Source organism: Streptomyces sp. NPDC001508, assembly GCF_040298665.1.
Taxonomy (GTDB): Bacteria; Actinomycetota; Actinomycetes; order Streptomycetales; family Streptomycetaceae; genus Streptomyces.
Genome location: NZ_JBEPAP010000003.1, coordinates 1 through 56,992, shown reverse-complemented (window position 1 = coordinate 56,992; position 56,992 = coordinate 1). Strand labels below are relative to the sequence as shown.

Below are 56,992 nucleotides of genomic sequence, written 5' to 3'. Positions count from 1 at the left end.
ACTTCTGGTGGCCGAAGTGGACCGGCAAGATGCTGGACGAACGCCTCGGCAAGATCACCTTCTGGACGCTGTTCATCGGCTTCCACGGCACCTTCCTGGTGCAGCACTGGCTGGGCGCCGAGGGCATGCCGCGCCGGTACGCCGACTATCTGGCGGCCGACGGCTTCACCGCGCTGAACACGGTCTCCACGATCTCGTCGTTCCTGCTGGGCCTGTCGATCCTGCCGTTCCTCTACAACGTGTGGAAGACGGCCAAGTACGGTAAGAAGGTCGAGGTCGACGACCCGTGGGGCTACGGCCGTTCGCTGGAGTGGGCGACGTCCTGCCCGCCGCCGCGGCACAACTTCCTCACCCTGCCCCGGATCCGCAGCGAATCCCCGGCGTTCGACCTGCACCACCCTGAGATCGTGGCCCTGGAGCAGCTGGAGTACGCCGGTCACGGCAGCAGCGCCATCGCGGGCGGCAAGGAGGCAGGCAAGTGAAGATCCAGGGCCATCTGTTCATGTGGCTGAGCGTCTTCGTGCTCGCCGTGGCGGTCGTCTACGGCGTGTGGTCGAAGGAGCCGGCCGGTACCACGGCGCTCTTCCTGGCCTTCGGCCTGTGCATCATGGTCGGCTTCTACCTGGGCTTCACCGCCCGGCGGGTCGACGTGGGTGCCCAGGACAACAAGGAGGCCGACGTCGCGGACGACGCGGGCGAGCTGGGCTTCTTCAGCCCGCACAGCTGGCAGCCGCTCGCCCTCGGCATCGGCGGCGCGCTGGCCTTCCTCGGGATTGCGGTCGGCTGGTGGCTGCTGTACTTCTCGCTGCCGATCATTTTGATCGGCCTGTTCGGCTGGGTTTTCGAGTACTACCACGGCGAGAGCCGCACCCAGTAGCGCACAAAGGACACGCACGGGAGCCCGGTCCCCGCAAGGGGGCCGGGCTCCCGTCGTCATTATTGCGGGGACATTCACCCGGACGGCTCACCCAGCGCGCCGGTGTTGACGATGCTTCCTAGCGTGAGGTCATGAGCCAGACTGCGTTCCCCCGAGCCCGCATCCGCACCGTCGTCGGCTGCACGCTGCTGGTGACCGCCCTCGGTACCGGCGCCATCTCCTGCGGTTCGCACGGCGCCGATCCCCTGGCGGCCAAGCCGTACGACGCGGCGGGCCAGATCTCCTTCAACGCTCCCAAGGACGCCCGGAAGAAGGCCGACCCGGACAAGCCCCTTGAGGTGACCGCCAAGAGCGGAGAGGGGCGCATCACGGACGTCACGGCCGTGGACGCGACAGGACGCTATGTGGCGGGTGAACTCGCGGCCGACGGCAGTCGCTGGCACAGCACCTCCCCGCTTGCCGCCGACGCCCACTACACGGTACGGGTCAGCACGGAGAACGCGGACGGGGCGCCCGGCCGCAAGACCCTCACCTTCGACACCAGCCGGCCCACCGCCAAGAAGACCCTCGACGTCACCTTCGGGCCAGAGGCCGGCGAGTACGGCGTCGGCCAGCCCATCACGGCCGAGCTGAACGAGCCCGTCAAGGACAAGGCGCAGCGCGCCATCGTGGAGAACGCCCTCCGGGTCGACTCCACGCCCGCCGTGAAGGGCTCCTGGTACTGGGTGAACGACAAACAGCTGCACTACCGCCCCCAGGACTACTGGCCCGCCCACGCCACCATCCAGGTGCACAGCAACCTGGAGGGCATCCGGATCGACGACCGGCTGCGGGGCGGCAAGGCGAAGCCCCTGAAGATCACCACGGGGGACCGGGTCGAGGCCCTCACGGACGCCGCCACGCACACGCTGACGGTGTACAAGAACGGCCAGGAGATCAACCAGGTCCCCATCACCACCGGCAAGCCCGGCTTCGAGACACGCAACGGCGTCAAGGTGGTGCTGGAGAAGGAGTACTTCGTACGGATGCGCGGCACCACCGTCGGAATCGCCGAGGGCACCTCGGACTCGTACGACCTGCCGGTGTACTACGCGACCCGCGTCACCTGGTCGGGAGAGTACGTCCACGCCGCTCCCTGGTCCGTCGGCTCCCAGGGCTCCGCCAACGTCAGCCACGGCTGCACCGGCATGAGCACCGGCAACGCCAAGTGGTTCTACGACACCGTCCGCCCCGGCGACATCGTCAAGGTCATCAACTCCAACGGTGACCAGATGGAGCCGTTCGACAACGGTTACGGCGACTGGAACATCGACTGGACCAAGTGGCGCACCGGCAGCGCCCTGACCTCCGCCCCCACCCCCGGCGCAAACCACCAGGACACATCCCGCCTGACCCCCAAGCCCCTGTAATCCCGCCCCCCAAGGCCGCGCGGAGCCGCATCCCCATGCAGCTCCGCCGCCCGGCCGCGCCCGGCCACAACGCTGCCGCGGTCTATCGACGGTGGTTCGCGCCCCGAAGGGGCGCGGGGAACGGCGCGATCAACGACAACGCAGCCGTAGTCGCCCGACGGCGTGCACAACTCTGCCCGGGGGGCGCGACAGAGCCCGCCCGCAAAGGAGATATGCGGCTCCGCCGCCCGGCCACAACGCTGCCGCGGCGACGCCGTATCCGGTCCTTACAGCGGAGCGAGCCGCTTCTGGCGGAGCAAAGACGCCAGCGCCGACGCGAACTCCACCGGCTCCACCGGCAGGGTCACCGCGGCGTCGGCCCGGCTCCAGGTGGCCAGCCACGCGTCCTGGGGCCGCCCCATCAGCAACAGCACCGGCGGGCAGTGGAACACCTCGTCCTTGATCTGCCGGCAGACCCCCATGCCCCCCATCGGCACGGCCTCACCGTCCAGCACGCAGACATCGATCCCGCCGCGGTCCAGCTCACGCAGGACGGCTGCCGGGGTCGCGCATTCCACGAACTCGACCAGGGGCACATCGGGGGCCGGCCGCCGGCCGGTGGCCATCCGTACCTGCTCGCGGGTGTTGGAGTCGTCGCTGTAGACCAGCACCGTGGCGGTCGGCTGCATTGTTCCTCCGAGACGTCGGCGTCGTGCGGACAAGGCCGTTGGGCCGGATGCTACTCCCATGAACACCACGTCAACACCGGTATGACAGGGGCGGACACTCCGAACGGCACCCCCGGGAGTGAGGGCGAGATAAGCGACCGACATAATGTCGGGCGTGGCGACAGCAACGACAGTAGATACCGGGCACGCGCACCCGTCGGTCAACCGGCCGAACCTCACCAGCGTCGGAACCATCATCTGGCTGAGTTCCGAGCTGATGTTCTTCGCGGCCCTCTTCGCGATGTACTTCACTCTGCGATCGGTGACGGGACCGACCCACTGGAAGTCGATGGCGCACGCGCTCAACGTGCCCTTCTCGGCGACGAACACCACGATCCTGGTGCTCTCCTCGCTCACCTGCCAGCTCGGCGTGTTCGCCGCCGAGCGCGGTGACGTGAAGAAGCTCCGCGGCTGGTTCATCGTCACCTTCATCATGGGCGCGATCTTCATCGGCGGTCAGATCTACGAGTACACGGAGCTGGTGAAGAAGGACGGCATCTCGCTGTCCTCCGACCCCTACGGTTCCGTGTTCTACCTGACCACCGGCTTCCACGGCCTGCACGTGACGGGCGGTCTCATCGCCTTCCTGCTGGTCCTCGGCCGCACCTACGCGGCGAAGAGGTTCACGCACGAGCAGGCGACCGCCGCCATCGTCGTGTCCTACTACTGGCACTTCGTCGATGTCGTCTGGATCGGCCTCTTCGCCACGATCTACCTGATCAAGTAAATCGGCGCGCCGGACGACGGCCACCGATCCACCACAGAAGCATCGACGCAGAAGATCCTGACACCGGGGTAATCCGTGAAAAAGCTCTCCGCACGACGACGCCATCCGCTGGCGGCGGTCGTCGTCCTACTCTTCGCGCTGGCGGCCACCGGGGGGCTGTACGCCGCGTTCGCGCCCGCGAGCAAGGCGCAGGCCGACACGACCGCCCAGTCCCTGACCATCGAGGAGGGCAAGAAGCTCTACTCGGTCGGCTGCGCCAGCTGCCACGGCACCGGTGGCCAGGGCTCCTCCGACGGGCCCAGCCTCGTCGGTGTGGGCGCCGCGGCCGTGGACTTCCAGGTGGGTACCGGCCGGATGCCGGCCGCGACCTCCCAGGGCGCCCAGGTCCCGAGCAAGAAGAACATCTACACGCAGGCCCAGATCGACCAGCTCGCGGCGTACATCGCCTCGCTGGGTGCCGGTCCCGAGGTGCCGACGAAGGCGCAGTACGGCCCGGAGGGCGCGGACATCGCCAAGGGCGGTGAACTGTTCCGCACCAACTGCGCGCAGTGCCACAACTTCACCGGCAAGGGCGGTGCGCTGACCAAGGGCAAGTTCGCGCCGGACCTCGAAGGCGTCGACCCGAAGCACATGTACGAGGCCATGCAGACCGGCCCGCAGAACATGCCCTCCTTCCCCGACACCACGCTGTCGGAGAAGAACAAGAAGGACATCATCGCGTACCTGAACGCGGTCAACAGCAGCGACACCGAGAACCCCGGTGGCCTGTCCCTGGGCGGTCTCGGACCGGTCAGCGAGGGTCTGTTCGCGTGGATCTTCGGACTGGGCGCACTGGTCGCGGTCGCCGTCTGGGTCGCCGCTCGGACCGCAAAGGCCAAGAAGTCATGAGTAGCCAAGACATTCCAGAAGAGAACCTGCCGGCCGAGCAGGCCGGCGCGCTGAGCGTCGCGGACGAGAAGGACCCGTTCGCCGACCCGGGGCTGCCGCCGCACGAGCACCGCATCCAGGACATCGACGAGCGGGCCGCCAAGCGGTCCGAGCGGGTCGTCGCCCTGCTGTTCACGGTGTCGATGCTGGCCACCGTCGGCTTCATCGCCTCGTACGTGGGGATCCCGCACGACAAGTCGATCTTCGTCTTCCCGATCGGTCACATCAGCGCGCTCAACTTCGCGCTCGGCATGACGCTCGGCGCGGCGCTGTTCTGCATCGGCGCGGGCGCGGTCCACTGGGCCCGCACCCTGATGTCCGACGCGGAGATCGCCGACGAGCGGCACCCGATCGAGGCGTCCCCCGAGGTCCGCACCAAGGTGCACGAGGACTTCAAGCAGGGCGCCAAGGAGTCCGTGCTCGGCCGTCGCAAGCTGATCCGCAACACGATGTTCGGCGCGCTCACCCTGGTGCCGCTCTCCGGCGTCGTGCTGCTGCGCGACCTCGGCCCGCTGCCCGAGACCAAGCTGCGCCACACGCGGTGGAAGAGCGGCACACTGCTCGTCAACATGAACACCAACGAGCCGCTGCGTCCCTCGGACGTCGCCGTCGGCTCGCTGACCTTCGCCAAGCCCGAGGGCCTGGAGGAGCACGACGAGGACTTCCAGAACGAGATCGCCAAGGCCGCCCTGATGATCGTCCGGATCCAGCCGGACAACATCAAGGACAAGCGCGAGCTCGAGTGGTCGCACGAGGGCATCGTGGCCTACTCGAAGATCTGCACCCATGTCGGCTGCCCGATCTCGCTGTACGAGCAGCAGACGCACCACGTGCTCTGCCCGTGCCACCAGTCCACCTTCGACCTCTCCGACGGTGCCCGAGTGATCTTCGGCCCCGCCGGTCACGCCCTGCCGCAGCTGCGCATCGGCGTGAGCGACGAGGGCTACCTCCAGGCGCTCGGCGACTTCGCGGAGCCCGTCGGTCCTGCTTTCTGGGAGCGCGGATGAGCACTGCATCGAACCAAGAGTCCCGCTCTCGCGGGAAGGCACCGGCCGGCGAACGCGTCGCCGACTGGGCCGACGGCCGGCTCGGGATCTACTCCCTGGCCAAGGCCAACATGCGCAAGATCTTCCCCGACCACTGGTCGTTCATGTTGGGCGAGGTCTGCCTCTACAGCTTCATCATCATCATCCTCACGGGTGTGTATCTGACGCTGTTCTTCCACCCGTCGATGAACGAGGTGGAGTACCACGGCTCGTACATCCCGCTGCAGGGCCAGCTGATGTCCGAGGCGTTCAGCTCGACCCTGCACATCTCCTTCGATGTGCGCGGTGGTCTGCTGGTCCGGCAGATCCACCACTGGGCCGCGCTGATCTTCCTCGCCGGCATGTTCGTGCACATGATGCGCGTGTTCTTCACCGGCGCGTTCCGCAAGCCGCGTGAGATCAACTGGCTGTTCGGCTTCCTGCTGTTCGTCCTCGGCATGTTCACCGGTTTCACCGGTTACTCGCTCCCGGACGACCTGCTCTCCGGCACCGGTGTCCGCTTCATGGAGGGCGCGATCCTGTCCGTGCCGATCGTCGGCACGTACCTGTCGTTCTTCCTCTTCGGCGGCGAGTTCCCCGGCCACGACTTCGTGGCCCGGTTCTACTCGGTCCACATCCTGCTGCTGCCGGGCATCATGCTCGGCCTGGTGGTGGGCCATCTGATCCTGGTCTTCTACCACAAGCACACGCAGTTCGCGGGCCCCGGGAAGACCGAGAAGAACGTCGTCGGCATGCCGCTGCTGCCGGTCTACATGGCCAAGGCCGGAGGCTTCTTCTTCCTGGTCTTCGGTGCCATCGCGGCCATCGCGGCGATCGCGCAGATCAACCCGATCTGGGCCATCGGCCCCTACCGCGCGGACCAGGTGTCCACCGGAGCCCAGCCTGACTGGTACATGGGCTTCGCCGAGGGTCTGATCCGCTTCATGCCGGGCTGGGAGATCAACCTCTGGGGTCACACGCTCGTCCTGGGCGTCTTCATCCCGCTGGTCGTCTTCCCGCTGGTCCTGGCGGCGATCGCGGTCTACCCGTTCATCGAGTCCTGGATCACCGGCGACAAGCGCGAGCACCACATCCTGGACCGCCCGCGCAACGCCCCGACCAGGACCGCGTTCGGTGTCGCCTGGGTCACCGTCTACATGATCACGCTGGTCGGCGGTGGCAACGACCTGTGGGCCACGCATCTGCACCTGTCGATCAACGCCGTCACCTGGTTCGTCCGGATCTTCTTCTTCGTCGGACCGGTCATCGCGTTCCTCGTCACCAAGCGGATCTGCCTCGGCCTGCAGCGCCGCGACCGCGACAAGGTGCTGCACGGCCGCGAGACCGGCATCATCAAGCGCCTGCCGCACGGTGAGTTCATCGAGGTCCACGAGCCGCTCAGCCAGGAGCAGCTGCACACCCTCACGGCCCACCACCAGTACGAGCCGGCCGAGGTCGGTCCGACGGTCGACGAGAACGGTGTCGAGCGGAAGGTGAAGGGTGCCGAGAAGCTGCGCGCCAAGCTCAGCGACGCCTACTACGGCGAGGACGCCCAGATCCCGAAGCCCACCGTCGAGGAGTACAAGGAGATCACGAGCGGCCACGGCCACCACTGATCGCTGCGCACGCCACGCCACACACGAGGGACCCCGTCCGGTGTTCGGACGGGGTCCCTCGCGCGTCCGCCGGATGGATAGGGTGGAGCCGATCCGTAGCTGACGACGACCGATGACCGGAGCGGCTGATGAGCGCTGTGACCCCCGCTGGAGGCGACACCGCGGCGGGCCGCTCCTGGCCCGACCTGTTGAGCACGCTGCTCGGCGGCCAGGACCTGAGCGCCGGTGACACGGCCTGGGCCATGGACCGCATCATGTCCGGCGAGGCCGCGGACGCCCAGATCGCCGGCTTCCTGGTGGCGCTGCGGGCCAAGGGGGAGACGGTCGAGGAGATCACCGGCCTGGTCGAGGCGATGTACCAGCACGCCAAGCCGCTGCACATCCCCGGTCCGGCCGTCGACATCGTCGGCACGGGCGGCGACCGGGCCAAGACGGTCAATATCTCCACGATGTCCGCCATCGTGCTCGCGGGGACCGGCGCGAAGGTCGTCAAGCACGGCAACCGGGCCTCCTCCTCGGCGAGCGGATCCTCCGACGTGCTCGAACAGCTCGGCATCAACCTGGATCTGACGCCGCAACGGGTGGCGCGGGTGGTCGAGGAGGCCGGAATCACCTTCTGCTTCGCGGCCACCTTCCACCCCTCGATGCGGTTCGTCGGCGCCGTCCGGCGGGACCTCGGGATTCCGACCTCGTTCAACCTCCTCGGCCCGCTGACCAATCCGGCCCGGGTCACCGCCTCCGCGATCGGCTGCTTCGACACCCGGATGGCGGGGCTCATCGCCGGGGTGCTGGCCGAACGCGGCTCGTCCGCGCTGGTCTTCCGCGGGGACGACGGCCTGGACGAGCTGACGACCACCGCCACCTCCCGGGTCTGGGTGGTGCGCGACGGCAAGGTCACCGAGGACGCCTTCGACCCGCGCGAGGTCGGCCTCGACCTGGTCCCCGTGGCGGCGCTGCGCGGCGCCGACCCCGCCTACAACGCGGGGGTGGCCCGGCGGCTGCTGGACGGCGAGACGGGCCCGGTGCGGGACGCCGTGCTGCTGAACTCGGCGGCGGCCCTGGTCGCCCTGGACCCGGGAAGCGGGCCGCTGGCCGAGCAGATCCGGGACGGCATGGCGAAGGCGGCCGAGTCGATCGACTCCGGCGCGGCCCGCCGGACGCTCGAACGCTGGGCCGCCGCCAGCCACGCGTGAAGTCCCGTACGACGATGTGACGCAGGACGCGGTCCACGATCCGGACCGCGTCTTGCGCATCGATGATCGTGTGGCAGGATGTCCATCAGGTCATGAGCGACAGTCATTCGGCCCCGGCCGACTGTCCGGCAACCCTCCGTCCGTGGCGGGGTGCCCCGGGTGAAGACCAGGCCGTAGGCAGCGAGGTCTGCGGCAAGCGCGGACCCCTCGCACTCTGTTGAGTGACAAGCCCAGGGGTCCTGGTCGTCGAGGGAGCCTCTCGTGAGCAAGCGAATGCGATAGGGCCGCAGAGCCCCGCCTCCGCATACCCCCTTTTCCTCCCCACGCCGAGCCCTGCCCGATGCCGCAGTTGTGCCTCGCGTGGTGAATTCCGCCTGCTTTCACGGGAGTTGAGCCATGTCCGTCTCCACCGCTGCCTCCGCCCAGTCCGTTCGCGCCCCGCTGCCCGTCCTCGGCCGCGATGTCACCGTGCCGCTCGTCACCGGCGGCGAGGTCACCTACGCCGCCCTCGACTACGCGGCCAGCGCCCCCGCCCTCCAGCGGGTCTGGGACGACGTGGCCGCCTACGCCCCCTACTACGGCAGCGTGCACCGCGGCGCCGGCTACCTCTCGCAACTGTCCACCGACCTGTTCGAGAACGCCCGCGCCACCGTCGCCGAGTTCCTGGACTGCCGCCCCGACGACCAGCTGGTCTTCACCCGTTCCACCACCGACTCGCTCAACCTGCTGGCGGCCGTGCTCCCGGCCGGCTGTCAGGTCTTCGTCTTCGAGACCGAGCACCACGCCTCACTGCTGCCCTGGAAGGACGCCCAGGTCAGTTACCTCGACGCACCGCGCACCCCTGCGCAGGCCGTCGCGACCCTCGAGGCGGCGCTGGCCGGCCGTGACGGGCAGGGCCCGGCGCTGGTCTGCGTCACCGGCGCCTCCAACGTCACCGGGGAGCTGTGGCCGGTGCGCGAGCTGGCAGCCGCCGCGCATGCGCACGGCGCCCGGATCGTCCTCGACGCCGCCCAGCTCGCCCCGCACCACCCGGTGTCGGTGAAGGACCTCGACGTCGACTGGGTCGCCTTCTCCGGGCACAAGCTGTACGCGCCGTTCGGGACGGGCGTGCTCGCCGGCCGCGCCGACTGGCTGCGCGCGGCCGAGCCGTACCTCGCGGGCGGTGGCGCGAGCCGTACGGTCACCCGGCGGGCGGACGGGGGTGTGGCCGTGGAGTGGCATGAGACGGCTGCCCGCCATGAGGCCGGCTCGCCGAACGTGATCGGCGCCTACGCCGTCGCCTCTGCCTGCAAGGCCCTCACGGAGGCCGGCTTCGACACCCTGGTCGCCCGCGAGCGGCACCTGATCGACACGGTCCGCGCGGGTCTCGCCGAGGTCCCCGAGGTGCGCGTCCTCTCCCTCTTCGGCGAGGACGCCCCCCGGGTCGGCGTGATCTCCTTCGTGGTCGACGGCTGGAACAGCTCCCACTTCGCGGCCGCGCTCTCCGCCGAGTACGGCATCGGCGTCCGCGACGGGCTCTTCTGCGCCCACCCGCTCGTCCGCACCCTCCTGGGCAGCGACCCGCAGTCCCAGGGCGAGTGCGGCGCCCCGGAGGCCGCGCCCGGCGAGAAGTCCCTCAACGCGATCCGCGTCAGCTTCGGCGCGGGCACGCCCGACGAACACGTCGAACGCTTCGTGACCGCCGTGAAGCAACTCGTCCGCGACGGCGCGAAGTGGCACTACCACACAGAAAACGGCCGCTGCGTCCCCACCACCTAACCCACCCCCCAGCCCCTCCAAACCATGCCCGAAGCCCCCCCCACCCAGCCCCGACACCACACAACCGACGGCGTGCGGATGCCCCGGGAGGGGGCCGGGGAACGGCGCGCCCAGCCACGATGGCGTGTCAGCCGAGGGCCGGCGGATCCCCCGGGAGGGGGCGCGGGGAACTGCGCGATGAACCACGATGGCGCGGCAGCAAACGGACGGCAGTCACCCCGGGAGGGGGCGCGGGGAACGGCGCGCCCAGCCACGACGGCGCCGCAGCCGAGGGCCGGCGGATACCCCCGGAGGGGGGCGCGGGGAACGGCGCGGCAGTCGAGGGCCGACGGATACCCCCGGGGAGCCGGGGAACGGCGCGCCCAGTCACGACGGCGCGGCAGTCAACAGACGGCGAATCCCCCGGAGGGACCCGCAGCCGACGGAACCCACATAGCGGCGTTACCAGCGGAGCGCCTGGCGGAGCTAGTTGTCCAGGCCGAGAGCGAAGGCCGCTTCCAGGTCGTGCTGGGAGTAGGTGCGGAAGGCCACGTGGGTGTCCGTGGCCTCCACGCCCCCGATCTTGCTGATGCGGCCGGGAATGACCTCCGCGAGGTCCTCGTGCCGGCCGACCCGGACCATGGCGATCAGATCGTAGGTGCCGGTGACCGAGAAGACCTCGCTGACGTTCTCCAGCGCAGCGATCTGCTCGGCGATCTCGGGAATCCGGTCCACGCTGGTCTTGATGAGCACGATCGCGGTGATCACGGCTGGTCTTCTCCCTCGGGAGCCGGAGCTGGGGCGGACTTCACTCTAGCCCGACGCCCGAACCGCACCCACGCGAAGACGAAGCCCAGCGCGAAGCCCACCAGATGGGCCAGGTACGCAACCCCGGGCCCTTGGGTGGCCTGCCGCGCCGCCACCCATTGCAGGCCCGCCCAGAAGGGCAGCACGACCCAGGCGGGAAAGCGCAGCGGGAGGAAGAACAGGAAGGGGAGGAGACTGGTGACACGGGCGCCGGGGAACAGGAACAGGAACGCCCCGAGGACCGCTGAGATCGCCCCTGAGGCGCCGACCAGGGACTGCTGGGAGGCGGCGTTGGCGGCCGCGTAGCCGATCAGCGCCAGATAGCCGCAGCCGACGTAGAAGAGGGTGAACCGCACGCGGCCCATCCGTTCCTCGGTCATCACCCCGAAGACGTAGAGGAACAGCATGTTGCCGAGCAGATGCACCCAGCTGCCGTGCACGAACAGCGCGGTGGCGGGGGTGAGCGCCTCCCCGGCCGGGCCGTCGAACAGGTTCGCGGGCACGACCCCCCAGCGCCGGAAGTACGCGCGCTGCGCGGCCAGCAGTTCGTCACCGGTGCCGTACGCCGGATTGAACCCGGACGCGGGCCCGATCAGGAAGATCAGGCAGCACAGGGCGATCAGGGCGTGGGTCATCGGCGCCGACGAGCCGCGGACCGCTCTGAAGGTCCGCCCGGCCGTCGCGTTCCAGTTGCTGATCATGACCACAGAGCATGACGTAACGGTACTCAGTAGCACAGATCGCCTCGCCGCCGTGGACGAACGGGCGACGAGGACCCGGCAGGCCGTAGGGTTACGGCCACACGCGCCGGGCGGACGGCGCGTCACGGACACTGGAAGGAAGCGAACAGTCACGATGCCGGTTCCCCTGCCGACCGCCACCACGCGATGGCGCTGCACCCTCTGCGGCAACCTCACCCGTTTCGATGTGACCCGCGCCTCGAAGGCCGTCGAGTACGTCCATCTCGACCTCGCCGGAGAGCCCAAGGTCGAGGAGCGCGAGGTGGTCAGTGAGACCATCGAGTCGGTGCGCTGCCGCTGGTGCAACGCGGTGGACCAGGTGGAACTGGTGGACAGGCCGGGAGCCGGCTCCTGAGCGCAGGAGGCGGCCCCGCACGGGTATTGGGGTGTGACGGATGGCGGAGACCGCAGGCGGGGGGCCGGGCGACGGCACCGCCGAGGTGCTTGACCGTCCGCTGCCCGACGGCGTGCGCCGCCGGGTCGTGCAGATCGTGTCGGACGGCTTCGGCAGTCTGACGATCGGCGAACTGCCCGCCCAGTTGCGGCAGTATGCGCGGTTCGCCCCGAATCGCCGGGCGAAGTTCGCGGGCAACGCGATGGCCGCCGCCCTGGAGACCGACACGCTGTTCCGGCAGCGCATCGGGGAGAAGCTCAGAGAGGCGCAGCCGGAACTCTGCGGCGCCCTCGACTCCGGCTCGCCGCCCCCGGCCGCGGACCCGCTCGACGTGGCGGCCGCGGCCTATGTGCTGCGTCCGGCCGGCTGGGTGAAGCTGGTGGCCGCGGCCGGCGAGGAGGTCCAGCGGGCCGACGCCGAGCGCGCCGACGAGGAGAGCCGGGCCGAGCTGGAGCGGCTGCGCGCGGAGCTGGCACGGGTCCGCGACCATACCCGGGCCGAGACCGAACGGCTGCGTGCCGAGCTGGATTCGGCCAAGCGGGAAGCCGAATCGCTTCACCGCAAGCTCCGGGCGGCCCTCAGTGATGTGAAGCGGGGCGACGCCGCCCTGCGCAAGGCCCAGGCCGAGATCGAGGCGGTGCGGTCCGAGGGGCAGGCGCAGATCTCGGCCGCCGAGAGCGAGTCCCGGCGGCTCAAGGCCCGTCTCGGGGAGGTCGAGACCGCCCTGGAGGCCAGCCGAAGGGCGGCCCGGGAGGGGCGCAGCGTCGAGGACATGCGGGTGCGGCTGCTGCTCGACACCGTGCTGGAGGCGGCCCAGGGGCTGCGCCGTGAGCTGGCGCTGCCGCCGGTCTCCGTGCGGCCCGCCGAGACGGTGGACGCGGTGGAGCCGGGCCGGATGACCCCGAAGGACATCGCGGCGCGGGCGCTGTCCGAACACGACCCGGCGATCCTGGACCAGCTCCTCGCCCTGCCGCAGGCGCACTTGGTGGTCGACGGCTACAACGTCACCAAGACCGGCTATCCGCAGATGCCGCTGGAGAAGCAGCGGTTGCGGCTGCTCGGCCAGCTCTCGCAGCTCGCCGCGCAGACCGGCGCCGAGGTGACATGTGTCTTCGACGGCGCCGAGCTGGCCGCGCCGGTGCTGCTCGCCCCGCCGCGCGGGGTGCGGGTGCTGTTCTCCAAGCCGGGTGTGACGGCCGACGAGCTGATTCGCCAGCTGGTGCGGGCCGAGCCGCCGGGCCGGCCGGTCATCGTCGCCTCGACCGATCGCGAGGTGGCCGACGGCGTCGCCCGCGCGGGTGCCCGACCGGTCGCTTCCGCGATGCTTCTCAGGCGATTGTCCTGAACGTCAACGTACATTCTTAATGCCTGAATTGACGGAAGTGTCACTCAACGTAGCGTCAAGTAGACATCACAGCACGTGAGTTGTGGGCAAAGAATGCAGGGAGTGAACGATTTTTTCCTCTGAGGATTTGAACTGATCACAACTGGGTCACTAGGGTCGGCTCGAACCTCCACACGGGTGATCACTCAAAAGAAGGAGCCCGTCTCCGTGGCGTCCCATCGTCGACCCAAGCAGCCGAGCCGCACGCGCGTGACCGTGCTGACCACCGCAGCCGCCGCTGCCGTAGCCCTGAGCTCTCAGGCCGCCAACGCGGCACCCAGTGAGAAGCTGAGCAAGGACGAGGTCAAGGCCAAGGTCGACAAGCTCTACGAACAGGCGGAGCAGGCCACCGAGAAGTACAACGGGGCCAAGGAGAAGCAGGAGAAGCTCCAGAAGGAGATCTCCACCATCCAGGACAACGTCGCCCGCGGCCAGGAAGACCTGAACAAGCTGCGCGACGGCCTGGGCACCATGGCCAGCGCACAGTACCGCTCGGGCGGCATAGACCCCTCCGTCCAGCTCTTCCTGTCCTCCGACCCGGACGACTACCTCGACAAGGCGTCCACGCTCGACCAGTTGAGCGGCCAGCAGGTCGAGGCCCTGAAGAAGATCCAGGACAAGCAGCGCGAACTCGCGCAGGACCGGGCCGAGGCGACCGACAAGCTCAAGGACCTCGCCGCCACCCGCACCGAACTGGGCAAGAAGAAGAAGGAAGTCCAGGGCAAGCTCGCCGAGGCGCAGCGGCTGCTCAACACCCTGACGGCCAAGGAGAAGGCGGACCTCGCCGCCAAGGAGGAACGGGCCAACCGTTCCTCCTCCGAACGCGTGCAGCTCGGCAACACCAGCTCCGCCTCCGGCCGGGCCGGCGCCGCCTTCTCCGCCGCCCAGTCCAAGATCGGCTCGCCGTATGTCTACGGCGCCACCGGCCCGTCCTCCTTCGACTGCTCGGGCCTGACCTCCTGGGCGTACGCGCAGGCCGGCGTGAGCATACCCCGCACCTCGCAGGCCCAGGCCAATGCCGGTCAGCGCATCTACAGCCAGAGCGACCTCAAGGTCGGCGACCTGGTGATCTTCTACGGTGACCAGCACCATGTCGGCCTGTACGCGGGCAACGGCCAGGTGCTGCACGCCCCGCGCACCGGCACGGTCGTCCGCTACGAGTCGATCAACAACATGCCGTTCCAGTTCGGCGTCCGCATCTGAGCCGTACGCCCCCGCCGGCCCGGGTTCCGTAGCGCCCGAACGGGCGAATCCCGACAACCGGAACTGACCCCTCGCCCCGTCGTTGACCTGCGTCAGCGGCGGGGTGTCACGTTGTGCGACCGCCGGAAGCCTTTGGCCGACGGGCGCCCGCGCGGCTACTGTCTGCCGCGTTTCCCCCACGGCCGGGACATCCCGTCCCGGCTCCGGGGAACGGCAACCGTCCGCCGGCCGCGTGTGCGCCGAAGGGGCGGGCCGGTGCCGCGGGACGAGGGCGCGCAGGCCGCAGGGCCGAACGCGACCGTCACCGCACGCCGGCCGCGGTCCCCGAGGCGAGCGAGCGGTCACGAGGTGAAGGAGTGCGGCCTTCCGTGGGGTCCCATCGCCGCCTTGCACCATCCGGGTTCGACCGGGGCGCCACCGTCCTGTGTGTACTGTCCGCGGCCGCCGCCGCCCTGGGCGCCGTACCGGCGAGCGCCGCGCCGCACGGCGACGGCCCCGCCGAGGTGGACCGCCTCTACGGGGAGGCGGAGAAGGCGACCGAGGCCTACAACAAGGCCGGCGAACAGGCCGGGAAGCTGCGCGCGCAGGTCCGGGAGGCGCAGGACCACATCGCCCGCCAGCAGCAGCGCATCAACGCCATGCGGGGGGAACTGGGATCGCTGGCCGGCGCCCAGTACCGCTCCGGCGGCATCGACCCGACGGTCGCCCTGCTCTTCGCCGCCGACCCGGGCGACTACCTCGACAAGGCCACCACCATCGACCGGATCGGCACCCGGCAGGCCGGCCGGTTACGGGAACTCCAGTCGGCCATGCGTGAACTCGCCCAGGAGCGGGCCGCGACGGCCGGGAAGCTGGCCCAGTTGGAGAAGAGCCGCAGGGCCGTCGCCGCGCACAAGCGGACCGTGGAGCGCAAGCTGGCCAAGGCCAGGGAACTGCTCAACTCCCTGTCGTACGCGCAGCGTTCCGCCTACGAGCGGGCCTCCCGCGACGGCCGGGCCGACCTGCCAGGCCTGCGGGACGCCGGCGCCCCGAACGCCCGCGCCGCCGCGGCCCTCGCCGCCGCCCGCTCCGCCCTCGGACGCCCCTATGTCTGGGGCGCCAACGGGCCCGCCGGCTTCGACTGTTCGGGCCTGACGCAGTGGGCGTACGCACAGGCCGGGGTCCAACTGCCGCGCACCTCGCAGGAGCAGCGGTACGCCGGCCGGCAGGTGCCGTTCTCACAGATGCGGCCCGGTGATCTGGTCGTCTACCGCTCCGACGCCGGCCATGTGGCCATGTACATGGGCAACGGCCAGGTGATCCACGCGCCGCACCCCGGCGCCCAGGTGCGCTACGACCCGGTGGGGATGATGCCCGTCTCCTCGGTCACCCGGGTCTGACCGGACGCCACGGGCCGTACGATCGGGCAGATGGCTGATCGCGGACGGAGACGGCGCTCGGCAGCCGCCGCGCTGTGTCTGCTGCTCGTCCCGCTGGCCGGGTGCGGCGGCCGGACGGCGACCGACCCGGCACGGGCCGAGGTGCAGCAGGTGCTCGACCGGCGCGCGGCGGCCCTCCTGCGGCACGACGAGACGGCGTACGGCGCGACGGGCGACCGCGGCACCTACGCGAACCTGCGCGCGGTGCCGCTGGCGTCCTGGACCTACCGGGTGACCGGCCTGCGGCACACCGGCGCCACCGTCACCGCCGCGGCCCTGCTGAGCTACCGGATCCGGGGCCACGACCGGGCCCCCGTCAGCACCGAGCGCACCCTCGCCCTCGGCCGCACCGCCGACGGACGCTGGTACGTCGCCTCCGACCGGCCCGCGAAGAAGGCCGGACAGCAACTGTGGGACCAGGGCGCCGTGTCGGCCGCCACGGGCACGCACAGCCTGGTGCTCGGGGTCGGACAGTCCGCGCGGGCGCTCGACGCCTACGCCAGGCTCGCCGACCGCGCGGTCCCCGCCGTGTCCGCGGCCTGGGGCACGGACTGGACCCGGCAGGTCGTCGTGCTCGTACCGCGGACCCTGGCCGGGATGGCCGGCCTGCTCGGCTCACCGGCCTCCTCGTACCGGGGGATCGCCGCGGTCACCACCGGCGAGGCGGGCGGCCCGGCCCGGGCCCCCGCGGACCGGATCGTCATCAACCCGGAGGCGTACGCCCTCCTCGGCGACGCCGGCAAGCAGGTGGTGCTCACCCACGAGACCACCCATGTGGCCACCCGCGCGCACACCACCCCGGCCACTGCGCTGTGGCTGTCCGAGGGGTACGCGGACTGGATCGGCTACCTGGGCACGGGCCGCACACCGGCGCAGGCGGCGCCGGAGCTGTCCCGCGCCGTCCGCGCCGGGCGGGTCCCGGCGGACCTGCCCGCCGACGGGGACTTCGGCTTCACCGGTGACCCCGCGCGGCTCGCCCAGGCGTACGAGGGCGGCTGGCTGGCCTGCCGGATGATCGCCGAACGCTGGGGCGAGGACCGGCTCGACGCCTTCTACCGCGCCGTCGGCGCGCATGGGCGGCGGGCGGGCGCCGTCGAGGACGCGCTGCGCCGCGTGCTCGGGACGAGCCCACGGGACTTCACCGAGCGCTGGCGCGACTACCTGCGCGCGCGACTCGCCTGAGCGAGCCGGCTGACCCCTCGCCCGCACCCAGGCACGCTCGGCCTCACCGCCCGCACGCGGCCTGCCCCACCGCAACGGCTCGGCGGTCTTCTGCACATGCAGCGGGCGGCCGTCCCGGTAGAAGAAGCTCGCGGGGAATCTTCAGGAAGCCGAGACGGCGGCGCGGCGCGGCGCTCGCGCTGTCCCCCGCGCGTTGGTCGGCGGCGCGGCGGCGGATGGTGGGGGAGAGGGCGCCCGTCGCCGGGGCGCTGGCCGGCCGTTCTGTGCGCCGTGACGGTGCCGCCGTGGTGGTGCCGCCGTGGTGGTGCTGTCTCGGTGGGGCCGGGGTCAGGAGGAGATCGGGGTTCCCTTGGCGCGGGCGGTGCGGGCCGGCAGTGCGGCGGCGCGGCCCGCGGGGACCGTGGACCGCCACAGCCGGCCGGCGGCGAGCAGCGTGGCACCGACCAGCAGGCCGTTGCGCAGGAACAACAGACCCGTGCCGTACCAGTCGCCGGCCACGACGTGCGAGAAGCCGATCGGGAACTCCAGGACGGTGACCACGGTGGCCGCGAGGACCAGCAGCACGGGCCGGCCCATCCGGGTGCCGCGGAAGGACACGCAGACCGCGGCCAGGCCGATCAGCCAGACCAGGTACTGCGGGCTGATCACCCGGCTCGTCGTGGTGAACATCAGCACCGCCGTGAACGCGGCGTCGGCGAGCGTGTGCGGCCTGAACCCGGTGGCCGCCAGCCGCCACAGCAGCAGCCAGCCGAACGCGGCGCAGGTGAGCGTCAGCGCGGCGGCGCTCACCAGGCCGACGTACGGGCCGAGGAACTCCACCGAGCCGTAGTTCAGCAGCACCTCGCCCCGCCAGCCGAAATGCCGGGCCACATGGAAGACCAGAGCGCCCAGCGACTCCACCTCGGTGCCCCGGTCGCGCTGGAAGGCGAGGAAGGCGAAGGCACCGGGCATGGCGACCGCGAACAGCGCCGCCACCCCCGCCGCGGTGGCCGCCGCGGCGCCCCAGGCGCGCAGTCGCACGGCGCCCACCAGGAGCAGTGCGGGCCACACCTTGACCATCGCCCCGAAGCCGGCCAGCGCCCCCATCACCCGGGGCCGGCGGGCCCCCGCGAACAGCGCGGCCACCGCCACCGCGGTCACCATCACGTCGTAGCGGGCGTAGGCCGTCGGGCCGAGCAGCGGGAGGCCCGCCGCCCACACCCAGGCGCCGCGCGGCGACTTGCCGGGGCGCCGGCCCGCGTAGCCGAGCAGGGCCAGGACCACCAGGTCGGCGAGCAGGGCCAGCAGGAAGAAGGCCGTGGGATAGGCGAGGAAGGGCAGGGCGCCCGGCGCGAGCACGGCGAGCGCGGCGGCGGGCGGGTACTGCCAGGTCACGTCGTCCAGCGGGAACGTCCCGTGGCGCAGCACCTCGTACCAGCCGTGGTAGATCACCGACACATCGGTGGTGACGTCCGCGCCGGGGAAGACAAGCACCCGGAAGACGAAGAGCAGCAGCATCAGCCGGGTCAGTCCCCAGGCCACCGGCAGCCCGGCCAGGGGCCACCTCGCGCCCGCCATGTTCACTTGGCCCCTGTTCGTCGTGGCTCGTTTCTGCGGGGCCATGATGACGCGTCACGCTGTGCGAGGTCTGTCAATGCCGTCGTACGGCGTGGTCGCGTCGCAGCCCGGTCGACGCGGCCCGGCCGGACCGGGGTCGGGGCGCGGGCGCGTTGGATAGGTTGGGTGGTGATGCACAAGACCCTGATCGTGACCAACGACTTCCCGCCCCGGCCGGGCGGTATCCAGGCGTTTCTGCACAACATGGCGCTGCGCCTCGATCCCGACCGGCTCGTCGTCTACGCCTCCACCTGGAAGCGCGGCCGGGAGGGCGCCGAGGCCACGGCCGCCTTCGACGCCGAGCAGCCCTTCACCGTCGTACGCGACCGCACGACGATGCTGCTGCCCACGCCCGCCGTGACGCGGCGCGCGGCCGGGCTGCTGCGGGAGCACGGCTGCACCTCGGTGTGGTTCGGGGCGGCGGCGCCGCTCGGCCTGATGGCGCCCGCCCTGCGCAAGGCGGGCGCCGAGCGGCTGGTGGCCACCACCCACGGGCACGAGGCCGGCTGGGCCCAGCTGCCCGCCGCCCGCCAACTGCTGCGCCGGATCGGGGAGTCCACCGACACGATCACCTACCTCGGCGGGTACACACGCACCCGGATCGCCGCCGCGCTGACCCCGGCGGCGGCCGGGCGGATGGTGCGGCTGCCGCCCGGTGTCGACGAGAAGACCTTCCACCCCGGCTCCGGCGGCGCGCAGGTGCGGGAACGGCTCGGGCTGGCCGACCGGCCGGTCGTGGTGTGCGTCTCGCGGCTGGTGCCGCGCAAGGGCCAGGACACGCTGATCAGGGCCATGCCCAGGATCCTCGCCGAGCAGCCCGACGCGGTACTGCTGATCGTCGGGGGCGGACCGTACGAGAGGGATCTGCGCAGGCTCGCCCGGGACACCGGGGTGGCGGCCTCGGTGCGCTTCACCGGCGCCGTGCCCTGGTCAGAACTGCCCGCGCACTACGGCGCCGGGGACGTCTTCGCGATGCCCTGCCGGACCCGGCGGGGCGGGCTCGATGTCGAAGGGCTCGGGATCGTCTACCTGGAGGCCTCCGCGACCGGACTGCCGGTCGTCGCCGGGGACTCGGGCGGCGCGCCCGACGCGGTGCTCGACGGGGAGACCGGATGGGTCGTGCGCGGCGGCGACCCGAACGAGGCCGCCGAGCGGATCACCACGCTCCTCGCCGACCCGGCCCTGCGCCGCCGCATGGGCGACCGAGGCCGCCAGTGGATCGAACAAACCTGGCGCTGGCCCCTACAAGCAGAAACCCTGAAATCCCTCCTGTAGAACACCCGCCCCGAAAGGGCCGCGGGGAACCTCCGCCCCGAAAGGGGCGCGGGGAACTGCGCGATCGGCCACAACGAACCCGCACCCGCCGAGCCCGCCCCGCCACCCCTCCCGGTGGGCGCGGAGCCCAGCCAAAAGGGAGCCGCACCCGCCGAGCCCGCCCCGCCACCCCTCCCGGTGGGCGCGGAGCCCGACCCAAAGGGAGCCGCACCCGCCGAGCCCGCCCAGCCACCCCTTCATCAGCCGCACCGTCGATCATCAGGCGCACCGCCAATCATCAAGCGCACCGTGAATCGACAGGCGCACCGCCAATCAATACCCGCGCCGCTACTTCCGGTAGATCGCCTCGACGTCGGACGCGAAGTCCTTCGCCACCACGTGCCGCTTCAGCTTGAGCGACGGCGTCAGATGCCCCGACTCCTCCGTGAACTGCCCGCCCAGCACACGAAACTTCCGCACCGACTCCGCCTTCGACACCGCCGCGTTGCCGTCATCGACCGCTTCCTGGATCGCCGCCACCAGCTCCGGATCCTCCCGCAGCGACACCGCCGTGGACCCCGCGGGCTTGCCGTGCTCCGCGGCCCAGCGGCCCAGGAACTCCTCGTCGAGGGTGATCAACGCGCCGACGAACGGCCGGCCGTCGCCGACCACCATGCACTCCGCGACCAGCGCATGCGCCCGGATACGGTCCTCGATCACGGCCGGGGCGACGTTCTTGCCGCCCGCGGTGATGATGATCTCCTTCTTGCGCCCGGTGATCCTCAGATAGCCGTCCTCGTCGAGGGTGCCGACGTCCCCGGTGTGGAACCAGCCGTCGGCCAGCGCCTCCGCGGTCGCGGCCTCGTTGTTCCAGTACTCCTTGAACAGGTGCTCGCCGTGCAGCAGCACCTCGCCGTCGTCGGCGATACGGATCACGGAACCCGGCAGCGGCTGGCCGACCGTGCCGATCTTCTGCCGGTCCCAGGGGTTGAACGCGGTCGCCGCGCAGGACTCGGTCAGGCCGTAGCCCTCCAGGACCGTGAAGCCGATGCCACGGAAGAAGTGGCCGAGGCGCTCGCCCAGCGGGGCGCCGCCGGAGATCGCGTACTCGCCGCGCCCGCCGAGCACCGCGCGCAGCTTGCCGTAGACCAGCCCGTCGAAGACCCGGTGCTTGATCCGCAGCCCCAGGGACGGGCCCGACGGGGTGTCCAGCGCCTTGCTGTAGGCGATCGCGGTGTCCGCCGCCTTGTCGAAGATCTTCCCCTTGCCGTCCGCCTGTGCCTTGGCGCGCGCCGCGTTGTAGACCTTCTCGAAGACCCGGGGCACACCGAGGATCAACGTCGGGCGGAACGCGGCGAGTTCGTCGGTGAGATGCGTGACGTCCGGGACGTTGCCCAGCTTGATCGGCGCCATCATCGGCGCGATCTGCACCAGCCGCCCGAAGACGTGCGCGAGCGGCAGGAACAGCAGGACCGAGCACTCGCCGGTGCGGAACAGCGGGCGCAGCCGTTCGACGGCGTTGCCGCACTCGGCGAAGAACGCCCGGTGGGTGAGCACACAGCCCTTGGGCCGGCCGGACGTGCCGGATGTGTAGACGATGGTCGCCATGTCGTCGGCCTTGGCGAGCGAACTGCGCTCCTCCACCGTCGCGTCGGTGAGGTCCCGGCCCAGCCGGTTCAGTTCCGCCACGCCCCCGGCGTCGATCTGCCAGACGTGCTTGAGCGCGGGCAGCCGCTCGCGCACCGCGTCCACGGTGGCGGCGTGGCCGTCCTGCTCCACCACGCAGGCGGTGGCGCCCGAGTCGGACAGGATCCACTGCACCTGTTCCGGTGAACTCGTCTCGTACACCGGCACGGTGACCGCGCCCGCGCTCCAGATCGCGAAGTCGAGGAGCGTCCACTCGTAGCGGGTGCGGGACATCAGGCCGACCCGGTCGCCGGGCTGGACGCCGGACGCGATGAGCCCCTTGGCGGCGGCGCGCACCTCGGCCAGGAACGCCTCGGCCGTCACGTCCTGCCAGCCCGCGTCGGTCCTGCGGGCGATGACGGCGACATCGGGGTGCTGCGCGGCGTTTCTGCGGACGATGTCGGTCAGATTGCCGTCCGCAGGGACCTCGTACAAAGCCGGAAGGCTGAACTCGCGCAAGACTGCTGCTCCTCATAAGGCGCCGGCGCCACGACATGGTGTGCTGCGATGGTGCGGTCCAAGGCTCGGGCAGGTGCTCGGACGCCCGCCAGGGGCCTTTCGGCCCGTTGGCTGAAATCCAGAGCACGACTGGACTGCCCGGACGTTACCCGCCGGTATGGCTTCTTCGACAGGGGGCCCGGCGGGTTGTTCGCTGCGTCACACAGGTTGGTGTTCCTGCGCGCACAGTAGTCCACGGTTTTCCCGCCGGGCCAGTAGCCGCAGGCCCGGTCGCCACTGTTCACGTATGCCGCACAGGCTTACCCTTGATCGCCATGGCCCCCACACCCGCCGGTAACCGAAGGACCCGCGTCCATGTGGTCAGCGACGTGCACGGCAACGCCCGGGACCTGGCCCGTGCCGGTGACGGCGCCGATGCCCTGATCTGCCTCGGCGACCTCGTGCTCTTCCTCGACTACGCGGACCACTCGCGCGGGATCTTCCCCGACCTGTTCGGCGAGGAGAACGCCCATCGCATCGTCGAGCTGCGCACCGCCCGCCGCTTCGAGGAGGCGCGCGCGTTCGGGGCCCGGCTGTGGGCGGGCATCGGCACCGACCGGGCCACCGTCATCGAGAAGGCGGTACGCCGCCAGTACGCCGAGCTGTTCGCCGCCTTTCCCGCACCGACGTACGCCACCTACGGCAATGTCGACATGCCGCCTCTGTGGGCGGAGTACGCCGGACCCGGCACCACGGTCCTGGACGGGGAACGGGTGGAGATCGGCGGCTGGACCTTCGGGTTCGTCGGCGGCGGGCTGCGCACCCCGATGCGCACGCCGTACGAGATCGACGACGACGCGTTCGCGGCGAAGATCGAGGCGGTCGGCGAGGTCGACGTGCTGTGCACGCACATCCCGCCCGAGGTGCCGGAACTCGTGTACGACACGGTGGCCCGCCGGTTCGAGCGGGGCAGCCGGGCGCTGCTCGACGCCATCCGCCGCACCCGGCCCCGCTACGCGCTGTTCGGCCACGTCCACCAGCCGCTCGTGCGGCGGATGCGGATCGGCGCCACGGAATGCGTAAACGTCGGGCACTTCGCCGGCACGGGCAGGCCCTGGGCGCTCGAATGGTGAGGGGGCGCGCGGACGGGGTGAAACGGGTGGTCGCGTGCGCGGTAGCCTTCACGCTGCACACACGTGCGCACGACGACCTCTCTGTACCGGTCTGCACCGGCCCGCATCCGGAGGAGCCACGGCGATGGCGGAACACACCAGCTCAAGCATCACCATCGAGGCGGCACCCGCCGACGTCATGGAGGTGATCGCCGACTTCGCCCGCTACCCCGACTGGACCGGAGAGGTGAAGGAGGCGGAGGTACTCAAGGCCGACGACCGGGGCCGCGCCGAACAGGTCCGTCTCGTCATGGACGCCGGCGCGATCAAGGACGACCAGACCCTCGCCTACACCTGGACCGGCGACCGGGAGGTCTCCTGGACCCTGGTGAAGTCCCAGATGCTCCGCTCCCTCGACGGCACCTACCTCCTCGAACCGGCCGGCACGGGCGCCACCGAGGTGACCTACCGGCTCACCGTGGACGTCAAGATCCCGATGCTCGGCATGATCAAGCGCAAGGCGGAGAAGGTCATCATCGACCGCGCGCTCGCCGGACTGAAGAAGCGGGTCGAGTCCGGGGAGAAGTGACGACGGCGTGCCGGGCCGGCACGCGCGGGTAGCGTTCACCCCCATGCGCACCATCCTGATCACGGGTCCGGGCGGCTCGGGCCGTACGACCGTCGCCGCCGCCACCGCCCTGCGCGCCGCGGGCGCGGGCACCCGGACCCTCGTCCTGAGCGCCGACCGCACGGACGCCCTCGGCGCCGCGCTGGGCACGCCCACGGGACCCGACCCCCGCGGCGCCGCACCCGGCCTCACCGCCTGGCGCCCCGACCCCGCCGCCCGGTTCCGCGACGACCTCACCGCGTTCCAGAGCCGTGCCACGGGCGTCCTCGACCTGCTCGGCGCCGCCCGCCTCGACCCGGAGGAGGTCACCCCGCTCCCCGGCGCCGAAGAGCTGTCCCTCCTGCGCGCCGTGCGCGATGCCGCCCTCGCCGAGCGGCACGACCTGCTCGTCGTCGACCTGCCGCCCGCCCCGCGCGCCCTCGACCTGCTCGCCCTGCCCGAGGAACTGCGCCGCTACCTGCGCCGGCTGCTGCCGCCCGAGCGACAGGCGGCCCGCGCCCTGCGGCCCGTCCTCGGCCGCCTCGCGGGCGTCCCGATGCCCGCCGAGTGGCTGTACGAGACGGCGGCCCGCTGGGACGTCGAACTCGCCGCCGTGGAGGCCGTCGTGCGGGACCGCGCCACCACCGTACGGCTCGTCGCCGAACCCGGCCCGGCCGGCACCGACGCCGTGCACACCACCGTCCTCGGCCTCGCCCTGCGCGGCCTGCGCACCGACGCCCTGGTCGCCAACCGGGTGCTGCCCGAGAGCGGTCCCGAGACCTGGCCGGCCGGGCTCCTCGCCCAGCAGCGCAAGGCCCTCGCCGACTGGAAGCAGTCGTACGACGTCCACCGGGTCGCCCACCTCGGCCGCGACCCGCGGGGCGCCGACGACCTCGCCGCGCTCGCCGTGCCGGGCGTCGACGCCGCACCCGACCCCGTCGAGTGGCCCGTCACCGACCGGATCGCCGAGGACGGCGTGCTCGTCTGGCACATCCCGCTGCCCGGCGCGATACGCGACGACCTCGACCTGGTCCGGCGCGGCGACGAACTCGTCGTCACCGCGGGCCCGTTCCGCCGGATCGTGCCGCTCCCGTCCGCCCTGCGCCGCTGCACCGTCGCCGGGGCCGCGCTGCGGGACGGCACCCTGCGCATCCGCTTCGCACCGGACCCGCACCTGTGGCCCCGCGAGCGGTGAACCCCGCGCGCCCGTTCGGGTAACGTCGTCGTAGGGACGAACCGTAGTCAGGAGTCCGTCATGAGCGAAGAGCGCCCCACACCGGACGCCCTGGAGCCGCAGCCGGCCGACGAGGTACGGGCGACCGACGCCGACGCCTGGGCCACGGCCTGCGCCGAGGACCTCGCCGCGGAGAAGGCCCGCCGCCGCGCCGAGTACGGCCCACCACCCGGCTCGGCCGCCGACGAACTGCGCAGGATCGTCGACGCCGTCGCCGACCGGCTGTCCGGCCTGCAGAGCCCGCTCCTCGGGACGGTCGCCGGACCCGCCGCACAACAGGTGGTGCGGCAGGTCGTGCAACAGGCCAAGGCGGCCGTCGAACCCGTGATAGAGCGCAACCCGGACGTCTTCGACCACCTGGCCGCGGCCGGAAACGAACTGCTCGCCGCCTACCGCTCGGCCGTCCAGTCCCAGGAACACCGCTGGACGACTCCCGCGGACGGCCCGAAGGACGCCACGAAGGACGACGACGACCGCGATGACCGGGGCGAGGGCACCGGTCCCGGCGAACGCATCGACTTGGACTGACAGCACCCTCGGGTACGGTTGGCCGTAGCGGGGCTCGACCGAAACTGAGGGATTCATGGGACTCACCATCGGCGTCGACATCGGCGGCACGAAGATCGCGGCCGGGGTGGTCGACGAGGAAGGCAACATCCTCTCGACCCACAGGGTGCCGACTCCGGGTACGCCCGAGGGCATCGTGGACGCCATCGCCTCGGCGGTGGAGGGCGCGCGCGCCGGGCACGAGATCGTCGGCGTGGGCATCGGTGCGGCCGGATATGTGAACCGGCAGCGCTCCACCGTCTACTTCGCGCCCAACATCGACTGGCGCCAGGAGCCGCTCAAGGAGAAGGTCGAGGCCCGCGTCGGCCTCCCGGTCGTCGTGGAGAACGACGCCAACGCGGCCGCGTGGGGCGAGTACAAGTTCGGTGCGGGCAAGGGCCACCGCAACGTCATCTGCATCACGCTCGGCACGGGCCTCGGCGGCGGCATCATCATCGGCAACAAGCTGCGCCGCGGACACTTCGGCGTGGCCGCCGAGTTCGGCCACATCCGGGTGGTTCCGGACGGCCTGCTGTGCGGCTGTGGCTCACAGGGCTGCTGGGAGCAGTACGCGTCGGGCCGCGCCCTGGTCAGATACGCCAAGCAACGCGCCAACGCCACCCCCGAGAACGCCGAGATCCTGCTCGCCCTCGGCGACGGCACCCCCGACGGCATCGAGGGCAAGCACATCTCCATGGCCGCCCGCCAGGGCGACCTGGTCGCCGTCGACTCCTACCGTGAGCTGGCCCGCTGGGCCGGCGCCGGACTCGCCGACCTGGCCTCCCTGTTCGACCCGTCCGCGTTCATCGTCGGCGGCGGCCTGTCCGACGAGGGCGAACTGGTCCTGGACCCGATCCGCAAGTCCTACCGGCGCTGGCTGGTCGGCGGCAACTGGCGGCCGGTCGCCGAGGTCATCGCCGCCCAACTGGGCAACGAGGCGGGCCTGGTCGGTGCGGCGGACCTGGCCCGGGAACCCGACCCGATCATGTGACGCCCAGGTGAGGGGCGCGGGGGACCGCACGGCTGGCCGAGGACAGCCGACGGGTCGCACGGGAACCCCGCGCCCCGGGCTGGTGGGCGTCCTGGAACGCGCTCCCGTTAGATTGATCCACATGCCGACACCGCCGCCGCTGCCCATGTCCCGGACCGAACCCGACGGTTCCGCGATCATCCGGGTCCTGAGCTACAACATCCGCTCGATGCGTGACGACACCGCCGCCCTCGCCCGGGTGATCAGCGCCTGCGCCCCCGACCTGGTGCTCGTCCAGGAGGCCCCCCGCTTCTTCCGCTGGCGCAAGAAGCTCGCCCGGCTCGCGGCCGCCTCGGGACAGGTGATCCTCTCCGGCGGCGGCACGGCGGCGGGACCGGCCATCCTGTGCACACTGCGGGCGACCGTCGAACGGACCGAGGACGTGCTGCTCCCGCTCACCCCGGGACTGCACCGGCGGGGCTTCGCCACGGCGGTCGTACGGTTCGGCGGCGCCCGGCTCGGCGTGCTGAGCTGCCATCTGAGCCTGCGGTCGGACGAACGATACGAGCAGGGCGGGATGCTGCTGGACCGGCTGGCCGGGATGGGCGTGGAACACGCGGTCGCGGGCGGTGACCTCAACGAGCGGCCCGACGGCCGTACCTTCCGGCGGCTGGCCGAGGGGCTGCGGGACTGCCGGACCGCCGCGCCCTGGGGCGGTGAGTACACCTCGACGCCCGTCGATCCGCACCAGCGGATCGATGCGATCTTCGCTACCAAGGGGGTCGAGGTGCTGGGCTGCGGGGTGCCGCTGGGGTTGCCCGGGGTGACGGAGGGGGACCTCAGGGCGGCCACGGATCACCTGCCGGTGCTTGGCGCTCTGCGAGTTCCGGCCGCTTAGTTCGGGCGCGGTTCCTTATGGGTCGGGGGTGCGGGTTCGTTTTTGGCCGGTTGCGCAGTTCCTCGCGCCCCTGTTGTGGCTGGGGTTGGGTGGTTGGGTGCGGGTTTGTTGTGGCTGGTTGCGCAGTTCCTCGCGCCCCTGTTGTGGTTCGGGTTTGGTGGCCGGTGCGGCGTCGTTGTGGCTGGTCGCGCAGTTCCCCGCGCCCCTTGGTCGGTTGTGGTGCGGTGATCGGTTGGGTGCGGCGTCGTTGTGGCTGGTTGCGCAGTTCCCCGCGCCCCTTGGCCGGTTGTGGTGCGGGTGTTTTCCGTGGTTCTTGGGTGGCCGGGCTTGGGGCCGCCGTGGGGGGTGTGACGGGCCCGAGGTGGGGTCAGACCACTGCGCCGCGGCCCGGGTCGTCCGGTTCGTCGTCGTCCGTGCGCATGCGGGTCACCAGGGTGATGAAGCCGCCGAGGAAGCCGCCGATGCCCAGCGTCGCCAGCCACCACGTCATGTCCCAGCCGAGCAGCACCGCCAGCAGGAGCAGGATCGGCCCGCCCACCACACCGAGCCAGGCGAACTTGGCGGTCGTGTCGGCGGCGGGCAGCGGCGGCGGCTCGGGCGGCACGAAGTGGCCCTCGTCGTCCTCGTCGAAGTCATCGTCGGACGCCTCGGACGGCTTGTAGTCGCGCGGGCCGACGCCGGGCGCGAAGGCAACGGAGCTGCCGAGGGGCTTGGCGGGCCCCTTCGCACCGGCACCCTCGCCGCTGTCCTTGCCGGCGTCACCCTTGCCGGCCTCGCTGTCGTCGCCGTCGTCGCCGTCGTTCGTGTCCGCTTCGAGCAGGGCCAGGTCCTCGACCGACTTGAACGGCTTGGCGCCCGGCGGGTCCGGCGGCTCCTCGCCGTACCCGGCGACGATGGCCGCCCAGGCGGCAACCTCGTCGAAGGGCACGCCCTTCTCGTCCGGCTCGCGGTCCTCGCGGTCGGACTCGTGCTCAGCCAACTGCGGCCGTCCCTTCCTTGCCGACACTGGGTGCGAGCCGGCCGATGAAGGCGAGGCTCTCCTCGAAGATCCGGTCCGCGTCGTGGTCCAACGTCGCGACGTGGTAGCTCTGTTCCAGCACGACCTCCGTCACATCCGTCGAGGAAACCCGGCTCAGTACCCGGACCGGGTCGGCCGGCGAGACCACGTGGTCCCGCCGGCTGCGCAGAAGCAGCAACGGCTGGGTGACCTGCGGCAGATCGCCGTCGACCAGACGCAGGAAGTTCCGCAGGGAGTGCGCCGCGTGCAGCGGCACCCGGTCGTACCCCCCTTCCGTGACGCCCTGCTTCGCGATGTCGTCGGTGATTCCCCGCACCGAGCGCACCAGGTGCCGGGCCACCGGAAGGGCGTGCGTCGCCGGGCCGTGCATTCTGTTCACCGGGTTGACGACCATGACGCCCGCCACCGCGTCCCCGTGCCGGGCCGCGAGTCGCAGGGCCAGCGCCCCGCCCATCGACAGACCCGCCACGCACACCAGCCGGCAGTGCCGGCGCAGCAGCCGCAGCTCGCGGTCCACCTCCGCGTACCAGTCCTGCCAGGTGGTGAGCTGCATGTCCTGCCAGCGCGTGCCGTGTCCGGGCAGCAGGGGCAGCGACACGGTCAGCCCGTGCGCGGCGTGGTGCGTCGCCCAGGGGCGCAGCGACTGGGGCGAGCCGGTGAAGCCGTGGCAGAGGAGGACACCGACCTCCCCGCCCTCGTGGCGGTACGGCTCGGCTCCGGGCAGAACCGGCACGTGAAGTCTCCTGTTCATGAGAGGGACGTGAACGACTGTGGGTTCTGCTTCACCGTACGCGACCGCACTGACACCGACCAGGGCCGTCGGGTCCATTGGCGGTCCCGCGGGTTAAGGTCGAAGCGACGGACACGGGAGGCACGCGGTTGTTGTACGGAACGATGAAGGTCGCCATCGGGGGGCCGCTGAAGGTCGCCTTCAGACCCTGGGTGGAGGGCCTGGAGAACATTCCGGCCGCAGGCCCCGCGATACTGGCGAGCAATCACCTGTCCTTCTCGGACTCGTTCTTCCTGCCCGTCGTCCTCGACCGCAAGGTCACCTTCATCGCCAAGGCCGAGTACTTCACCACCCCCGGAGTCAAGGGCCGGTTGACGGCCGCGTTCTTCAAGGGCCTGGGACAGCTCCCCGTGGACCGCTCCGGCGGGCGCGGCGCGGGTGAGGCGGCGGTCAGGAGCGGCCTTGAGGTGCTGGGGCGCGGCGAGCTGTTCGGGATCTACCCGGAGGGCACGCGTTCGCCCGACGGTCGCCTGTACCGGGGCAAGCCCGGCGGACTGGCGCGGGTGGCGCTCGCCTCCGGCGCGCCGGTCATCCCGGTCGCGATGATCGACACGGAGAAGATCCAGCCGCCCGGGAAGGTGCTCCCGAAGCTGATGCGGCCGGGCATCCGCATCGGCAGGCCCCTGGACTTCCGCCGCTACCAGGGCCTGGAGCACGACCGCTTCGTGCTGCGCGCGCTGACCGACGAGGTCATGTACGAGATCATGAAGCTCTCCGGCCAGGAGTACGTCGACATCTACGCGACCGCCGCCAAGCGGCAGATCGCGGAGGCCGCGAAGGCGGCCAAGAAGGACCAGCGCGACCAGAAGGACCAGCAGGACCAGCAGGAAACGGCGTAGGGGCGCCGGACACAGGCCCCGGCGGGACGGCCGGGCCGGGGGGTGGGGGAGATGCCCGGACGTGAACGGGTCATGAGGATGTCGGTCGAGCAGCCGCTGTGGCGCGCGCTCGCGGCCTACCGCGTCCTGACGATGCTGTACGCCATCGGCCTGTTCGCCACCGCCTACGACCGGTTCGCGCGGCCCTGGCTCGCCCTCGCCTACTACGGCGTCCTGTCCGTGTGGACCCTCGCCGCCCTGCCCAAGGTGAGCAACGCGGCGAGCTGCACCAGGCGGTTCCTCGCCGCCGACCTGACGATCGCGCTCGTCGGCATCCTCCTCACGCCGGTCGCCGACGCCCACGAGCGGGTCGCCGACGGCGGTCCGACGCTGCCCTCGATATGGACCGCGGGCTCCGTGCTGGCCTTCGCCGTCAAGGGCGGCTGGCGCTGGGCGGGGTTCGCCTCCACGGCCGTCGCCGCCGCCAACCTGATCGAGCGGGGCAGCCCGGCCCGCGACACCGTGCACAACGTGATCCTCGTGTGGGTCGCCTCCATCGCCATCGGCTACGTCGTCGAGGTCGCCCGCGCCTCCGAGCGCACCCTCGCCCGCGCCCTGGAGATCGAGGCCGCGACCAGGGAACGGGAGCGGCTGGCCCGGGACATCCACGACAGCGTGCTCCAGGTGCTGGCGATGGTGCAGCGGCGTGGCGCGGTCCTCGGCGGGGAGGCGGCCGAGCTGGGCCGGCTGGCCGGCGAGCAGGAGGTGGCGCTGCGCACGCTGGTCTCCGGGGGCCTGGTGCCGCTCTCGCGGGCCCCGCAGGACACGGCCGAGGGCACGGTCGTAGAGGCCGCGGAGCCGGACGACTCCGCCGGCCCCGTCGACCTGCGCGCGCTGCTCGCCCCGTACGCCGGCGCCCGGGTCAGCCTGGCCGAGCCCGGCGCGCCGGTGCCGCTGCCGCCGGCCGCCGCGCGGGAGCTGGCCGCGGCCGTGGGCGCCGCCCTGGACAACGTCCGCCGGCACGCGGGGGAGGATGCCCGGGCCTGGATCCTGGTCGAGGACGAGCCCGGCGAGATCGTCGTGACCGTACGGGACGACGGGCCGGGCATCCCGGAGGGGCGGCTCGCCCAGGCCGAGGGCGAGGGGCGGCTCGGGGTGGCCCTGTCGATCCGCGGACGGCTGCGCGACCTGGGCGGCAGCGCCGAGCTGATCTCGGTGCCCGGGCAGGGCACGGAGGTCGAACTGAAGGTTCCGAAGGACGCCGCGCAGGCGTGGGGGAAGGCGGAGAAGCGATGAGCGAGCAGCAGGACCCGATCAAGGTCATGGTGGTCGACGACCACCCCATGTGGCGCGACGCGGTCGCCCGGGACCTGTCCGAGTCCGGCTTCGAGGTGGTCGCCACCGCCGGGGACGGCGAGCAGGCGGTGCGCCGCGCCCTGGCGACCGGTCCGGACGTGCTGGTCCTGGACCTCAACCTGCCGGCGAAACCCGGGGTCCAGGTGTGCAAGGAACTCGTCGGCGCCGATCCGCGGCTGCGTGTTCTGGTGCTGTCGGCGAGCGGGGAGCACGCGGACGTCCTGGAGGCCGTGAAGTCCGGCGCGACCGGCTATCTGCTCAAGTCGGCGTCCACGGAGGAACTGCTGGACGCGGTGCGCCGGACCGCGGTCGGCGACCCGGTGTTCACGCCCGGCCTCGCCGGACTGGTCCTCGGCGAGTACCGCCGGCTGGCCGCCGAGCCGGGGCCGGCCCCGGACGACGCCGAACCGAAGGCGCCACGGCTGACCGACCGCGAGACGGAAGTACTGCGCCTGGTCGCCAAGGGCCTGAGCTACAAGCAGATCGCCGAACGCCTCGTCATCTCCCACCGCACCGTCCAGAACCATGTGCAGAACACCCTTGGCAAGCTCCAGTTGCACAACCGGGTCGAGCTGGTGCGGTACGCGATCGAGCGCGGACTGGACGACGAGTGAGGAACATTTCCCGCATATCCCGATGTCCACTCTTTCGAGTGGATCCGCATGAGTCCGGAATGATCAACCCTGCCTCAATTCAGGGGAATTGACCATCCCGCCCATCACGGAGTGACCTGGATCACTATTAGCGTCTTCCTTCACCAGGCAACCGCGGCGAAGGGACATTTCCATGCGGGTCGGAGTACTGACCGGAGGCGGCGACTGCCCCGGGCTCAACGCCGTCATCCGGGGCGTCGTCCGCAAGGGCGTGCAGGAGTACGGCTATGACTTCGTCGGCTTCCGGGACGGCTGGCGGGGCCCCCTCGAAGCGGACACCGTCCGTCTCGACATCCCCGCGGTGCGCGGCATCCTGCCCCGCGGCGGCACCATGCTCGGCTCCTCACGGACCAATCCGCTCAAGGTCGAGGGCGGCATCCGCCGTATCAAGGACAACCTCGCCAAGCAGGAGGTCGAGGCACTGATCGCGATCGGCGGCGAGGACACCCTGGGCGTGGCCGCGCGGCTGTCCGACGAGTACGGCCTGCCGTGCGTCGGCGTCCCGAAGACCATCGACAACGACCTCTCCGCCACCGACTACACCTTCGGCTTCGACACCGCCGTAGGCATCGCCACCGAGGCGATCGACCGGCTGCACACCACCGCCGAGTCGCACATGCGCGTCCTGGTCGTGGAGGTGATGGGCCGTCATGCCGGCTGGATCGCCCTGCACTCCGGGCTGGCCGGCGGCGCCAACGTCATCCTCATCCCCGAGCAGCGCTTCGACGTCGACCAGGTGTGCGGCTGGGTGACCTCCCGTTTCCGGGCGTCGTACGCCCCGATCGTGGTCGTCGCCGAGGGCGCCATGCCCAAGGACGGCGAGATGGTCCTCAAGGACGAATCGCTGGACTCCTTCGGGCATGTGCGGCTCTCCGGCGTCGGCGAATGGCTGGCCAAGGAGATCGAGAAGCGGACCGGCAAGGAGGCCCGCACCACGGTCCTCGGGCATGTGCAGCGCGGCGGCACGCCGAGCGCGTTCGACCGCTGGCTCGCCACCCGGTTCGGCCTGCACGCCATCGACGCCGTCCGCGACGGCGACTTCGGCAGCATGGTCGCCCTGCGCGGCACCGACATCGTCCGCGTCCCGATCTCCGAGGCCACGGCCAAACTCAAGACGGTCGACCCGAAGCTGTACAAGGAAGTCGGCGTCTTCTTCGGCTGACCCCCCTCACCCCCAAAACGCCGCCGCCCTACGCGGCGGCGTCCCACACGCCCCCCGACAGGGGCGCGAGGAACTGCGCGCTCAGCCCCCACGCTCCCGCGCCCGGAGAACGCCGTACAGCCCCCCCCACGCCCCTAGGGCGTGTTTCGAAAGTCCGGTCTGGCCCGCGACGCGAAACACGCCCTAGTGCGTACGATCCGCAGGCGAAGTACCGCGAGAACCCCCGCCCTCGAAGCAACCGTTCTGCAGCTGGGCAACCAACTCCCTTACGATCGCCGCCCCGTTCAGCGTCAGGATCGACTCGGGATGGAACTGGACGCCCGCGAACCCGGCCCCCCGCACGGCATGCACGTCGCCGTTGGCCGCCCGGCTCACCTCGACGCCGTGCGCGCCCAGCTCCCGGTACGCGTCCTCGTCGCAGCGCGCCACGAAGCTGTTGTAGAAGCCGACGGTCTCCCGGCGCCCGAACAGATCGATCGCGACCTGCGCACCCTGCCGGGGCACCTCCTTGCGGACGATCTCGAGCCCCAGCTCGGCCGCGATCAGCTCGTGCCCGAGGCAGACCCCGAGCACCCCGTGCCGGTGGCTGCCGATCACCTCGGCCGTCAGCGCGCGCAGCACCCGCACCTTGGGGTCGGTCAGGTCCGAGGGGTCGCCGGGCCCGGGCCCCAGCACCACCGGACCCGCGTGGCCGAGCACGGCCGCCCGCAACCCCGGCTCGTCGAACCGCCGTACGGTCACATCGAGACCGCCGGAGCGCAGCACATGCGCCAGCATCGCGGTGAAGGTGTCCTCGCCGTCCACCACCAGGGCATGGCCGCTCCGGGCCGCGGGGTGCTCCTGCATCCGCAGCCAGAACGGCGCGAGCGAGGCGCGGCGCCCGTCCAGCGCCGCCCGGACGCGCGGGTCGTCGGCCAGCCGGGCCAGCGTCGCCTCCGCGCGCGGCCGGGCCGGACGCACGCCGAGGGCCGCCAGCACACCCGCCGCCTTGGCGTGCGTCTCCGCCACCTCCCCGGCCGGGTCAGAACCCCGTACCAGCGTCGCGCCGACCGGGACGCGCAGCCGGCCGGCCGCGTCGATGTCGGCGGTGCGGATGAGGATGGGCGAGTCCAGGGTCTGCGCCCCTCCGGAGTCCCGGCCGAGCAGGGCCAGCGCGGCGCCGTAGTACCCGCGCCCGCCCACCTCGTGCCGTTCGATCACCCGGCAGGCGTTCTGCACCGGCGACCCGGTCACGGTGGCCGCGAACATGGTCTCCCGCAGTACGTCCCGCACGTCGAGCGACGATTTCCCGCGCAGTTCGTACTCGGTGTGGGCGAGGTGCGCCATCTCCTTGAGCCGGGGGCCGACGACCACCCCGCCCATGTCGCCGACGGTGCACATCATCTTCAGTTCCTCGTCGACGACCATCGACAGTTCCTCGATCTCCTTGCCGTCGGCGAGGAAGCCGAGCAGATGCTCGGGGGTCGGCCCGCCCTCCGGGTAGCGGTACGTGCCGCTGATCGGGTTCATCACGACCGTGCCGCCGGACATCCGCACGTGCACCTCGGGGCTGGCGCCGACCAGGGTCCGCCCGCCCGTCGCCCGCCCCGGCCCCTGCGCGGAAGGTCCTTCGGGCCCTCGCCGATCGCCGGTGTGCACGAGGAACGTCCAGTAAGCGCCCCGTTCGCCCTCCAGGAGTCGCCGGAACAGGGCGAGGGCGTCGGCCCGCGCGAAGTCCCGGATCTCGCCCTCGTAGGTCCGCCGGATGACGAAGTTGGCTCCCTCGCCCGCCCCGATCTCCTCGCGCAGCACCCGGCCGACGATCCCGGCGTACTCCTCGTCGCCGATGTCGAAGCCCCCGCCGGTGACCTGCACGGCGTGTGCGGGCAGTTGCTCCAGCGCCTCGGCGAGCGGGATCTCGTGGGTCTCCTCGGGGGTGAGTACGAGCAGTGGCGTCCCGTCGTCGCGGACGTCGAAGCCGCGCTCCCGGATCTGCCGGAAGGGCACGAGGGCCAGACCCTCGTCGGGCAGGTCGGCGAGCCGGTCGCAGGCGCGCATGGGGCCGACGAGCAGTTCCACGGTGTCCTCGTCGCGGCCGGGCGTGCGGCGGCGCAGCAGCGCGAAGGGGCGGGGGTCGTGCAACAGGTCCAGCAGATCCATGGGTTCGTCGTCCTTCTCGGTGGTCTCGGTGGTCTCGGCCGGCCGGTCGTGCCGGGCGGGTCGAGGCAGATGGAGAGGGACGGCCCGTGAAACGCCGAAGGCCGCCCCCTCGGGCGGCCTTCGCGAAGTCCTGCGTACGCGCAGTCAGTGGGCCGCCGAAGGAGCGGTCCACCACCAGGTGCGGGTCGAATGCGCGAACATGCCGGGAACCCTACCGCACCGCCTCGTCGTCCACGGGGCAGTCGGTCCGTCTCACCAGTCGAGCCGGAGGAAAACATGTCGACACGACCCCGTAATGTTTACGAGGTGACCGTGAACGCTAAGACCAGCGCGAGCGCTGGCAACACCTGGCGAAACCTGCCCGCGGCGCAGCAGCCGGACTACCCCGACGCCGAATCGCTGCGCGCGGTGATCGAGGAGCTGGAGTCGTATCCGCCGCTCGTCTTCGCGGGCGAGTGCGACCAGTTGCGCGACCGGATGGCGTCCGTCGCCCGGGGCGAGGCGTTCCTGCTCCAGGGCGGCGACTGCGCGGAGGCCTTCGACGCGGTGTCCGCCGATCACATCCGCAACAAGCTGAAGACGCTGCTGCAGATGGGCGCCGTACTGACGTACGCGGCGTCGGTGCCGGTGGTGAAGGTGGGCCGGATCGCGGGCCAGTACTCCAAGCCGCGTTCCAAGCCGACCGAGACGCGTGACGGGGTCACGCTGCCGGTGTACCGGGGTGATTCGGTCAACGGTTTCGATTTCACCGAGGCCAGCCGGATCCCGGACCCGGAGCGGCTGAAGCGGATGTACCACACCTCCGCGTCGACGCTGAACCTGGTGCGCGCGTTCACCACCGGCGGGTACGCGGATCTCCGACAGGTGCATGCCTGGAACCAGGACTTCGTGAAGTCGTCCCCGTCGGGGCAGCGCTACGAGCAGCTGGCCCGGGAGATCGACAACGCGCTGAACTTCATGCAGGCGTGCGGTGCGGAGCCGGAGGAGTTCAAGACGGTCGAGTTCTTCTCCTCGCACGAGGCGCTGCTGCTGGACTACGAGTCGGCGCTGACCCGGGTGGACTCCCGCACGGGGCGGTTGTACGACGTGTCGGCGCACATGGTGTGGATCGGCGAGCGCACCCGGCAGCTGGATCACGCGCATGTCGAGTTCGCCTCGCGGATCAGCAACCCGCTGGGGATCAAGCTGGGCCCGAACACGACGGCGGAGGAGGCACTGCGCTACGTCGACCGGCTGGACCCGGAGCGGGAGCCGGGCCGGCTGACGTTCATCGTGCGGATGGGCGCGGACAAGATCCGGGACCGGCTGCCGGAGCTGGTGGAGAAGGTCACGTCGTCGGGTGCGGTGGTGGCGTGGGTGACCGACCCGATGCACGGCAACACGTTCGAGGCGGCCTCGGGGCACAAGACGCGTCGTTTCGACGACGTGCTGGACGAGGTGAAGGGCTTCTTCGAGGTCCACAAGTCGCTGGGGACGCATCCGGGCGGCATCCATGTGGAGCTGACCGGTGACGACGTCACCGAGTGTGTGGGCGGCGGGGACGAGATCTTCGTCGACGATCTGCACCAGCGCTACGAGACGGCCTGCGACCCCCGCCTGAACCGCAGCCAGTCCCTCGACCTGGCCTTCCTCGTCGCCGAGATGTACCGCGACCAGTGACGAACGCGGACATTGCCGGGATGTGACGACATCCCCGGGATGTGACATGGGGCGCGGATCACATGCGATCCGCGCCCTTCGCGCTTTTCCGGACCCTGCGCCATGGGTAAGGTTAGGTTTGCCTCACCGAATCAGCGGGATGGCGCACATGACCGATCCCGTGGGAGGTGAACCGCGTGTACGTCTGCAGTTGCTTCGGCATCACGGAGCAGCAGGTGAAGGAGCACGCGGGGGACGGCATCCGCACCCCTCGCCAGATCGCCTCCGCCTGCAAGGCGGGCACCGACTGCGGATCGTGCGTGCGCCGGATCCAGGCGCTGCTGGGGCGCGGCGCGTGCCCGCGGCGTGAGCCGACAGAGGACCTCGAAGAGGCGGCGTAAGCGCTCCGCCGAGGGCCGGTGTGCCCTCGCCGCCGGTCGACTGCGGGTTCGTTGTGGGTGGTCGTGCCCGCGCGCCGGAGCCGCATAGGGACACGGCCCCGCGTCCCTTCGGGCCGCCTAGCCCTTCGGCTGTTTGATGAGCTGTGAGATGTAGAGCGCCTCGCCGAGCTTGTCCACCAGTTCCAGCTGGGTGTCCAGGTAGTCGATGTGGTGCTCCTCGTCCTCCAGGATCGACTCGAAGATGTTCGCGGACGTGATGTCACCCTTGTCGCGCATCACCTTGATCCCGCTCCTGAGCCGGTCGATCGCCTCCACCTCGATCTGCCGGTCCGCCTCGAACATCTCCCTCACGGTCTGTCCCACCCGCACATGGAACAGCCGCTGGTAGTTCGGCAGCCCCTCCAGGAACAGGATCCGGTCGGTCAGCACCTCGGCGTGCCGCATCTCGTCGAACGACTCACGCCGCGTGTACTCGGCGAGCTTGTACCAGCCGGAGTTCTCCTGCATCTTCGCGTGCAGGAAGTACTGGTTGATCGCGGTTAGCTCGCCGGTGAGCTGCTCGTTGAGGAACTCGATGACCTCGGGGTCGCCCTGCATCGCAGAGGCTCCTTCCGGACAGGGGATGGCGGGAGGTTGCGGCGGCATGATTGCACCGGTAGAGAAGATCGTCCAGTAAGTATGTACTTAGCCGTTAAGTGCCTGCATGGTTATTTTTGTCCCGTTAGGGGCCCCGGTCGGGTGCACCGCTCCGGGTCTGTCAGGATGGAGACATGGGTCATCCGGTGGAGCGCGGGTCTGGAGTGTCGGAAGAAGGTGTACGGTCCGAGCTTCCGCCGGGGCAGCGGCTGCAACGCGGCTGGCCGGTCACGCACTACGGGCCGGTGCCGAAGTTCCGGCCCGAACGCTGGGAGTTCAGGGTCTTCGGCGCCACCGCCGACGGTGCCAAGCACTGCTGGAACCACGACGAGTTCACGGCCCTGCCGTACGCCACCGTGGTGGCCGATCTGCACTGTGTGACCAAGTTCAGCATGCTCGGGGCCGAGTGGGGCGGCGTCCCGGCGAGCGCGATCCTGGAGATCGCACCGCCCGCGCCGAATGTCACCCATGTGATGGTCTGGGCGGAGTACGGCTTCAGCTCGAACCTCCGCCTGTTCGACTTCGCCGCCGAGCGCGCCATCTTCGCCACGCACAAGGACGGCGAACTGCTCACCGCCGAGCACGGCTTCCCGGTCCGGCTCGTGATCCCCCATCTGTATGCCTGGAAGGGCCCCAAATGGGTCCGCGGGGTCGAGTACATGACCGCCGACCGCCGCGGCTTCTGGGAGGAACGCGGCTACCACAACGTCGGCGACCCCTGGCAGGAGCAGCGCTACTCCTACCAGGAGCGCCCCGGGGACGGCCCGGAACTCTGACCGGCGCCTCAGCGGTGGTACTGGCGCACCAGGCGTGCCCTGGGGAGCGAATCAGCGCCGGCCGGTTCGGGCGGGGCCCCTGCTCAGTGGGAAGACCGCAGGCTCTTCAGCCGTGCCACGTCCGCCGCATGCCCCTCCGTGCCGCCGGGCGTCTCGATCACCAGCGGTACGCCGGCCGTCGCCGGGTGCGTCATCAGCGCCCGGAACGGGTCCTCGCCGATGTGCCCGGCGCCGATGTTCTCGTGCCGGTCCTTGTGGGCGCCCACCACGTCCTTGGAGTCATTGGCGTGGATCAGCTTCAGCCGGCCCTCGCCCACCGTGTCCACCAGCAGGTCCAGGGTCTGGTGCATGCCGCTCGGGCCGGTCAGATCGTGCCCGGCGGCGAAGACATGACAGGTGTCCAGGCACACGCCCAGTTTCGGGTGGGCGTCCAGCGCCTCGAAGTACGGCCCGAAGTCCCAGGTGCGCGAGCACAGCGAGGCGCCCTGCCCGGCGGTCGACTCCAGCAGCAGGAACGGGTCGTCGTCATGGGTCAGCTCGTCCAGCAGCGGCAGCAGACATGTGCGCACCTGCTTCAGCGCGACCTCGCGCGCCCGCCCACCGGTCGCGCTGCCCGTGTGCACGACCACGCCCAGCGCGCCGATCTCCCGCCCCCGGCGCAGCGAGTGCCGCAGCGACTCCACCGACTTCTCCACGGTCGCCTCGGTGTGCGAACCGAAGTTGATCAGGTACGGGGCGTGTACGTACGCCGGGATCGAGTCCTGCGCACAGGCCGCGCGGAACTCCTCGTCCTGCCGGGGGTTCCCGGCCGGGGTGGCCCAGCCACGCGGATTGGCGACGAAGACCTGCACGGTCTCCGCCTTCAGCGCACGGGCGTACGACAACCCCACGGAGTGCAGCCCGCCGGCCACGGGGACATGAGCGCCTATCGGATTACGGGAGGGACCGGGCGGCACGACGGAACCGGAGTGCTGACTCATCACCCGTTCAGCCTGTCACGCCGACCGCTCCCCACGGAAAACAACCCCCACACCCCTGTCGCCGCACGGCGGCGGCAGGCAGCCCACTCGGACGGTCAGCGGATGGTGATCGTTATCGTCGAGCCCTTCGGGGCCGTCTCGCCCGCGTCGACCGACTGCTTCTTCACCGTGTCGCCGAACAGGCCCAGGAGCCCGCGGTCCTCCGAGACCTTGAAGCCGGAGTTCTCCAGCAGCTTCTTCGCGTCGCCGACACTGGCCCCGACCACGTTCGGCACCTCGACCATCTCCGGGCCCTTGGACAGCGTCAGCCGGACCGTGTCGCCCTCGGCCGCCTCGCTGTCGCCGGCCGGGGTCTGCCGGGCGACCTCGCCCTTGTCGAACTCGGAGTTCACCTGCTCCGCGGAGACCTCCACCTTGAGCCCGGCGTCCTCCAGCTCCGCCCGCGCGCTGTCCAGATCTTCACCGGTGACGTCCGGCACGTCGATCGGGCTGCCCTTGCTGACGGTGAGCGCAATCGCCGACCCCGCGTGCCGCTCGGTGCCGGCCGCCGGGTCGGTGCCGATCACCTCGTCCTTCGGCACGTCTTCACTGAACGCGCGCGTGACCATGCCCGGCTCCAGTCCGCTCTTCTTGAGCAGCGCCTTCGCCTCGGCCAGCCCGTGGCCCGCCAGATCGGGCACCTTCACGGTCTCCGGGCCGTCGGAGATGGTCAGCGTCACCGAGTCGTTGTCGCGGATGCGGGCACCGGCCTCGGGGTCGGTGCTGATGACCGTGCCGCGCCGCACCGTGTCGCTGTAGGCGTGCTCGACCCGCTTGACGTCGAGCCCGGCCTCCTTGAGCCGCTCCCGCGCCTGCGCCTCGGTCTTCGACAGCAGCGGCGGCACCTTCGTGAACTGCCCGGAGTTGATGTACCAGACGCCGGCCCCGACGCCGAAGACCACCAGCACGGCGACGACGAGCGTGACCAGTCCCCGCCCGGGCCGTACGGACCGCCGCCGGGGCGGTACGGCCGGGGACTCGAACCGGGTCGTCCGGTTGTCGCCCGCGCCGGGATCGTCGTCCTCGTTGACGGGCAGCAGCCGGGGCACCGTCAGCGAACGCGGAATCACGCTCGTACGGTCGTCGGCGATGTCGTGGTCCGCGGCAAGCGCCTGGGGCGGCACCGCGTCCAGCTGCTCGTCGGTGAGCGCCGCACGGCACTCCCGCACCCGGGCCAGCAGCGCCACGGCGTCATGCGGCCGGACCGCCGCCGTGCGGGCGGTGGCCGAGGCGACCAGCTCGTCCAGCTCGTGCGGCAGTCCCGGCACGGCGGCCGAGGGCGGCGGCACGTCCTCGTGGAGGTGCTTGTAGAGCACCACCGCCGGGGAGTCGCCGTCGTGCGGCTTTCCCCCGGTCAGCATCTCGTGGAGGACCACGCCGCACGCGTACACGTCGACGCGGGGGTCCGCGGTCCCGTTCTCGATCTGCTCGGGCGCGAGGTACGCCACGGTCCCCAGCACGGCCCCCGTCGTACTGGTCACCGTGTCCACCGACCGCACCAGCCCGAAGTCCGCGACCTTGACCCGCCCGTCGTCGCCTATGAGTACGTTCTCGGGCTTCATGTCCCGGTGCACGAACCCGGCGCGGTGCGCGGCGCCGAGCGCGGCCAGCACCGGCTCCAGGATGTCCAGCGCGGCCCGCGGCTGGAGCGCGCCCCGCTCCCGCAGCACGTCGCGCAGGGTGCACCCGGCGACGTACTCCATGGCCAGGTAGACGTACGACCCGTCCGTGCCCTGGTCGAACACCTGGACGACGTTGGGGTGGGCGAGCCGGGCCACCGACTTCGCCTCCCGGATGAACCGCTCCACGAACGACCCGTCGGCCGCCAGCGCCGGATGCATCACCTTGAGGGCGAGGACGCGGTCGAGGCGGGTGTCCAGGGCCCGGTAGACCGTGGCCATCCCGCCGACCGCGATCCGGGCCTCGACGCGATAGCGGCCGTCGAGCACCTGTCCGACGAGCGGGTCCTGAAGGGTCGTATCCACGCTCGTGAGTTTACGAGCACCCACCGACACCCCTCCTCCTTCCACCAAGATCCCCGAGGACTTGCAGCCGACCTGTAACGCACCCCACCCCCCACCCACCCGCACCCGCCGACGGTGCCGGCCCCACCAGAAAGCCCCCACCACCGGACCGAGCCCCACCCGCACCCGCACCCGCCGACGGTGTTCAGCCCCCCCACAGGAGACGTCCACCGCTCGACCAAGCCTCCCCCCAACCCTCCCACCGCACCCGCACCCGCACCCGCACCCGCACCCGCACCCGCCAACGGTGCTGAGCCCCGGCCCAAGACGTCCACCACTCGACAGCCCTCACCCGCACCCGCCGACGGTGTTCAGCCCCCCACAGGAGACGTCCACCGCTCGACCAAGCCCCCCCACCCACCTCCCACTCACCCGCACCCGCCGACGGTGTTCAGCCCCCCACAGGAGACGTCCACCGCTCAGCCAAGCCTCCCACCCACCCCACCCACCACCCGCACCCGCCAATGGCGCTGAGCCCCCACAAGAGACGTCCACCGCTCGGCCGACAGCAAACGGGCGGTGCGCGGGTGGGAGAACACCCGCCCGCACCCCCACCCACCCGCACTCGCCAACGCTCCCGCACCCCCACAAGCGACGGCGCCCGCCCCGCCACCCCCGCTCAGAACGCAGGCCGCTCCGGATCAAACACGGCCAAGCCCTCCGCAGGAGACGACGCCGCGGCGAAATGCCGCCGAGGAATCCGCCCCGCCAGCCGCGCCAACCGCCCCGCGTCCACCGCGTGCCGCATGGCGGCAGCCATCCGCTCCGGTTGCTGCGCCCGGGTGACGGCCGAGGCCAGCATCACCCCCGCGCACCCGAGTTCCATCGCCAGCGCCACATCGGACGCCGTACCGGCTCCCGCGTCCAAAATCACCGGCACACGCGCGTGCTCCACGATCAGCTGGAAGTTGTGCGGGTTGCGGATCCCGAGCCCCGAACCGATCGGCGAGCCGAGCGGCATCACCGCCGCGCACCCCACATCCTCCAGCTTCCGTGCCAGCACCGGGTCGTCGTTCGTGTACGGCAGCACCGTGAACCCGTCGTCGACCAGGGTCTCCGCCGCGTCCAGCAACTCGATCGGATCCGGCAGCAGCGTCCGCTCGTCGGCGATCACCTCCAGCTTGACCAGATCCGTGCCGAGCGCCTCACGGGCCAGCCGCGCGGTCAGCACCGCCTCGCCCGCGGTGAAGCAGCCCGCGGTGTTCGGCAGCACCCGGATGCCGAGCCGCTCCAGCACCGACAGCACGGATCCGTGCACACCGGGGTCGACCCGTCGCATCGCCACGGTCGTCAGCTCCGTGCCGGAGGCGACCAGCGCCCGCTCCAGCACGTCGAGGCTGGGCGCACCGCCCGTACCCATGATCAACCGGGACGTGAAGGACGTACCGCCGAGGGCGAAGGGATCGTCGGCCATGGCTCAGCCTCCTTGGACTGCGGTGAGGACTTCGACGCGGTCGCCCTCGCTGAGCGCGGTGGACGGCCACTGGGCGCGCGGGACGACGGTTTCGTTGAGGGCCGCGGCCACCCCGCCGGGCGCGGTGGTGAGGGTCTGGACGACGGTGTCGAGAGCCGTGCCGGGCGCGATCTCCCGGCGCTCCCCGTTGACAGAGATGATCATGCGGGCTGCTCCGTGCGGGCGGCGGCGCCGAAGCGCGCGGGCGTGAAGGGACGGGCTTCCTCGGGGATGTCCCCTGTGGCCAGGGCGTGCGCCATGACATCCCCGGTGACCGGGGTGAGCAGCACACCGTTGCGATAGTGCCCGGTGGCCACGAGCAGCCCGTCGAGCGCGGTCGGGCCGAGCAGCGGCGCGTTGTCCGGGGACCCGGGCCGCAGCCCGGCCCGGGTCTCGGTCAGCGGCAGCTCGGTGATCCCCGGCACCAGCTCGTGCGCGTCCCGCAGCAGCTCGTACACGCCGCCCGCGGTCACCGTCGTGTCCCAGCCCAGCTCCTCGCTGGTCGCCCCGACGACCAGCTCGCCGTTCTCCCGCGGCACCAGGTACACCTGGCTGCCGCGCACCACGGCCCGCACGGTGCGGCTCAGGAACGGCGCGTACCGCTTCGGCACGGTCAGCCGCAGCACCTGCCCCTTCACCGGCCGCACCGGCGGCAGCACGTCCTGCGGCAGGCCCGCCAGCCGTCCGCTCAGGCTGCCGGCCGCGAGCACCACCTGGTCCGCGCCCAGCTCCGTGCCGTCCGTGGTGGTCACCCCGACGGCCCGGTCCCGGCGCACGGTGCAGCGCTCCGTCCACGCGCGGTGCAGGACCACGCCGGCCCGTTCGCACGCCGCGAGCAGCGCGGCGGCCAGCCGGCGCGGGTCGATCTGGTGGTCGGCGTCCACCCGCAGCCCGCCCCGTACGCCGGGCGCGAGCAGCGGCTCCAGGCGGCGGCACTCCCGGCCGGACAGCCACTCGGACTCCAGCCCGGAGCGCTGCTGCAACGCGTGCAGGTCGCGCAGATGCGCCCGGTCGTCGGCGTCCAGCGCGACGGCGAGCGTGCCGCACCTGCGGTAGCCGAGGTCGAGGCCGGTCAGCTCGGTCAGCTCGGCCGTGAAGTCCGGGTAGCGGCGGGCCGAGGCCAGATTCAGACCGAGCAGCGTCTGCTCGCCGTGGTGCAGTTCGGTGACCGCGGCCAGCATCCCGGCCGCGACCCGCGCGGCCCCGCCGCCCGGCTCGGGATCCACCACGGCGGTGGCGAACCCGCGCTGCGCGGCCCGCCAGGCCGTGACCAGGCCGATGATTCCGCCCCCGATGACGAGAACGTCTGACGTACGTGACGACATGGGCGTCCAGCCCCTCCCTTCGCCGGCATGACCCGGATCAGGTTCGTACGGTCGGAGGCCGCCAGCCTCCCTCTCAGCCCGGTGCGTCCGGGCTCCCGCGAGTGCTTGTACGGTGGCCACCCTAGCCCGCCGCCGCCCGCCTCAGTAAGGGAGCCTCCGTTCATGGCCCGCTCGCTCGACGGTCTCGTCCTCGCCCCCGTCACGGACCAGGCCCCGGGGCAGGTGGGCACCGGCACCCGGTTCACGTACCACGAGAAGGACGGCGAGATCTGGGCCGAGTACGCCGGCGGCGACATCGTGCGCGGGTATCTCGTCGGCACCCGCCGTGGCGACCGGCTGGACTTCCGGTACGTCCAGCTCAAGCACGACGGCGGCACGTCTTCCGGGCACTGCGTGTCGGCCGTCGGCGAGCTGCCCGACGGCAGGGTGCGGCTCACGGAGACATGGGAGTGGGAATCGCGGGCGGGCAGCGGGACGAGCGTGGTCGAGCAGGTCGCACAGGCTCCGGCGCCCATCGGTGATCCTGTTGTGCAAGAGGTCACTCAGCACGCCCCCTGACTGACAAATTGTCAGGTGACTATGGTGATCACGTGAGCGAGCAGACGCAGCAACCCAGCCCGGCACCGGGGCGGCGCGTGGTCGTCGTCGGCGCGGGCATGGCCGGGGTGCAGACCGCGGTGGCCCTGCGGGAACAGGGCCACCGGGGCACGATCACCCTGGTCGGCGCCGAACCCCACCGGCCGTACGACCGGCCGCCGCTGTCCAAGGCCGTGCTGCTCGGCAAGGCCGAGGGCTCCGCCTTCGAGGTCGACTTCGAGGCGCTCGGCATCGATCTCGAACTGGGCCGCGAGGCACTCGGCGTACGCCCCGCAGAGCATGAGCTGGACACCGCGGCCGGGCTGGTGCCGTACGACGCCCTGGTTCTCGCCACCGGCGCCGAACCGATTCGGCTGCCCGGCGCCGAGAGCGTCCCCGGTGTGCATCTGCTGCGCACCCTGGACGACGCCCAACGGCTGCGCCCCGTGCTCGCCCGGCAGCACGACATCGTGGTCGTCGGCGCGGGCTGGATCGGCGCCGAGTTCGCCACGGCGGCCCGCGAGGCGGGCTGCGCGGTCACGGTGGTCGAGGCCGCCGACCGCCCCCTCGCCGGCGCGCTCCCGGCCGAGGTCGCCGCGCCGATGACCGCCTGGTACGCGGACAGCGGCACCGAACTGCGCACCAACGCGCGCGTGGCGAGCGTCGAGCCCGGCGCGGTGGTGCTCGCCGACGGCTCGCGGCTGCCCGCGGGCGCCGTGGTCGTCGGCATCGGCGCACGCCCCGCCACCGGCTGGCTGGCCGGCTCCGGCATCGAGCTGGGCGCCCACCGGGAGGTCGTGGCCGATGCGTACCTGCGCGCCTCCGTGCCGGATGTGTACGCGGTCGGCGACTGCGCGTCCTTCCCCTCGGCCCGCTATGGCGAGCGGCTGCTCGTGCACCACTGGGACAACGCCCTCCAGGGGCCGCGCACGGTCGCCGCGAACATCATCGGCGAGGCCCCGGCGGTCTACGACCCGGTGCCGTACTTCTGGTCCGAGCAGTTCGGCCGCTTCGTGCAGTACGTCGGTCACCACCCCGCGGCCGACACGCTGCTGTGGCGCGGGGACCCCGCGGGACCCGCCTGGACTGTCTGCTGGCTGCGCGCGGACCGGCTGGTCGCTCTGCTGGCCGTGGGCCGTCCGCGTGACCTGGCGCAGGGGCGGCGGCTGATCGAGGCGGGCACGGCGATGGCTCCGGAGCTGCTCGCGGACCCGGCGCGGCCCCTCAAGGAGGCCACCGCGTGACCCGCGGACACCCCAGGCCGGACCGGCTCGACTTCCGACTGTCAGTCCGGGATGGCACGCTGGTTCCGTGACCGAGATTGACGCAAAGATCGATGCTCTCGTCCCCGCCTGGCTCACTCTGCCCGACATCGCCGAACAGCTCGGTGTCGAGGTGACACGTGTGCGGCAGCTGGTCAAGGAGGGCCAGCTCATCGCCGTACGCCGTGGTGAGAACCGCGCACTGCACGTTCCCGCCGCCTTCATCGACGGGGACAAGGTCGTCAAGGGCCTGTCCGGGACCCTGACGCTGCTGCGGGACGACGGCTTCACGGTCGAAGAGATGCTGGAGTGGCTGTTCACCCCCGACCCGACCCTGCCCGGCACCCCGGCGCAGGCCCTCAGCGAGAACCGAGGCACGGAGGTGAAGCGCCGGGCCCAGGCACTCGCCGTCTGACCCGACAACCCCCTGCGGGGCTTCGGCCGAGGACCCCTCCCCGACGGAGGCATCCCCTGCAGACGCGCTGCGGCCGGGGCGGGTCCCTGGCGGTGCCTTGACTACGGGCGTGCTGTGGCTGGGGCGGGTTCGCGGCGGTGCTTCGGCTGCGGGTGTGGGTGCCTTGCGGTCGGGGCGGGTCCGTGGCGGTGCTTCGGCTGCGGGTGTGCTGTGGCCGGGGGCGCTCCCCGGCGGGTTTTGGCTGCGGGGGTGCTGTGGCTGGGGCGGGTTCGTGGCGGTGCTTCGGCTGCGGGTGCGTTGTGGCTGGGGCCGGTCCGCGGCGGGTTTTGGCTGTGGGTGTGCTGTGGCTGGGGGCGCTCCCCGGCGGGTTTTGGCTGCGGGTGTGTGGCCGGGGCGGGTCCCTGGAGGGGCTTCGGCTGCGGCTGTGGGTGTGCTGTGGTCGGGTCGGGCTCCTGCCGGGGCCTGGGCCGTGGGTCCGCTCTGGTCGGGGACGGATCGGGGCCACCCCGGCCCCGGCCGAGCCTCCCGCTCCGCCCCTGCCTGGCCCACGGGCCCCAGCGCCCCCGGCTACCCGACCAGGGCGTGTGCCTCGGCCTGCGGGTCCGGGGCGGGATGTGCGCGCGGGCCGGACCGTGGTTTCCTTCGTCCTGCCGCACAGGCACCACAAACACCCATTGCGCCGTCAGCCGCAGCCGCCACAGCGGGTCCGCAGCACCGACGGCTCCCATCGCACCACCAACGTTCATCGCACGGAAAGCCGCAGGCGCCACAACGGTTCCGCAGCACCGACTGCCCACAGCGCACCACCAACATCCATCGTGGCGACAGCCACAGACCCACTACAGACAGCTCCGCAGCATCACCACCATCCATTGCGCCTAAGGCCCACAGCGGCACCACCGACAGTTCCACAGCACCAGCAACATCCATCGCACCGAACGCCCACACCTGCACCACCCACAGGCCCACAGCACTAACCACATCCACCGCACTGACAGCCACAACGCACCGTCGGCACCCCACAGCCCCAGCAACACCCATCGCACCGCAGTCACACGCCCCCAACCGGCAGCCGTGCCGTCGGCGGCCGCAGTGGCGACGCCCGTAGTACCGAGACCAACGACGCCCCCAGCTTCGACGCATCGGCCCGGACACCGTGCCGTTGCCTCTGCCCACACCACCCAGGGAGACGCACCGTATGTCCGATTCCGCGACCCACGCCGCCACCACCGCACGCGCGGCGCTCACCGGCGCGCGGCTCTACCTGTGCACGGACGCCCGCAAGCGCCAGGGCGACCTCGCCGAGTTCCTGGACGCGGTCCTGGCCGGCGGCGTCGACATAGTGCAGCTGCGGGACAAGGGCATGGAGGCGGCCGAGGAACTGGCGCACCTGGAGGTGTTCGCCGACGCCTGCGCCCGGCACGGCAAGCTGCTCGCGGTCAACGACCGCGCGGACGTCGCCCACGCCGCCGGCTCCGACGTGCTCCACCTGGGACAGGGCGACCTCCCGGTGCCCGCGGCCCGCGCCGTCCTCGGCGCCGATGTGCTGATGGGCCGCTCCACTCACGCCCCGGCGGAGGCCGCCGCCGCGGCCGTCCAGGACGGCGTGGACTACTTCTGCACCGGCCCGTGCTGGCCCACCCCCACCAAGCCCGGCCGGACCGCGCCCGGCCTGGACCTGGTCCGGTACACGGCCGGGCTGGGCACCGACCGTCCCTGGTTCGCCATCGGCGGCATCGACCTGGACAACCTCGACCAGGTGCTCGACGCCGGTGCCCGCCGGGTGGTCGTCGTCCGCGCGATCACCGAGGCCGACGACCCGGGAGCGGCGGCGGCCGAGTTCGCCGAGCGGCTGCGGCGGGCCTAGCGCACGCTGTCCAAGGGGTGGACAAGAAATCGGCAAATCGGGCAAATTTCCGAGGCCCGGTTGGGGGACCGGCCGCCCCTGGCTAACCTGCGGGTATGGCCCTTGGAACCGCGTCCACCAGGACCGACCGCGCGCGCACCGTGCGTGACATCCTGCGCACCGGCAAGACGACTTACTCATTCGAGTTCTACGCGCCGAAGACGCCCAAGGGCGAGCGGTCCCTGTGGAACGCGCTGCGCAGGGTCGAGGCGGTCGCTCCCGACTTCGTGTCCGTGACCTACGGCGCAGGCGGCTCCACCCGCGCGACCACGGTCAAGGAGACCCAGCAGATCGTCGTCGACACCACGCTGACGCCGGTCGCCCACCTCACCGCCGTCAACCACTCCGTCGCGGAACTGCGCAACATCATCGGCCAGTACGCGGACGCCGGGATCCGCAACATGCTCGCCGTCCGCGGCGACCCGCCCGGTGACCCGATGGGCGAGTGGGTGCCGCACCCCAAGGGCCTGACCTACGCGGCCGAACTCGTCGCGCTCATCAAGGAGTCGGGTGACTTCTGCGTGGGTGTCGCCGCCTTCCCTGAGATGCATCCGCGCTCCAGTGACTGGGACAAGGACGTCACACACTTCGTCGACAAGTGCCGTGCGGGCGCCGACTACGCCATTACGCAGATGTTCTTCGAGCCGGAGTCGTATCTGCGGCTGCGCGACCGGGTCGCGGCAGCCGGCTGCGAAACCCCGGTCATTCCCGAGATCCTGCCGGTCACGAGCGTGCGGATGCTGGAGCGGCTGCCCCAGCTCAGCAACGCCCGCTTCCCCGAGGTGCTGAAAGAGCGGATCCGCACAGCGAAGGACGATCCGGCGGCGGTACGCTCCATTGGCATCGAGTTCGCCACGGAGTTCTGCGCGCGGCTGCTGGCCGAGGGAGTGCCCGGCCTGCACTTCATCACGCTCAACAACTCCACGGCACCGCTGGAGATCTACGAGAACCTGGGCCTGCACCACCCCCCGCGGGCCTAGACCGGCCAGACCGGTATACGACACACTGCGTAGCGGTCACTGGGAGAGGGGCGTACATGGGCTGGACGGTCCTCTACACCGCGTTCGGCATCGTCGCGCTGTGGTTGCTCGGCGAGGTGCTGTTGCAGTACAAGGCGCGGCTGCGCTGGCGGCTGCTGGCGTTCGTCGGCTTCCTCGGTGTCGTGCTCGGTGTGCTGCTCTCCGCCGTCGTCGTCATCGCCCTGGGCGCGGTGGCCTTCGCGGTCGGGCAGACGTATGTCACGCTGTCGTTCCGTCGTGGCTTCACCGACGGTTGGGCGGTCAGCCGCCGCGGCGAGGGCGGCGGCAAGCGCCGGGGCGAGGATCCGGACCACCCGGAGCCCATGCCGGAGGTCTTTGACCCGAAGGCGGCCGGAACCGGACTCGGCGGGCACGACCACGACTACCGGCAGGCCGGCGGATACGGGCAGGACGCCGGTTACGGCAGCGACGGCACCCCGTACGGCCGTGACGACGACTACGAACGCGACGACGTGTTCGCGCCGCCCCCGCGCGCGGCCGAGCCCTCCGCCGCCGAGGCCACCGCCGTCTACGAACCGCAGCCCCTGCCCGACGACACCGGCTCCTACGGCATATACGGCGACGCCGCCCGCACGGCCGCCGCCCAGCACCAGGACCCGACCTACGCGACGGCGGCCCAGGGCACCGACCAGGGCTACGCCTACGACTACTCGGGCTACGGCCAGCAGCAGTACGGCTACGACATCAACGGCCGGCAGCAGTACGCCAACTACTCCGACCCGTACGTCGGCGCCCAGGGCCACGGCGACGCCTCGTACGATCCCGGCTACGACGACCAGCAGTACGGCCAACCCCCCTACGGCCAGGACCAGTACGGCACCGGTGGCTACAGCGAGACCCCGGCCGGCGGTGTCTGGGTCCCGCAGCAGCGCACCGACGAGACCTACGGCGGCCAACTCCCGCCGGAACATCCCTACCCGTACCAGAACAACGGGCAGCAGCAGGGCAACGGCAACGGCAACGGATACGACGAGCACTACCGCTTCTGACGGGCCGCTCCCGCCACGCCGGCACCCGCCCCGAGCCCCCGGCTCACCGCGAGCCGAGCGCCCCCCCTCACCGCGAGCCGAGCCTCCCCCTCACCGCGACGGACCCCCGTTCACCGCGAGCCGCGGAAGTCCGGCCCCTCCACGATCAGCCCGGCTACCAGCGCGCCCGACATGCCGGCGTGCGCAAGCCCGCCCCCGGGATGCGACCAGCCGCCGACCGCGAACAGGCCCGGTATCCCGGTGCTGTTGGACGGATGCAGGGTTGCCTCGGCGCCGGCCAGCGCAGGCGGGGGCACGGCCCCGCCCCCGGCCCCCGTCTCCCGCTCGGTGTGCACCGGTGTGCGCACCTCGCGCCACAGCACCCGCTCCCGCAGCCCCGGCACCGCCCGCTCGGCGGCGGCGACCATCCGGTCCGCGAAGGCGTCGGCGGCGCCCGGCACGCTCCAGTCGTACCCCGTCGAGGACGGCACCGTCGCCGTCACCACCATGGACTCGTGCGCCGCGTCGGGGCGCAGCGCGGGGTCGTCCGGCCGGTCGACGCGGACCGTGGGCCGCTCGGGCGTCCCCTCCGCCGTGAACAGGTCCAACTCGGCCGTCGCGTCGGGGGAGTGCACCACCGTGCGGTGCGCGGCCCCCGGCTCCCGGCCGCCGCGCAGCGCGAGGCACACCACGACCCGGCCCGGGAACGACTCCTCGGCGGTCGGCGCGACGGCGCCCGGCCCGTAAGGCTCCCGGCCGGGCAGCAGGCCGCGCAGCCGCCAGGGGCCCGTGGCCACCACCGCGTCCGCCTCCGCCACCGTCCCGCCCCCGGAGCCGAGAGAGCCGGAGGCGCCCTCGGCCCACTCCACGCCCGCCACCCGGCCGTCCTTCTCCAGGATCCCGGTGACCTCCGCCCCGAAGACGAACTCGACCCTGCGCCGCACGCACCGCTCGTACACCGCGCGCGCCAACTCCCGTATTCCGCCCCCGACATACCAGACGCCGAAGGCGTGCTCCATGTACGGCAGCACGGCCGCGCTCGCCGGAGCTATCCCGGGGTCCAGGCCGTACCCGAGCGCGTGCCCCGCCAGCAGGGCGGCGAGCCGCGGGTCCCGCAGCTCCCACGCGCCGATCTCGGCCAGCGTCGCGGCCCGCCGGGTGCGCAGCAGCCGCTTGTGCGGGACCGCCGGATAGGGCTCGCGCCCGGCCAGCACGGACCAGTTCGGCCACAGCGGCTCCTCCAGCAGCGGCCGGCGGGTGCGGTCCCAGGCCTCGCGGGCCCGCACCAGGAAGTCGCCCCAGCGCTGCCCGGCACCGGAGCCCAGTGCCTCGTCCAGGGCCGCGACGACACCCGCGCGCGAGGCGTTCGGCAACGACACCTCCGTGCCGTCCGCGAACACATGCCGTGACGACGGGTCGACCTGGGTGAGCCGGACCTGGTCCTCCAGCGGCTCCTTGCCGGTCTTGAGGAACAGATCGCGCCACACCGCGGGCAGCGGCAGCACGCCCGGGCCGGTGTCGAAGCCGAAGCCGTCCCGCTCGAACCGGCGCACCGCTCCGCCGTATGTCTCCGTGCGCTCGTACACCACCACCCGGTGGCCCGCGACGGCCAGCCGGGCGGCGGCCGCCATCGCGCCCATCCCGGCGCCGATCACCGCAATCTGTGCCATGCCTGCGACTTTATCGACCGCCACTGACAGCGGGGGTCACGGGCGGTCAGTCGGGCGGCCGGGCCATCCCGGCGGCCGGTCGGCGCTCCGCACGGCGCCGCGCCCGGCGGCGCAGGAACCGCCGGATCCGGGAGACCAGGAAGCACAGCGCGGCCACCCCGGCGGCCAGCAGCACCGCCGCGACGATCGCCGCCGCCTCCGGGTGGAACACGGCGAAGGAGACGACGGCGCCCACGCCGATGTCCTCTGCCGTGCTCAGGATCATGTTGCTGAAGGGCTCCGGCGAGGCATTGACCGCCATCCGCGTACCGGCCTTGACCGCATGACTGGCGAGCGCCGTCGAACCGCCGAGCAGACCCGCCGCCACATCCGAGAGAGAACCGCTCTGCCCGGCGAGCAGCGCCCCGACCCAGGCGCCCGCGAGCGGCCGGACGACGGTGTGCACGGAGTCCCACACCGAGTCGACGTAGGGAATCTTGTCGGCGACCGCCTCGCACAGGAACAGGACGCCGGCCGCGATGAGCACCTCGGGGCGTTGCAGCGTCTGCGGAACGTCGTCGCTCACGCCGGTCGCACCGAACAGGCCGAGCAGCAGCACCACGGCGTAGGCGTTGACACCGCTGGCCCAGCCGCTGGTGAACACCAGAGGGAGTACGGACACGGAGGCGATCGTAACCAGTGAAGCGCCGCCGTGGCCTGTGCCCGCGCGCGGACGGCTGAGTAGGCGTACCTAGGCGGTGAGTTGAGTACGCGCGCGGATGGGCCGCGAGCTGCGGGAACGGGAAAGTGGAGGCACGGCAGCAGGACGGGGACCGGCACCGCCGACACGGGGCGGCGGAGCGGTGACCCTCCCAAGCCGCTCCTTCCGCCGACTCGTCGGCGGAAGCGAGGACACGGGGGAATCCAGGGGGAAGACCGCAACGGGGGTTCCCACGGGGGGAGCACGGGGGAGCGCCGGTCCGAGGCGGCCCGCGGGGGACGCGGCCACCGCGGACCGGCGCTTTCCCCTCAGCCCCTGCCGCTCACCCGGCCCTGCAACAGCCGGGACAGGGCGGCGTGCACATCGTCCAGGGACCGCTCCGGCTGGAACGACTTCCAGTCCAGCGCCGCCACCAGCACCATGCCGACCAGGGCCGCCGCCGTCAGCGGCACATCGATCTCGGCGCTGAACTCGCCGCGCGCCACACCCTCGCGCAGCACTCCCTCGACGACCGCGACGGCCTGCTGCCGCACCACCAGCAGGGTGGACTGCCAGGTGCGGTTGGTGCGCCACAGCTCGGCCACGTACAGCTGGGTGAAGGCCGGGTAGCGGTCGATGAAGGCGAGACCGGCGCGGATCATCGCGTCCAGGGCGTCCACCGTGCCGCCGCCCTCGCGCGCCGTCCGCTCGGCCGCCTCCCGCAGGGAGGCGGTGAGCAGGCCCACGCCGTGCCGCAGCAACTCCTCGAAGAGGACCGACTTACTGGCGAAGTTGTAGTAGACCGTGCCCTTCGCGACCCCGGCGCGCTCGGCGATCTCGTCCACCGTCGTGGCGGAGAAACCCTGCTCGGCGATGAGCGTGACGGCCGCCTCGTAGAGCCGCTGCCGGGTGACCTCGCGGCGTGTGCTGCCGCCGCGCGCGGCACTGCTGCTTTCCATGGCGCCGATTCTCACAGGAACAGGCGCCGCGCCGGGCCGGGACCGGCATGCCCCGGGCGCGGGGCCGGTGACCGCCCGGACGCCGGCCACCGCACCGGCCGCCCTGCGGTCGAACTGTCGATCGAGGCAAAGTACCAGGTCAGAACGGATTGTCAGTGGCATACCGCACGATGGGCACATACGGCACCCCGTAGCGGGTGTGCCGTCAACAGACGACAGGAGGTTCGTCATGGCCAACTCGTCCGCAGCAGCCGCCCACCGGCGCCGCGCCACCGGCCCTGCCCCCTCACTGACCGGCCCGGCGAGCGATGTGCACCCCGTGCTCCGCCGGGCCACGGCCCCGCCCGCCGCCCTCGACCTGCTCGCCCAGGCCCGTGCCGGACTCGACGAGGCCGCCGTCCTCGAAACACCCAACGAGCGCTATGCGACGGCCCATCTCGCCGCCCTGCGCACCGCAGCCGCCGTTCTCGCCGCCCGGGGCCGCGCGGAGCCGACCGTCCGGCGCCGGGCGCGGATCCGCAGCGCCTGGGAGGTGCTTCCCGAGATCGCGCCCGAACTCACGGAGTGGAGCGCCCTGTTCGCCTCCGGAGCGGCCCGCCGCGCCCGCGCCGAGGCGGGCATCCGGGACGCGGCCAGCCGCCGCGACGCCGACGATCTGATACGGGACGTGGCGATGTTCGTCCGGATCGTGGAGCGGATGCTGGTGCTCCAGCCGGTCCTGCCACAGCCCCGTCAGGAAACCGCCGAACCGGCCGCCCGCGCCACCGGCGGTGACCTCACTGGCAGGGACATACCGGACGCGGGATGAGCGCCCCGCGCCGCGCAGCCGCGCCCGGGCGGCAGGGCAGAGGACGCCGGGGACCGGTCCGCCACAGGGGACGCGGAGGCCGCGCGCCCCCACGATGACCAGGTACGGCGCCGGAGGCAATAGGGTGGAGAGCGCCTGAAGCCTTCCCTCCTCCCGCGCCCCGGGCGGGGGAGGGGCCCCGTTCGCGCCGCCGGGCAACGGGCGGTGCCGCGCCGAGGAGTCAACTGTCGTGTCGGACCCGATGCGCCCCCGCGCCTCTCTTCGTACCGCCGTGGTCTGGGAGGTCCTTCAGGACGCCCTCGACCGCCGGGTCAAGGCCACGGGTCGGGACTCGCTGGACGTCCTCGACACCGGAGGCGGCAGCGGCAAGTTCGCGGTGCCCGTCGCCCGCCTCGGGCACCGCGTCACCGTCGTCGACCCGAGCCCCAACGCGCTGTTCGCACTGGAACGGCGGGCCGGCGAGACCGGTGTCGCCGACCGGGTCCGGGGCGTCCAGGGCGACATCCACGGCCTCTTCGACGTCGTGGCGCGCGGCGGCTTCGACGTGGTGCTGTGCCACGGCGTCCTGGAGTACGCCGACGACCCGGCCGAGGGCGTTGGCAACGCGGTGGCCGCCCTGCGCCCCGAGGGCGTGCTCAGCCTGCTCGCGGCCGGGCTCGGCGGCGCCGTGCTCGCCCGCGCCCTGGCCGGCCACTTCACGGAGGCCAGGCACGCCCTCGCCGACCCCGACGGCCGCTGGGGCGCGGGCGACCCGATGCCCAGGCGCTTCACCGCCGAGCAGCTGACCACGCTGGTCGAGGGCGCGGGCCTCGCGGTCGGCGCCGTGCACGGCGTGCGGATCTTCGCCGACCTGGTGCCCGGGGTCCTCGTCGACACCGAGCCCGGAGCGCTCGACTCCCTGCTGAAGCTGGAGGCGGCGGCTGCCGAGTTGCCGGCGTTCCATTCCGTGGCCACACAACTGCATGTGCTCGGCGAGACCCACAGGGCCGTCGGAGCCTGAGCGGCCTTCAGGGCCACACCGCTGATCAGCGACGCGACAGCAGATGGAGTACGCCACAGGCCCCCCGATCGCGGGGTCCGCGCCGTATGATCGAGGGAGACCGCCCGGCATGACGGGTCGGCCGCCGGGGAATGGAAGCCTCAGCGAGCCGGGACGGCCATGGCGGGTTCCGGTTGGCCAATTGGCCTAGAGGGGCGGGTTTCACGGGGGCGATTCCCTGCCTATCCTGAAGGGACCCCCGGGTCGCCCCGGCGACTGCACGATGAGGAGGACTCCGTGCCGCTCTCGGAGCACGAGCAGCGCATGCTCGAGCAGATGGAGCGAGCGCTGTACGCCGAAGATCCCAAGTTCGCGACAGCGCTTGAGGGAAGCGGGCTGCGTACGTACACCCGGCGACGGGTCTACCAGGCGGTCGCAGGCTTCCTCGTAGGTATCGCGCTCCTCATGGCAGGAATGGTCGCGCAGCAGATCTGGGTCAGTGTGGTGGGTTTCCTCGTCATGCTGGGCTGTGCCGTGCTCGCCGTCACGGGCTGGCGCAAGGCCCCCAAGCCGGGTGAGCAGCCCGCCGCGGGCGCCCCGCACGCGCGGCGTCAGGCACGGGCGAAGCGGTCCATGATGGACCGTATCGAACAGCGCTGGCAGCGCCGCCGCGACGAGCAGGGCGGCCGCTAGAGGGCGCCACAGGGAGAACAGCGTCACTCATACATACCTGACTGAGGGGTGGGGGGCCCCGGGGGGGGGGGCCCCCCCCCGCCAGCGGGGGCAGACCCGGCCCGCCCCCCCCCCCGCCCGGCGCGGCCGGCCCCCCGGGCGG

At 71.7% G+C, this 56,992-nt stretch carries 54 protein-coding genes and 2 riboswitches (1 of these 56 cut by a window edge); of the genes, 37 read left to right on the top strand and 17 right to left on the bottom strand.

Features of this window, described 5'->3' with window-relative positions:
* The 3 genes from ctaD to ABT245_RS04320 form a co-directional block, all read left to right on the top strand.
* On the top strand, positions 1-482 hold the final stretch of the coding sequence (gene ctaD / locus ABT245_RS04330; RefSeq protein ID WP_351728363.1) for an aa3-type cytochrome oxidase subunit I. The gene continues 1,255 nt to the left of window position 1, outside the view; 482 of the gene's 1,737 nt are visible here — the last part of the coding sequence; its start codon lies beyond the left edge, outside the window; the stop codon is at positions 480-482.
* Positions 479-877, top strand: coding sequence for a cytochrome c oxidase subunit 4 (locus ABT245_RS04325; RefSeq protein ID WP_351728361.1), 399 nt, complete (start codon positions 479-481; stop codon positions 875-877). The genes ctaD and ABT245_RS04325 overlap by 4 nt, the downstream gene beginning before the upstream one ends.
* A gap of 131 nt (positions 878-1,008) precedes the next feature.
* On the top strand, positions 1,009-2,286 hold the full coding sequence (locus ABT245_RS04320) for a L,D-transpeptidase (protein WP_351728359.1): 1,278 nt from the start codon (positions 1,009-1,011) through the stop codon (positions 2,284-2,286).
* A 266-nt stretch (positions 2,287-2,552) separates the two neighbouring features.
* On the opposite strand, the gene ABT245_RS04315 is transcribed toward ABT245_RS04320, so the two are convergent.
* Positions 2,553-2,954, bottom strand: coding sequence for a response regulator (locus tag ABT245_RS04315; RefSeq protein WP_351728357.1), 402 nt, complete (start codon positions 2,952-2,954; stop codon positions 2,553-2,555).
* A 145-nt stretch (positions 2,955-3,099) separates the two neighbouring features.
* On the opposite strand from ABT245_RS04315, the gene ctaE reads away from it, so the two are divergent.
* The 6 genes from ctaE (at position 3,100) to ABT245_RS04285 (ending at position 10,239) form a co-directional block, all read left to right on the top strand.
* Complete coding sequence (gene ctaE / locus ABT245_RS04310) at positions 3,100-3,720, top strand: aa3-type cytochrome oxidase subunit III (RefSeq protein WP_351728354.1); 621 nt, start codon at positions 3,100-3,102, stop codon at positions 3,718-3,720.
* A gap of 75 nt (positions 3,721-3,795) precedes the next feature.
* On the top strand, positions 3,796-4,608 hold the full coding sequence (gene qcrC, locus ABT245_RS04305; RefSeq protein ID WP_351728351.1) for a cytochrome bc1 complex diheme cytochrome c subunit: 813 nt from the start codon (positions 3,796-3,798) through the stop codon (positions 4,606-4,608).
* The gene (gene qcrA / locus ABT245_RS04300) at positions 4,605-5,654 is read left to right on the top strand and encodes a cytochrome bc1 complex Rieske iron-sulfur subunit (protein WP_351728348.1); all 1,050 of its coding nucleotides are present in this window, start codon (positions 4,605-4,607) and stop codon (positions 5,652-5,654) included. Before qcrC ends, qcrA begins: the two co-directional genes overlap by 4 nt.
* Positions 5,651-7,288 carry a cytochrome bc1 complex cytochrome b subunit gene (gene qcrB, locus ABT245_RS04295; protein ID WP_351728345.1) on the top strand — a complete coding sequence of 546 codons (1,638 nt, stop codon included), beginning with the start codon at positions 5,651-5,653 and terminating at the stop codon, positions 7,286-7,288. Before qcrA ends, qcrB begins: the two co-directional genes overlap by 4 nt.
* 128 nt (positions 7,289-7,416) lie before the next feature.
* Positions 7,417-8,481, top strand: a complete 1,065-nt coding sequence (gene trpD, locus ABT245_RS04290; RefSeq protein WP_351728343.1) for an anthranilate phosphoribosyltransferase — start codon at positions 7,417-7,419, stop codon at positions 8,479-8,481.
* A gap of 88 nt (positions 8,482-8,569) precedes the next feature.
* A riboswitch (SAM riboswitch) is annotated at positions 8,570-8,686 on the top strand.
* Positions 8,687-8,877: 191 nt separating this feature from the next.
* On the top strand, positions 8,878-10,239 hold the full coding sequence (locus ABT245_RS04285) for an aminotransferase class V-fold PLP-dependent enzyme (RefSeq protein WP_351728340.1): 1,362 nt from the start codon (positions 8,878-8,880) through the stop codon (positions 10,237-10,239).
* Between the two features lie 465 nt (positions 10,240-10,704).
* Here the strand turns inward: ABT245_RS04285 and ABT245_RS04280 are convergent, their stop codons facing one another.
* Positions 10,705-10,986 (bottom strand): Lrp/AsnC family transcriptional regulator, encoded by a 282-nt coding sequence (locus ABT245_RS04280; RefSeq protein WP_351728337.1) that lies wholly within the window; start codon positions 10,984-10,986, stop codon positions 10,705-10,707.
* A complete protein-coding gene (locus ABT245_RS04275) occupies positions 10,983-11,726 on the bottom strand; it encodes a rhomboid family intramembrane serine protease (protein WP_351728334.1) in 744 nt (247 codons plus the stop codon). The genes ABT245_RS04280 and ABT245_RS04275 overlap by 4 nt, the downstream gene beginning before the upstream one ends.
* Positions 11,727-11,880: 154 nt before the next feature.
* On the opposite strand from ABT245_RS04275, the gene ABT245_RS04270 reads away from it, so the two are divergent.
* From ABT245_RS04270 to ABT245_RS04250, 5 genes are all read left to right on the top strand, one after another.
* Complete coding sequence (locus ABT245_RS04270) at positions 11,881-12,120, top strand: hypothetical protein (RefSeq protein ID WP_351728332.1); 240 nt, start codon at positions 11,881-11,883, stop codon at positions 12,118-12,120.
* Between the two features lie 40 nt (positions 12,121-12,160).
* Entirely contained in the window at positions 12,161-13,504 is a 1,344-nt protein-coding gene (locus ABT245_RS04265) for an NYN domain-containing protein (protein ID WP_351728329.1), read from the top strand.
* Positions 13,505-13,711: 207 nt separating this feature from the next.
* Positions 13,712-14,746 carry a C40 family peptidase gene (locus tag ABT245_RS04260; protein WP_351728327.1) on the top strand — a complete coding sequence of 345 codons (1,035 nt, stop codon included), beginning with the start codon at positions 13,712-13,714 and terminating at the stop codon, positions 14,744-14,746.
* A 368-nt stretch (positions 14,747-15,114) separates the two neighbouring features.
* A complete protein-coding gene (locus ABT245_RS04255) occupies positions 15,115-16,125 on the top strand; it encodes a C40 family peptidase (RefSeq protein ID WP_351728324.1) in 1,011 nt (336 codons plus the stop codon).
* Positions 16,126-16,155: 30 nt separating this feature from the next.
* The gene (locus ABT245_RS04250) at positions 16,156-17,346 is read left to right on the top strand and encodes a hypothetical protein (protein WP_351728321.1); all 1,191 of its coding nucleotides are present in this window, start codon (positions 16,156-16,158) and stop codon (positions 17,344-17,346) included.
* A gap of 327 nt (positions 17,347-17,673) precedes the next feature.
* Here ABT245_RS04250 and ABT245_RS04245 read toward each other — a convergent pair whose 3' ends face one another.
* Entirely contained in the window at positions 17,674-18,909 is a 1,236-nt protein-coding gene (locus ABT245_RS04245) for a glycosyltransferase 87 family protein (protein ID WP_502982066.1), read from the bottom strand.
* Positions 18,910-19,074: 165 nt separating this feature from the next.
* On the opposite strand from ABT245_RS04245, the gene ABT245_RS04240 reads away from it, so the two are divergent.
* Entirely contained in the window at positions 19,075-20,217 is a 1,143-nt protein-coding gene (locus tag ABT245_RS04240; protein WP_351728316.1) for a glycosyltransferase family 4 protein, read from the top strand.
* A gap of 327 nt (positions 20,218-20,544) precedes the next feature.
* Here the strand turns inward: ABT245_RS04240 and ABT245_RS04235 are convergent, their stop codons facing one another.
* The gene (locus tag ABT245_RS04235) at positions 20,545-22,341 is read right to left on the bottom strand and encodes an AMP-dependent synthetase/ligase (RefSeq protein ID WP_351728314.1); all 1,797 of its coding nucleotides are present in this window, start codon (positions 22,339-22,341) and stop codon (positions 20,545-20,547) included.
* 314 nt (positions 22,342-22,655) lie between these two features.
* Between ABT245_RS04235 and ABT245_RS04230 the strand changes: the two genes are divergently transcribed.
* The 6 genes from ABT245_RS04230 (at position 22,656) to ABT245_RS04205 (ending at position 27,687) form a co-directional block, all read left to right on the top strand.
* Complete coding sequence (locus ABT245_RS04230) at positions 22,656-23,453, top strand: metallophosphoesterase family protein (RefSeq protein ID WP_351728312.1); 798 nt, start codon at positions 22,656-22,658, stop codon at positions 23,451-23,453.
* 124 nt (positions 23,454-23,577) lie between these two features.
* Positions 23,578-24,021, top strand: a complete 444-nt coding sequence (locus tag ABT245_RS04225; protein ID WP_351728310.1) for an SRPBCC family protein — start codon at positions 23,578-23,580, stop codon at positions 24,019-24,021.
* Positions 24,022-24,064: 43 nt separating this feature from the next.
* The gene (locus ABT245_RS04220) at positions 24,065-25,234 is read left to right on the top strand and encodes an ArsA family ATPase (protein ID WP_351728307.1); all 1,170 of its coding nucleotides are present in this window, start codon (positions 24,065-24,067) and stop codon (positions 25,232-25,234) included.
* 60 nt (positions 25,235-25,294) lie between these two features.
* Entirely contained in the window at positions 25,295-25,801 is a 507-nt protein-coding gene (locus tag ABT245_RS04215; protein ID WP_351728304.1) for a DUF5304 domain-containing protein, read from the top strand.
* Positions 25,802-25,856: 55 nt separating this feature from the next.
* Positions 25,857-26,810, top strand: a complete 954-nt coding sequence (locus ABT245_RS04210) for an ROK family glucokinase (RefSeq protein ID WP_351728302.1) — start codon at positions 25,857-25,859, stop codon at positions 26,808-26,810.
* Positions 26,811-26,931: 121 nt separating this feature from the next.
* Positions 26,932-27,687, top strand: a complete 756-nt coding sequence (locus tag ABT245_RS04205; RefSeq protein ID WP_351728300.1) for an endonuclease/exonuclease/phosphatase family protein — start codon at positions 26,932-26,934, stop codon at positions 27,685-27,687.
* Between the two features lie 367 nt (positions 27,688-28,054).
* On the opposite strand, the gene ABT245_RS04200 is transcribed toward ABT245_RS04205, so the two are convergent.
* Complete coding sequence (locus ABT245_RS04200) at positions 28,055-28,666, bottom strand: hypothetical protein (RefSeq protein ID WP_351728298.1); 612 nt, start codon at positions 28,664-28,666, stop codon at positions 28,055-28,057.
* Complete coding sequence (locus ABT245_RS04195) at positions 28,659-29,438, bottom strand: alpha/beta hydrolase (RefSeq protein WP_351728295.1); 780 nt, start codon at positions 29,436-29,438, stop codon at positions 28,659-28,661. Before ABT245_RS04195 ends, ABT245_RS04200 begins: the two co-directional genes overlap by 8 nt.
* A gap of 161 nt (positions 29,439-29,599) precedes the next feature.
* Here ABT245_RS04195 and ABT245_RS04190 point away from each other — a divergent pair, with 161 nt between their 5' ends.
* From ABT245_RS04190 to ABT245_RS04175, 4 genes are all read left to right on the top strand, one after another.
* Positions 29,600-30,334 carry a lysophospholipid acyltransferase family protein gene (locus ABT245_RS04190; protein ID WP_351728292.1) on the top strand — a complete coding sequence of 245 codons (735 nt, stop codon included), beginning with the start codon at positions 29,600-29,602 and terminating at the stop codon, positions 30,332-30,334.
* A 51-nt stretch (positions 30,335-30,385) separates the two neighbouring features.
* Entirely contained in the window at positions 30,386-31,609 is a 1,224-nt protein-coding gene (gene macS / locus ABT245_RS04185) for a MacS family sensor histidine kinase (RefSeq protein WP_351728289.1), read from the top strand.
* Positions 31,606-32,283: a response regulator gene (locus ABT245_RS04180; protein ID WP_351728286.1), complete on the top strand. Its 678-nt coding sequence runs from the start codon at positions 31,606-31,608 to the stop codon at positions 32,281-32,283. Before macS ends, ABT245_RS04180 begins: the two co-directional genes overlap by 4 nt.
* A gap of 172 nt (positions 32,284-32,455) precedes the next feature.
* A complete protein-coding gene (locus ABT245_RS04175) occupies positions 32,456-33,484 on the top strand; it encodes a 6-phosphofructokinase (RefSeq protein WP_351728283.1) in 1,029 nt (342 codons plus the stop codon).
* Between the two features lie 183 nt (positions 33,485-33,667).
* On the opposite strand, the gene ABT245_RS04170 is transcribed toward ABT245_RS04175, so the two are convergent.
* A complete protein-coding gene (locus ABT245_RS04170) occupies positions 33,668-35,623 on the bottom strand; it encodes an anthranilate synthase family protein (protein ID WP_351728280.1) in 1,956 nt (651 codons plus the stop codon).
* A gap of 306 nt (positions 35,624-35,929) precedes the next feature.
* Between ABT245_RS04170 and ABT245_RS04160 the strand changes: the two genes are divergently transcribed.
* Positions 35,930-37,282 (top strand): class II 3-deoxy-7-phosphoheptulonate synthase, encoded by a 1,353-nt coding sequence (locus tag ABT245_RS04160; RefSeq protein WP_351728277.1) that lies wholly within the window; start codon positions 35,930-35,932, stop codon positions 37,280-37,282.
* Between the two features lie 167 nt (positions 37,283-37,449).
* Complete coding sequence (locus ABT245_RS04155) at positions 37,450-37,662, top strand: (2Fe-2S)-binding protein (RefSeq protein WP_351728275.1); 213 nt, start codon at positions 37,450-37,452, stop codon at positions 37,660-37,662.
* Between the two features lie 117 nt (positions 37,663-37,779).
* Here the strand turns inward: ABT245_RS04155 and bfr are convergent, their stop codons facing one another.
* Positions 37,780-38,259 carry a bacterioferritin gene (bfr, locus tag ABT245_RS04150; protein ID WP_351728272.1) on the bottom strand — a complete coding sequence of 160 codons (480 nt, stop codon included), beginning with the start codon at positions 38,257-38,259 and terminating at the stop codon, positions 37,780-37,782.
* A 173-nt stretch (positions 38,260-38,432) separates the two neighbouring features.
* Here bfr and ABT245_RS04145 point away from each other — a divergent pair, with 173 nt between their 5' ends.
* Positions 38,433-39,074 carry a sulfite oxidase-like oxidoreductase gene (locus ABT245_RS04145; RefSeq protein ID WP_351728270.1) on the top strand — a complete coding sequence of 214 codons (642 nt, stop codon included), beginning with the start codon at positions 38,433-38,435 and terminating at the stop codon, positions 39,072-39,074.
* A gap of 83 nt (positions 39,075-39,157) precedes the next feature.
* On the opposite strand, the gene ABT245_RS04140 is transcribed toward ABT245_RS04145, so the two are convergent.
* The 5 genes from ABT245_RS04140 to thiO all read right to left on the bottom strand — a co-directional run bounded on the left by ABT245_RS04140 (position 39,158) and on the right by thiO (position 44,895).
* The gene (locus ABT245_RS04140) at positions 39,158-40,054 is read right to left on the bottom strand and encodes a deoxyribonuclease IV (RefSeq protein ID WP_351728267.1); all 897 of its coding nucleotides are present in this window, start codon (positions 40,052-40,054) and stop codon (positions 39,158-39,160) included.
* Positions 40,055-40,149: 95 nt separating this feature from the next.
* A complete protein-coding gene (gene pknB, locus ABT245_RS04135; RefSeq protein ID WP_351728265.1) occupies positions 40,150-42,078 on the bottom strand; it encodes a Stk1 family PASTA domain-containing Ser/Thr kinase in 1,929 nt (642 codons plus the stop codon).
* Positions 42,079-42,736: 658 nt separating this feature from the next.
* Complete coding sequence (locus tag ABT245_RS04130) at positions 42,737-43,531, bottom strand: thiazole synthase (RefSeq protein ID WP_351728263.1); 795 nt, start codon at positions 43,529-43,531, stop codon at positions 42,737-42,739.
* A 3-nt stretch (positions 43,532-43,534) separates the two neighbouring features.
* The gene (gene thiS, locus ABT245_RS04125) at positions 43,535-43,735 is read right to left on the bottom strand and encodes a sulfur carrier protein ThiS (protein ID WP_351728261.1); all 201 of its coding nucleotides are present in this window, start codon (positions 43,733-43,735) and stop codon (positions 43,535-43,537) included.
* Positions 43,732-44,895 carry a glycine oxidase ThiO gene (thiO, locus tag ABT245_RS04120; protein ID WP_351728258.1) on the bottom strand — a complete coding sequence of 388 codons (1,164 nt, stop codon included), beginning with the start codon at positions 44,893-44,895 and terminating at the stop codon, positions 43,732-43,734. The genes thiS and thiO overlap by 4 nt, the downstream gene beginning before the upstream one ends.
* Positions 44,893-45,004, bottom strand: a riboswitch (TPP riboswitch). Its footprint overlaps the gene before it by 3 nt.
* A 53-nt stretch (positions 45,005-45,057) precedes the next feature.
* On the opposite strand from thiO, the gene ABT245_RS04115 reads away from it, so the two are divergent.
* From ABT245_RS04115 to ABT245_RS04090, 6 genes are all read left to right on the top strand, one after another.
* The gene (locus ABT245_RS04115) at positions 45,058-45,453 is read left to right on the top strand and encodes an avidin-fold protein (protein WP_351728256.1); all 396 of its coding nucleotides are present in this window, start codon (positions 45,058-45,060) and stop codon (positions 45,451-45,453) included.
* A 32-nt stretch (positions 45,454-45,485) separates the two neighbouring features.
* Entirely contained in the window at positions 45,486-46,715 is a 1,230-nt protein-coding gene (locus tag ABT245_RS04110; protein ID WP_351728254.1) for an NAD(P)/FAD-dependent oxidoreductase, read from the top strand.
* A 67-nt stretch (positions 46,716-46,782) separates the two neighbouring features.
* Positions 46,783-47,148, top strand: coding sequence for an Rv2175c family DNA-binding protein (locus ABT245_RS04105; RefSeq protein ID WP_351728252.1), 366 nt, complete (start codon positions 46,783-46,785; stop codon positions 47,146-47,148).
* Between the two features lie 1,198 nt (positions 47,149-48,346).
* Positions 48,347-49,015 (top strand): thiamine phosphate synthase, encoded by a 669-nt coding sequence (thiE, locus tag ABT245_RS04100; protein WP_351728250.1) that lies wholly within the window; start codon positions 48,347-48,349, stop codon positions 49,013-49,015.
* Positions 49,016-49,110: 95 nt separating this feature from the next.
* A complete protein-coding gene (gene metF / locus ABT245_RS04095) occupies positions 49,111-50,034 on the top strand; it encodes a methylenetetrahydrofolate reductase [NAD(P)H] (protein ID WP_351728248.1) in 924 nt (307 codons plus the stop codon).
* A gap of 56 nt (positions 50,035-50,090) precedes the next feature.
* The gene (locus ABT245_RS04090; protein ID WP_351728247.1) at positions 50,091-51,083 is read left to right on the top strand and encodes an SCO2102 family sporulation regulator; all 993 of its coding nucleotides are present in this window, start codon (positions 50,091-50,093) and stop codon (positions 51,081-51,083) included.
* Positions 51,084-51,193: 110 nt separating this feature from the next.
* Here ABT245_RS04090 and ABT245_RS04085 read toward each other — a convergent pair whose 3' ends face one another.
* From ABT245_RS04085 to ABT245_RS04075, 3 genes are all read right to left on the bottom strand, one after another.
* Positions 51,194-52,732, bottom strand: coding sequence for a phytoene desaturase family protein (locus tag ABT245_RS04085; protein WP_351728245.1), 1,539 nt, complete (start codon positions 52,730-52,732; stop codon positions 51,194-51,196).
* A gap of 46 nt (positions 52,733-52,778) precedes the next feature.
* Complete coding sequence (locus ABT245_RS04080; RefSeq protein ID WP_351728244.1) at positions 52,779-53,393, bottom strand: DUF4126 domain-containing protein; 615 nt, start codon at positions 53,391-53,393, stop codon at positions 52,779-52,781.
* 347 nt (positions 53,394-53,740) lie between these two features.
* Complete coding sequence (locus ABT245_RS04075; protein ID WP_351728242.1) at positions 53,741-54,370, bottom strand: TetR/AcrR family transcriptional regulator; 630 nt, start codon at positions 54,368-54,370, stop codon at positions 53,741-53,743.
* A gap of 229 nt (positions 54,371-54,599) precedes the next feature.
* On the opposite strand from ABT245_RS04075, the gene ABT245_RS04070 reads away from it, so the two are divergent.
* The 3 genes from ABT245_RS04070 (at position 54,600) to ABT245_RS04060 (ending at position 56,850) form a co-directional block, all read left to right on the top strand.
* Entirely contained in the window at positions 54,600-55,178 is a 579-nt protein-coding gene (locus ABT245_RS04070; RefSeq protein WP_351728240.1) for an SAV_6107 family HEPN domain-containing protein, read from the top strand.
* A gap of 229 nt (positions 55,179-55,407) precedes the next feature.
* Entirely contained in the window at positions 55,408-56,178 is a 771-nt protein-coding gene (locus tag ABT245_RS04065) for a methyltransferase (RefSeq protein ID WP_351728239.1), read from the top strand.
* A 276-nt stretch (positions 56,179-56,454) separates the two neighbouring features.
* On the top strand, positions 56,455-56,850 hold the full coding sequence (locus ABT245_RS04060; protein WP_351728238.1) for an SCO2097 family morphological protein: 396 nt from the start codon (positions 56,455-56,457) through the stop codon (positions 56,848-56,850).
* Positions 56,851-56,992: the final 142 nt, after the last annotated feature.

Coding starts and splice junctions, on each gene's coding strand:
- ABT245_RS04320 (WP_351728359.1), top strand. CDS start 1,009: ATGAGCCAGACTGCGTTCCCCCGAGCCCGCATCCGCACCGTCGTCGGC.
- ABT245_RS04315 (WP_351728357.1), bottom strand. CDS start 2,954: ATGCAGCCGACCGCCACGGTGCTGGTCTACAGCGACGACTCCAACACC.
- ctaE (WP_351728354.1), top strand. CDS start 3,100: ATGTCGGGCGTGGCGACAGCAACGACAGTAGATACCGGGCACGCGCAC.
- qcrA (WP_351728348.1), top strand. CDS start 4,605: ATGAGTAGCCAAGACATTCCAGAAGAGAACCTGCCGGCCGAGCAGGCC.
- qcrB (WP_351728345.1), top strand. CDS start 5,651: ATGAGCACTGCATCGAACCAAGAGTCCCGCTCTCGCGGGAAGGCACCG.
- trpD (WP_351728343.1), top strand. CDS start 7,417: ATGAGCGCTGTGACCCCCGCTGGAGGCGACACCGCGGCGGGCCGCTCC.
- ABT245_RS04285 (WP_351728340.1), top strand. CDS start 8,878: ATGTCCGTCTCCACCGCTGCCTCCGCCCAGTCCGTTCGCGCCCCGCTG.
- ABT245_RS04275 (WP_351728334.1), bottom strand. CDS start 11,726: ATGATCAGCAACTGGAACGCGACGGCCGGGCGGACCTTCAGAGCGGTC.
- ABT245_RS04270 (WP_351728332.1), top strand. CDS start 11,881: ATGCCGGTTCCCCTGCCGACCGCCACCACGCGATGGCGCTGCACCCTC.
- ABT245_RS04265 (WP_351728329.1), top strand. CDS start 12,161: ATGGCGGAGACCGCAGGCGGGGGGCCGGGCGACGGCACCGCCGAGGTG.
- ABT245_RS04250 (WP_351728321.1), top strand. CDS start 16,156: ATGGCTGATCGCGGACGGAGACGGCGCTCGGCAGCCGCCGCGCTGTGT.
- ABT245_RS04240 (WP_351728316.1), top strand. CDS start 19,075: ATGCACAAGACCCTGATCGTGACCAACGACTTCCCGCCCCGGCCGGGC.
- ABT245_RS04230 (WP_351728312.1), top strand. CDS start 22,656: ATGGCCCCCACACCCGCCGGTAACCGAAGGACCCGCGTCCATGTGGTC.
- ABT245_RS04225 (WP_351728310.1), top strand. CDS start 23,578: ATGGCGGAACACACCAGCTCAAGCATCACCATCGAGGCGGCACCCGCC.
- ABT245_RS04220 (WP_351728307.1), top strand. CDS start 24,065: ATGCGCACCATCCTGATCACGGGTCCGGGCGGCTCGGGCCGTACGACC.
- ABT245_RS04215 (WP_351728304.1), top strand. CDS start 25,295: ATGAGCGAAGAGCGCCCCACACCGGACGCCCTGGAGCCGCAGCCGGCC.
- ABT245_RS04210 (WP_351728302.1), top strand. CDS start 25,857: ATGGGACTCACCATCGGCGTCGACATCGGCGGCACGAAGATCGCGGCC.
- ABT245_RS04205 (WP_351728300.1), top strand. CDS start 26,932: ATGCCGACACCGCCGCCGCTGCCCATGTCCCGGACCGAACCCGACGGT.
- ABT245_RS04190 (WP_351728292.1), top strand. CDS start 29,600: ATGAAGGTCGCCATCGGGGGGCCGCTGAAGGTCGCCTTCAGACCCTGG.
- macS (WP_351728289.1), top strand. CDS start 30,386: ATGCCCGGACGTGAACGGGTCATGAGGATGTCGGTCGAGCAGCCGCTG.
- ABT245_RS04180 (WP_351728286.1), top strand. CDS start 31,606: ATGAGCGAGCAGCAGGACCCGATCAAGGTCATGGTGGTCGACGACCAC.
- ABT245_RS04175 (WP_351728283.1), top strand. CDS start 32,456: ATGCGGGTCGGAGTACTGACCGGAGGCGGCGACTGCCCCGGGCTCAAC.
- ABT245_RS04170 (WP_351728280.1), bottom strand. CDS start 35,623: ATGGATCTGCTGGACCTGTTGCACGACCCCCGCCCCTTCGCGCTGCTG.
- bfr (WP_351728272.1), bottom strand. CDS start 38,259: ATGCAGGGCGACCCCGAGGTCATCGAGTTCCTCAACGAGCAGCTCACC.
- ABT245_RS04145 (WP_351728270.1), top strand. CDS start 38,433: ATGGGTCATCCGGTGGAGCGCGGGTCTGGAGTGTCGGAAGAAGGTGTA.
- ABT245_RS04140 (WP_351728267.1), bottom strand. CDS start 40,054: ATGAGTCAGCACTCCGGTTCCGTCGTGCCGCCCGGTCCCTCCCGTAAT.
- ABT245_RS04130 (WP_351728263.1), bottom strand. CDS start 43,531: ATGGCCGACGATCCCTTCGCCCTCGGCGGTACGTCCTTCACGTCCCGG.
- thiS (WP_351728261.1), bottom strand. CDS start 43,735: ATGATCATCTCTGTCAACGGGGAGCGCCGGGAGATCGCGCCCGGCACG.
- thiO (WP_351728258.1), bottom strand. CDS start 44,895: ATGTCGTCACGTACGTCAGACGTTCTCGTCATCGGGGGCGGAATCATC.
- ABT245_RS04115 (WP_351728256.1), top strand. CDS start 45,058: ATGGCCCGCTCGCTCGACGGTCTCGTCCTCGCCCCCGTCACGGACCAG.
- thiE (WP_351728250.1), top strand. CDS start 48,347: ATGTCCGATTCCGCGACCCACGCCGCCACCACCGCACGCGCGGCGCTC.
- metF (WP_351728248.1), top strand. CDS start 49,111: ATGGCCCTTGGAACCGCGTCCACCAGGACCGACCGCGCGCGCACCGTG.
- ABT245_RS04090 (WP_351728247.1), top strand. CDS start 50,091: ATGGGCTGGACGGTCCTCTACACCGCGTTCGGCATCGTCGCGCTGTGG.
- ABT245_RS04085 (WP_351728245.1), bottom strand. CDS start 52,732: ATGGCACAGATTGCGGTGATCGGCGCCGGGATGGGCGCGATGGCGGCC.
- ABT245_RS04075 (WP_351728242.1), bottom strand. CDS start 54,370: ATGGAAAGCAGCAGTGCCGCGCGCGGCGGCAGCACACGCCGCGAGGTC.
- ABT245_RS04070 (WP_351728240.1), top strand. CDS start 54,600: ATGGCCAACTCGTCCGCAGCAGCCGCCCACCGGCGCCGCGCCACCGGC.